Annotated in this window: 44 protein-coding genes and 1 pseudogene; 8 read left to right on the top strand and 37 right to left on the bottom strand. The window is 35.2% G+C overall.

Translation table 11 applies throughout. The annotated features are described in order from the left end of the window. Positions 1-122: 122 nt before the first annotated feature. Complete coding sequence (gene scpB, locus GH715_RS16975) at positions 123-704, bottom strand: SMC-Scp complex subunit ScpB (RefSeq protein WP_153836299.1); 582 nt, start codon at positions 702-704, stop codon at positions 123-125. Positions 705-732: 28 nt separating this feature from the next. Continuing rightward, entirely contained in the window at positions 733-1,461 is a 729-nt protein-coding gene (locus GH715_RS16970; protein ID WP_153836300.1) for a segregation/condensation protein A, read from the bottom strand. A 139-nt stretch (positions 1,462-1,600) separates the two neighbouring features. Between GH715_RS16970 and GH715_RS16965 the strand changes: the two genes are divergently transcribed. Next, positions 1,601-1,684 (top strand): YjcZ family sporulation protein, encoded by an 84-nt coding sequence (locus GH715_RS16965; RefSeq protein ID WP_018931611.1) that lies wholly within the window; start codon positions 1,601-1,603, stop codon positions 1,682-1,684. 120 nt (positions 1,685-1,804) lie between these two features. Here the strand turns inward: GH715_RS16965 and GH715_RS16960 are convergent, their stop codons facing one another. The 18 genes from GH715_RS16960 to GH715_RS16875 form a co-directional block, all read right to left on the bottom strand. Next, entirely contained in the window at positions 1,805-2,170 is a 366-nt protein-coding gene (locus tag GH715_RS16960) for a GNAT family N-acetyltransferase (RefSeq protein ID WP_153836301.1), read from the bottom strand. A 291-nt stretch (positions 2,171-2,461) separates the two neighbouring features. Next, positions 2,462-2,896: a peptidylprolyl isomerase gene (locus GH715_RS16955; RefSeq protein ID WP_153836302.1), complete on the bottom strand. Its 435-nt coding sequence runs from the start codon at positions 2,894-2,896 to the stop codon at positions 2,462-2,464. Positions 2,897-2,906: 10 nt separating this feature from the next. After that, complete coding sequence (gene lysA, locus GH715_RS16950) at positions 2,907-4,205, bottom strand: diaminopimelate decarboxylase (protein WP_153836303.1); 1,299 nt, start codon at positions 4,203-4,205, stop codon at positions 2,907-2,909. A gap of 183 nt (positions 4,206-4,388) precedes the next feature. Continuing rightward, entirely contained in the window at positions 4,389-5,858 is a 1,470-nt protein-coding gene (locus GH715_RS16945; protein WP_153836304.1) for a spore germination protein, read from the bottom strand. Between the two features lie 14 nt (positions 5,859-5,872). After that, positions 5,873-6,307 carry a stage V sporulation protein AB gene (locus GH715_RS16940; protein WP_153836305.1) on the bottom strand — a complete coding sequence of 145 codons (435 nt, stop codon included), beginning with the start codon at positions 6,305-6,307 and terminating at the stop codon, positions 5,873-5,875. Further along, complete coding sequence (locus GH715_RS16935) at positions 6,297-6,914, bottom strand: stage V sporulation protein AA (RefSeq protein ID WP_163578729.1); 618 nt, start codon at positions 6,912-6,914, stop codon at positions 6,297-6,299. The genes GH715_RS16940 and GH715_RS16935 overlap by 11 nt, the downstream gene beginning before the upstream one ends. Positions 6,915-7,557: 643 nt before the next feature. Next, positions 7,558-8,304 carry an RNA polymerase sporulation sigma factor SigF gene (sigF, locus tag GH715_RS16930; protein WP_153836306.1) on the bottom strand — a complete coding sequence of 249 codons (747 nt, stop codon included), beginning with the start codon at positions 8,302-8,304 and terminating at the stop codon, positions 7,558-7,560. Between the two features lie 9 nt (positions 8,305-8,313). Further along, on the bottom strand, positions 8,314-8,754 hold the full coding sequence (gene spoIIAB, locus GH715_RS16925) for an anti-sigma F factor (RefSeq protein WP_018931619.1): 441 nt from the start codon (positions 8,752-8,754) through the stop codon (positions 8,314-8,316). Then, complete coding sequence (gene spoIIAA, locus GH715_RS16920; RefSeq protein WP_018931620.1) at positions 8,751-9,104, bottom strand: anti-sigma F factor antagonist; 354 nt, start codon at positions 9,102-9,104, stop codon at positions 8,751-8,753. Before spoIIAA ends, spoIIAB begins: the two co-directional genes overlap by 4 nt. A gap of 126 nt (positions 9,105-9,230) precedes the next feature. Next, entirely contained in the window at positions 9,231-10,424 is a 1,194-nt protein-coding gene (locus GH715_RS16915) for a D-alanyl-D-alanine carboxypeptidase family protein (RefSeq protein WP_153836307.1), read from the bottom strand. A 125-nt stretch (positions 10,425-10,549) separates the two neighbouring features. Continuing rightward, entirely contained in the window at positions 10,550-11,851 is a 1,302-nt protein-coding gene (locus GH715_RS16910) for a pyrimidine-nucleoside phosphorylase (RefSeq protein WP_153836308.1), read from the bottom strand. A gap of 162 nt (positions 11,852-12,013) precedes the next feature. Beyond that, positions 12,014-13,189, bottom strand: coding sequence for a phosphopentomutase (deoB, locus tag GH715_RS16905; protein ID WP_153836309.1), 1,176 nt, complete (start codon positions 13,187-13,189; stop codon positions 12,014-12,016). Positions 13,190-13,367: 178 nt separating this feature from the next. Then, on the bottom strand, positions 13,368-14,255 hold the full coding sequence (gene xerD, locus GH715_RS16900) for a site-specific tyrosine recombinase XerD (protein WP_163578730.1): 888 nt from the start codon (positions 14,253-14,255) through the stop codon (positions 13,368-13,370). A 12-nt stretch (positions 14,256-14,267) separates the two neighbouring features. Then, a complete protein-coding gene (locus GH715_RS16895; RefSeq protein ID WP_153836311.1) occupies positions 14,268-14,486 on the bottom strand; it encodes a DUF4227 family protein in 219 nt (72 codons plus the stop codon). Positions 14,487-14,549: 63 nt separating this feature from the next. Then, positions 14,550-15,029 carry a ferric iron uptake transcriptional regulator gene (fur, locus tag GH715_RS16890; RefSeq protein WP_018931626.1) on the bottom strand — a complete coding sequence of 160 codons (480 nt, stop codon included), beginning with the start codon at positions 15,027-15,029 and terminating at the stop codon, positions 14,550-14,552. Between the two features lie 106 nt (positions 15,030-15,135). Next, positions 15,136-15,789, bottom strand: a complete 654-nt coding sequence (gene spoIIM / locus GH715_RS16885) for a stage II sporulation protein M (RefSeq protein ID WP_338029424.1) — start codon at positions 15,787-15,789, stop codon at positions 15,136-15,138. Between the two features lie 90 nt (positions 15,790-15,879). Next, entirely contained in the window at positions 15,880-17,046 is a 1,167-nt protein-coding gene (locus GH715_RS16880; protein ID WP_153836313.1) for an endonuclease Q family protein, read from the bottom strand. 1 nt (position 17,047) lies between these two features. Beyond that, complete coding sequence (locus tag GH715_RS16875) at positions 17,048-17,593, bottom strand: NUDIX hydrolase (protein ID WP_153836314.1); 546 nt, start codon at positions 17,591-17,593, stop codon at positions 17,048-17,050. Positions 17,594-17,694: 101 nt separating this feature from the next. Between GH715_RS16875 and GH715_RS16870 the strand changes: the two genes are divergently transcribed. Further along, entirely contained in the window at positions 17,695-18,609 is a 915-nt protein-coding gene (locus tag GH715_RS16870; protein ID WP_153836315.1) for an aldo/keto reductase, read from the top strand. Positions 18,610-18,853: 244 nt separating this feature from the next. On the opposite strand, the gene GH715_RS16865 is transcribed toward GH715_RS16870, so the two are convergent. Together GH715_RS16865 and GH715_RS16860 are read right to left on the bottom strand one after the other, a co-directional pair. Further along, the gene (locus tag GH715_RS16865) at positions 18,854-19,174 is read right to left on the bottom strand and encodes an iron-sulfur cluster biosynthesis family protein (RefSeq protein WP_153836316.1); all 321 of its coding nucleotides are present in this window, start codon (positions 19,172-19,174) and stop codon (positions 18,854-18,856) included. Between the two features lie 12 nt (positions 19,175-19,186). After that, positions 19,187-19,975, bottom strand: a complete 789-nt coding sequence (locus GH715_RS16860) for an SDR family NAD(P)-dependent oxidoreductase (protein ID WP_153836317.1) — start codon at positions 19,973-19,975, stop codon at positions 19,187-19,189. A 176-nt stretch (positions 19,976-20,151) separates the two neighbouring features. Here GH715_RS16860 and GH715_RS21380 point away from each other — a divergent pair, with 176 nt between their 5' ends. Further along, complete coding sequence (locus tag GH715_RS21380; RefSeq protein ID WP_153836318.1) at positions 20,152-20,895, top strand: glycerophosphodiester phosphodiesterase; 744 nt, start codon at positions 20,152-20,154, stop codon at positions 20,893-20,895. Between the two features lie 3 nt (positions 20,896-20,898). Beyond that, entirely contained in the window at positions 20,899-21,816 is a 918-nt protein-coding gene (gene rnz, locus GH715_RS21375; RefSeq protein WP_153836319.1) for a ribonuclease Z, read from the top strand. A gap of 221 nt (positions 21,817-22,037) precedes the next feature. Here the strand turns inward: rnz and GH715_RS16850 are convergent. Further along, positions 22,038-23,129 (bottom strand): annotated as a pseudogene (locus GH715_RS16850) (DNA polymerase IV); the annotation flags it as partial. Between the two features lie 10 nt (positions 23,130-23,139). Further along, a complete protein-coding gene (locus GH715_RS16845) occupies positions 23,140-24,258 on the bottom strand; it encodes a M20/M25/M40 family metallo-hydrolase (RefSeq protein WP_153836321.1) in 1,119 nt (372 codons plus the stop codon). 91 nt (positions 24,259-24,349) lie between these two features. On the opposite strand from GH715_RS16845, the gene prli42 reads away from it, so the two are divergent. Next, a complete protein-coding gene (prli42, locus tag GH715_RS16840) occupies positions 24,350-24,454 on the top strand; it encodes a stressosome-associated protein Prli42 (protein WP_018931637.1) in 105 nt (34 codons plus the stop codon). A gap of 113 nt (positions 24,455-24,567) precedes the next feature. Here prli42 and GH715_RS16835 read toward each other — a convergent pair whose 3' ends face one another. From GH715_RS16835 to GH715_RS16825, 3 genes are read right to left on the bottom strand one after another with little or no spacing between them, the layout of a single operon-like run. Continuing rightward, positions 24,568-24,999 carry a BrxA/BrxB family bacilliredoxin gene (locus GH715_RS16835; RefSeq protein ID WP_153836322.1) on the bottom strand — a complete coding sequence of 144 codons (432 nt, stop codon included), beginning with the start codon at positions 24,997-24,999 and terminating at the stop codon, positions 24,568-24,570. 60 nt (positions 25,000-25,059) lie between these two features. Beyond that, a complete protein-coding gene (locus GH715_RS16830; RefSeq protein ID WP_153836323.1) occupies positions 25,060-26,880 on the bottom strand; it encodes an ATP-binding protein in 1,821 nt (606 codons plus the stop codon). Positions 26,881-26,908: 28 nt separating this feature from the next. Beyond that, positions 26,909-27,892, bottom strand: coding sequence for a BMP family ABC transporter substrate-binding protein (locus tag GH715_RS16825; protein WP_153836324.1), 984 nt, complete (start codon positions 27,890-27,892; stop codon positions 26,909-26,911). 187 nt (positions 27,893-28,079) lie between these two features. On the opposite strand from GH715_RS16825, the gene GH715_RS16820 reads away from it, so the two are divergent. After that, the gene (locus GH715_RS16820; protein ID WP_153836325.1) at positions 28,080-28,763 is read left to right on the top strand and encodes a TerC family protein; all 684 of its coding nucleotides are present in this window, start codon (positions 28,080-28,082) and stop codon (positions 28,761-28,763) included. On the opposite strand, the gene GH715_RS16815 is transcribed toward GH715_RS16820, so the two are convergent. The 8 genes from GH715_RS16815 to GH715_RS16780 all read right to left on the bottom strand — a co-directional run bounded on the left by GH715_RS16815 (position 28,760) and on the right by GH715_RS16780 (position 37,628). Further along, entirely contained in the window at positions 28,760-29,398 is a 639-nt protein-coding gene (locus GH715_RS16815) for a trimeric intracellular cation channel family protein (protein ID WP_153836326.1), read from the bottom strand. The two genes, GH715_RS16820 and GH715_RS16815, sit on opposite strands and share 4 nt — an antisense overlap. 2 nt (positions 29,399-29,400) lie before the next feature. Beyond that, on the bottom strand, positions 29,401-30,030 hold the full coding sequence (locus GH715_RS16810; protein WP_153836327.1) for a transporter: 630 nt from the start codon (positions 30,028-30,030) through the stop codon (positions 29,401-29,403). A 214-nt stretch (positions 30,031-30,244) separates the two neighbouring features. Further along, positions 30,245-31,513, bottom strand: a complete 1,269-nt coding sequence (locus GH715_RS16805) for a dihydrolipoamide acetyltransferase family protein (protein WP_390308498.1) — start codon at positions 31,511-31,513, stop codon at positions 30,245-30,247. A 12-nt stretch (positions 31,514-31,525) separates the two neighbouring features. Beyond that, a complete protein-coding gene (locus GH715_RS16800) occupies positions 31,526-32,509 on the bottom strand; it encodes an alpha-ketoacid dehydrogenase subunit beta (protein ID WP_153836329.1) in 984 nt (327 codons plus the stop codon). Further along, positions 32,509-33,510, bottom strand: coding sequence for a thiamine pyrophosphate-dependent dehydrogenase E1 component subunit alpha (locus GH715_RS16795; RefSeq protein WP_153836330.1), 1,002 nt, complete (start codon positions 33,508-33,510; stop codon positions 32,509-32,511). The genes GH715_RS16800 and GH715_RS16795 overlap by 1 nt, the downstream gene beginning before the upstream one ends. Further along, positions 33,503-34,927: a dihydrolipoyl dehydrogenase gene (gene lpdA, locus GH715_RS16790; RefSeq protein WP_153836331.1), complete on the bottom strand. Its 1,425-nt coding sequence runs from the start codon at positions 34,925-34,927 to the stop codon at positions 33,503-33,505. Before lpdA ends, GH715_RS16795 begins: the two co-directional genes overlap by 8 nt. Before the next feature lie 17 nt (positions 34,928-34,944). Next, complete coding sequence (buk, locus tag GH715_RS16785) at positions 34,945-36,018, bottom strand: butyrate kinase (protein WP_153836332.1); 1,074 nt, start codon at positions 36,016-36,018, stop codon at positions 34,945-34,947. Continuing rightward, positions 36,015-37,628 carry an AAA-type ATPase lid domain-containing protein gene (locus GH715_RS16780; protein ID WP_153836333.1) on the bottom strand — a complete coding sequence of 538 codons (1,614 nt, stop codon included), beginning with the start codon at positions 37,626-37,628 and terminating at the stop codon, positions 36,015-36,017. The genes buk and GH715_RS16780 overlap by 4 nt, the downstream gene beginning before the upstream one ends. A gap of 235 nt (positions 37,629-37,863) precedes the next feature. Between GH715_RS16780 and GH715_RS16775 the strand changes: the two genes are divergently transcribed. After that, positions 37,864-38,106, top strand: coding sequence for a DUF2627 family protein (locus GH715_RS16775; RefSeq protein ID WP_018931650.1), 243 nt, complete (start codon positions 37,864-37,866; stop codon positions 38,104-38,106). A 19-nt stretch (positions 38,107-38,125) separates the two neighbouring features. On the opposite strand, the gene GH715_RS16770 is transcribed toward GH715_RS16775, so the two are convergent. After that, on the bottom strand, positions 38,126-39,472 hold the full coding sequence (locus tag GH715_RS16770; RefSeq protein ID WP_153836334.1) for an aspartate kinase: 1,347 nt from the start codon (positions 39,470-39,472) through the stop codon (positions 38,126-38,128). A gap of 198 nt (positions 39,473-39,670) precedes the next feature. Next, a complete protein-coding gene (safA, locus tag GH715_RS16765) occupies positions 39,671-40,270 on the bottom strand; it encodes a SafA/ExsA family spore coat assembly protein (protein ID WP_153836335.1) in 600 nt (199 codons plus the stop codon). A gap of 126 nt (positions 40,271-40,396) precedes the next feature. Between safA and GH715_RS16760 the strand changes: the two genes are divergently transcribed. Next, positions 40,397-41,506: mechanosensitive ion channel family protein (locus GH715_RS16760; protein ID WP_153836336.1), on the top strand; the 1,110-nt coding region annotated here is incomplete at its 3' end.

The following is a 41,506-nucleotide window of genomic DNA, read 5'->3' as shown; positions in this document are numbered from 1 at the left end:
TCTCTTCATGCAGTGCGAATACGGGAAAAGAGCAAATCCCTATCTAAGTTACTGCGCAGTTTATGGATTTTGTACTGCTAATATATAAAGGAAAAACCCTGTAACTTTGGTAAGTTACAGGGCTAATCGTTCATGTTTTGTAGTCGGTCGAAGAAGAGGTCAGCTTCCTGTTCTACATCGATTTCGTTAATATCTTCTGGCAACGGTGGTAAATCATCAATAGAACTTAAGCCAAAATAAGTTAAAAATTCGATAGTTGTCCCAAACAAAATCGGTCTCCCTACTCCTTCTTTACGACCTACTTCCTCAATTAATGCTCTGGAGATAAGGGTTTGTATTGGTCGTTCACTTTTTACACCGCGAATTTGCTCAATTTCCGTCCTGGTGATTGGTTGCAAATAGGCGATAATCGCTAGAGTTTCTAATGCCGCTTGTGATAGCTTAGCATGCACTTTCGCTTCTTTCAATTTCGTAAAATATTCACTATGCTCTGGCTTCGTAGTTAAAAATAGCACTTGTTGTGATTCCATTAACATAATGCCTCTTTTAGCATGTTCATATTCAAACTTTAACTCATTAATTAAATGATCAGCCATATCCTTATCTAAATCTAATACTTTTCGAAGTTCTTTCTTATGTATCCCGTCATCTCCAGCAGCGAATATTAAACCTTCCATTATCGCCTTAATATCATTTATATCCAACTTGATAACCTCCATCAATCATTAATCATTAGGATTGGTAACGATATACGATTAATTCATCCAACTGTTTTTCCTGTTTACAATTTACCTTTCTTTGTTTCATCAATTCCAGTATCGCAATAAATGTCGCAACAATATATGTTCTAGTTTTGTTTGGAAAAAGTTGATAAAAAGAAATAGGATGTTCAAATTCTTCTAATTTCTCCATAATTTCATCCATTCGTTGATCAATTGGAATTTCTTGACGTTGAACAGAGGTCTCCATTGGTCGGTTCCACTTTTTTCTTTCCAATACTTTCCCAATTGCTTCAATCATATCATATATATTGGCTCCACCTTCAGGTAATGGATATGATTCTTCTTGTCCCATTTGTAGCGGTGGTCTCGTGTGCACTTGGCTTTGCTCTACTTCTCTTTCTTTAAGATGCTCCGCTGCTTCCTTATATTTTCGATATTCAATAAGACGGCGCATTAATTCTTCACGTGGGTCTTCTTCATATTCATCCTCAATTTCTACCGTTGGATTAGGTAATAATTGCTTACTTTTGATTTCCAGTAAAGTAGCTGCCATCACTAAATACTCACTAGCTATATTTAACTCCAATTGTTGCATCGTATGGATATAAGCCATGTATTGTGCAGTTATCTCTTTAACCGGAATGTCATAAATATCGATTTCGTATTTATTAATAAGGTGTAATAATAAATCTAAGGGACCCTCAAATGTCTCTAATTTAACTTGATAATGGTCGGGCATATGAATACCTCCAACATGAGAATAAAGATTTATAGGCTATTTCTTATAAACGCCTATACCATATAAATAAGAATTGCATACATTAATGTTGAGAAATCAATTTTATAATTGATTAATTACATCTTTAGGAGGTTTGAAAATGGGATACTCATACGGCGGCGGCTTTGCTTTAATCGTTGTGTTGTTCATTCTTTTAATCATTGTTGGTGCAGCTTGGTTCTAGAATAAAGTTTACCACAGCTTATCACTAATTTGGTGATAAGCTTTTCTATTGGATAAAAATATACTATTCATACGCAAAAAACCTTTGCTATTTCATGATTAGCAAAGGTTCTTTACGATTTTATTCATCCGTATTTTCATTGCATTTTTGTAGAAATTTTTCAGTCTGTTTATTTGCAATCACTTCATAAGTAGCGCCATAATGTTTTTTTAAAGCATTGACCATTTTCTTTCCTATTCCCAAGTTGCGGTGGGATGGATTAACTGTTAAATGCTGAACAACTGCAGACTCGGATTCTTTATCTAGATATACTCCAATTGCTCCTAGAACATCTTCTTCTTCTTTCCAAAGAAACAACTGCCAATCCTCATTCGTTTCGTATTCTTTGATTGTATCTTGAAGTTTTGAAACTTCTTTTTCTTCGGGCATAAAGGAAAGTAAACCCATTGCTATTTTTTCAAATCTTTTTTTAAAGCGAATTAACATATTGAACCCCTCATTATTCATAACAATTCGTATATTGACATGTTATGTTTTCGTACAAAAGTCGTTACTATTAATTATTTCCAATTACTAGGAAGAAAATACAATTCCAAACCAATAATAACAACCCCACACAATACTTAAAATAAGTAAAACAAGAAAAAGCAAACTATTTTTTCTACGCATATCTATCGTTCCTTCGAGTTCAGAGAATATAGCTTTCCTCACTTACAATAGTATATTCCCATTTGGATGTCAATCTTTATCTAATTATGGCAACTGAAGGAACTAATTTTATACTTCTGAAACACGTACAGTTTTCATGGTATCTCCTCGGCGGATGCGAAGAACTGTATCCATGCCCTCTGTTACTTGACCAAATACAGTATGAACGCCATCAAGATGTGGTTGAGGTTCATGTACTAAGAAAAATTGGCTGCCACCAGTATCTTTCCCAGCATGTGCCATCGATAGTGACCCTGCTACATGCTTATGCGGGTTGCCTTCTGTTTCACATTTTATTGTGTATCCAGGTCCTCCCATACCAGTTCCTGTTGGATCACCGCCTTGGGCAACGAAGCCAGGAATTACACGGTGAAAAATCACGCCATCGTAAAACTTATCATTTGCTAATTTTTCAAAGTTAGCTACCGTATTAGGTGCTGCTTCTTCAAATAACTCTATAACAATTTGTTCTCCATTTTCAAATTCTATTACTGCTTGTTTCATGTTTATCCTCCTATTCGTATGAAAGGTCATTTTGAACCATATCTTTAAATGACTCTCGTTTAATAACTAATTTATCTTGTCCATCTTCAATAAAAACTACAGCTGGTTTGGGAAAACGATTATAATGATTAGACATCGAGTAGCCATAAGCTCCAGTTGAGAAAACAGCTATAATATCATCCTGCGTGACTTTCGGTAATTCTATATCCCAAATCAGCATATCACCAGATTCACAACATTTTCCTGCAAGAGATATTTCCTCTTTATTCGTTCCATTGACATTATTGGCAATCACTGCATCATATTTTGCGTTATAAAGCGCTGGACGCAAATTGTCCGTCATCCCACCGTCAACGGACACATACTTTCTAACGTTTGGTATTTCTTTGACAGACCCAATAGAATACAACGTTAATCCAGCATCTCCGACAATAGAACGACCAGGTTCTATCCAAATTTCAGGAAATGCCATCTCATTTTCATTCACCTGTTCGCTAATTTTATCAATTAAAGATTTAACATAAGTTGAAAGTGGCAAAGGATCATCTTCCGCTGTGTACCTAATACCAAATCCACCACCAACATTTAATACTTCCGATTCAAAATCATAACGATCTTTCCACCCTTTCAACGTTTGAAAAAGTCTTTCAATCGCCATTGTAAAACCATCTGTTTCAAATATTTGCGATCCGATATGACAATGTAGTCCTTTTACATGGATCCCATCAATTTTCATTAATTTCTGTAAAGCATCTTCTGCTTGTCCATTTGTTAAATCAAAACCGAATTTCGAGTCTTCATTTCCAGTTAAAATGTAATCATGTGTATGTGCTTCAATTCCTGGAGTAACTCTGATTAAAACATCCATCTCTTTATTCTGTTCTTTTAAAACATGTTCTAATAACTCTATTTCGTAAAAATTGTCGACAACAATACAACCTATATTATATTCTACCGCCATCGAAATTTCATCAATATTTTTATTATTCCCATGCATATGGATTTTTTCAACAGGAAAATCTGCTTCCAACGCTGTATATAACTCACCTTGGGATACGACATCTAAACTTAAATTTTCTTGTTTAGCAACTTGAATCATTGCAACAGATGAAAATGCTTTACTCGCATATGCAACCTGTGCTTGCACACCTTTTTCTCTAAATGTATCTACAAAAGCTCTTGCATTTTCACGAATTTTTTTGACATCATACACGAATAATGGAGTGCCGTATTTTTTAGTAAGATTAACAGCATCCAAGCCGCCAATGGTTAAATGGCCATCCTCATTAACTGCAAACGGATGTAACATCTTGAACCCTCGCCTTCCCTCTAGCTTCTACCTCTATTCATCATACAAAAATCCCTTATCCCCATCTTTTTAACGAAGACAGGTAGACAAGGGATAAAAGAATTCCCATTTCTACAAAATCTAACAAAGTATAAAGATAATTTATCACAGGCTTATCTCTAGTTCAAGTGTTTACAATTAAGATTATGCTTGTTTTTGATTATTTTTAGGGTTCACTATACTAGGTCTTGTTTTAGACAAAGGCATCGACACCCGAAATAAAATTTGCCATAGGGCTTTGTCGTTAAAAGGAAGAAATGGCCATAAATATGGTGTTTGTAAGGATCTCGTCGATATCAATAGCAAAAGAAAAATCGTCAATCCAATGACGAGCCCTTTCACTTGAAAGATAAAAGTTAAAATAATTAATATAATTCTGGCCATTTTATTGGCAACACTAAGTTCATAACTTGGTGTTGCGAATGTGCCAACTGCACTAACCGCAACGTATAAAATGACTTCTGCACTAAATAAGCCTACATCTATCGCGATTTGGCCGATTAACACTGCTGCAATCAAGCCCATCGCAGTCGATAAAGGCGTTGGTGTATGAATGGCTGCCATCCGTAAAAATTCAATACCAATATCCGCTAATAATATTTGGACAATGATTGGCACGTTTCCTGTTTCATTTGGGCCAATAAATTGTAAATTATCAGGTAATAGTGATGGTTCTATTACTAATAATAACCAGAGTGGTAATAAAAATAAGGAAGCAAAAATCCCAATGAACCTGATCCAGCGGACAAATGTACCTACTGCTGGAGATTCACGGTACTCTTCAGCGTGCTGCACATGATGAAAATACGTAGTTGGCATAATTATCATACTTGGGGATGTGTCAACCATTATCAGAACATGTCCTTCAAATAAATGGGAAGCAGCTACATCTGGCCTTTCTGTATATCTGACAAGTGGATAAGGGTTAAACCCTTGTTGCACCAAATATTCTTCTATAGTCTTATCAGCCATTGAAAGTCCATCTACTTCAATTTGTTCTAATTCATTTTTAATTAAATCTACTAGCCCTTTATCAGCTACATCTTGAATATAGGATATACAAATATCTGTTTTAGATCGTTCACCAACTTGCATCATCTCATTACGTAGACGCTCATCCCTTATTCGTCTTCTAGTTAAGGCGGTATTTTCAATAATATTTTCGGTATATCCATCTCTAGAGCCTCGTATGACTTTCTCTGTATCAGGTTCCTCTGGTGACCTACCAGGATAGTGACGAACATCAACGATAAAACATTCGTCTTGACCATCAACCAAAATAACAAGTAGTCCAGATAACATTTGATCTACCGCTTCATCCAGTGTTTTCGCCTTTTCAACCTGTTGATGAACGATACGATTATTCAGTACTTCATAAATTTCACTATTGTATTCTTCCTCATCATTGATGGAAATTAGCTTCTTCATTACTTCAATCACAAAGTCAGTATCAACTAAGCCAGTAACATAATATAACTGGATTTTCTTCTCGAAAATAGTAAGTTCACGAAATCCGACATCAAAAGATACATCGATACCTATCCTCGTTTTCATATATTCTTGATTTTTTTTTAGTAACTTATTAACTGGTGTTTTATTATCCTTTTTATTCATGATGAACTCCTTCTCTAAAAAATATCTACGAAGATGATCCAATGAAACAAAGATCCGGTTATTTTTCCGATCACAATTGCCATTAATAACCATAGTAATTCTTTATCTATTCCTAATCTTTTCATCAAAATTGGTAATACATTCAACACTTCTGTTAATGCAGCAGCTAACATTCCAATAAAAATACCATGTAGTAACCCCCAAAAACCTAAGATGTAAACTGGAAGGTTCAACGTCCACTCTGTGAAGGATAAATATGTACCTAGTAAGGCACCAACTATAACACTTGCTTGATAATGTTTCATCCAGTCAATCGATTTACTTAGCTGAACTAATCTCGGTATAATTCCTAATACAGTTAAAAAAGCTACAAAGCCCGCACCTACCATTAGCCCTGATCCGAATCCTATTGCAATTTCACCTACAACATATACTATTTCACGAGTCATTGCGCTTATTTAGAACATTCTCATGATAAATTAAATATTGATCAAGGTCCTGTTGATAGTTAAACATTTCAACTTCTAACGGGCTTGGTTCTTCATTGAAACGTTTTTTGAAAATATGGTTAAAAAACAGGATCATCCCTAAGCCTAAACCGATTGAATAAGGAATTTGAATCCATAGTGGTTTATTCTGCTGTTCCCCCGTTAACAAGAAATACAACCCTTGATGTACTTCTTCCATACTGACATCATAATGAAAATTCATGATCGCCATTGCTGATCCAATGCAAAGTAGTAGCCAGATTAACAGGATTAAAAAGATATTAGCTTTTTTGTCATTTTTTTTAATCTCTACAATTACATGATTTGATCCTAACAATTCAACGCTAAGGAAAGGATAAGCTTCTACTAGCGTATCTAATAATTGGAAACCATCAATAACAGATACATTTTGATCTTTCTCTGTAATTTGATAAATCTTTAAAGTTTCTAATTCTTTCAAATAATCAATATTTCCGGTGACAAAGGCAATATCATTTAAAGTAATTAAATGTTGTTTATCCACTTCAATCTTTCTTTTGAGTCGAATATATACTTTTTCTTCCTTCACATTACATCATCCTTTTACTTTTAGCTTGCTTGTGAGGAAAATGGTATTCTTAGTATAAGTTGATTTTAAATATTCATTCATAACAGTACAGAAAAACAACACACTCTATTTAGAAATGTAGGTACATCCTGCGAAGTATTGAAAATACTGTTTGTTCGAAACTAAATGCACAGTCGCCTATGTAGTAATTTTGACATATATCGTGACCATAACCGCCACTCCGGCTGCCCACTTCCCTTTCGTGGGGGGGCGGCCTTCGTTAAGTTATGCTCCTCAACACTAATCCAAAATCAACCAGTCGATTTCTCCAACATATATAGCATAAGGTTCTAGTCTGCTACAGGGGCATTCACAGCCATTTAGCACTGTAACAAAACAGAAAAGTTTAGTTCTATGAGTTCATTTCTTTCTATAATCAGAGAACAAAACAGAATGCGGAGACTCCTGTGGGAACTCACGTGTGCCGAAGATCCACTTGGTAAAGTGCTTTTCTTTACCAAGTTAGCTCAAGATGCCCACGGAAAGCGCAGTATTCTGCCGGAGCGGTTTGTCAAGAATGGAAGAGAGCAAATACAAAGTTACTTCGCAGATTATGGATATTATGTAAATTTCCCATAAAAAAAGACTATCCCGGAGGATAATCTTAATTTGTGATTTCTTCTTTTATTTTTTCTAATATTTTCTTTTCTATTCGGGAAACCTGAACTTGTGATATTCCCAGTCGGTTTGCAACCTCTGTTTGGGTTTTATCCTTATAATATCTTAAGTATACAATCAACCGTTCTCGTTCATCTAGATCTTTAATAACTTGTTCCATCGTCATTTTATCAAACCAATTGTCATTGACGTCTGCTATCTGATCCAGTAACGTAATAGGATCACCGTCGTTTTCATACACAGTTTCATGTATGGATTGCGGTTTCTTAGTCGCTTCCTGCGCATGGATGATATCCTCAGGTGTAAGATCTAGTTTTTCAGCAATTTCTTGCACTGTCGGGGCTCGTGCGAGTTCTTTTGTTAACTCATCTGTTACCCTTCTTATTTTATTTCCAATTTCTTTTAAGGATCGACTAACCTTTACTGTACCATCATCTCGTATGAACCGTTGGATTTCACCAATAATCATCGGTACAGCATAAGTAGAGAATTTGACATCGTATTCTAAGTCGAATTTATCAATTGACTTTAATAAACCGATGCAACCAATTTGAAACAAATCATCTTGATCATAACCTCTGTTGAGAAAACGTTGAACAACAGACCAAACGAGGCGAATATTTTTCTCTACCAATAATGATCTCGCTTCCTCATCTCCTTGTTGACTTAACTGGATATACCTCTTTACATCTTTATCATCTAAAGGTGATGTGTTAGACATTTGTGTTTTCATAGGCATCACCTAATTACACATGGTTTTGCTAGTTTGAAAATCTTTTGTCATTCTCACCTTTGTGCCTTCTCCTGGATGTGATATAATTTCGACTTTATCCATGAAGTTTTCCATAATAGTAAAACCCATTCCTGACCGCTCAAGTTCAGGTTTAGAGGTATATAGTGGTTCTTTCGCTAAATCGATATTATCAATTCCCATCCCTTCATCCTCGATTAAAATGGATAATGTCTGATCAGTTAAGGAACAAGAGATATAAACGTATTGGTTTGGGTCCTCTTCGTAACCATGAATAATAGCATTGGTTACTGCTTCCGAAACAACAGTTTTGATTTCTGTTAATTCATCCATATTTGGATCAATTTGTGACACAAATGCAGCAACTGAAACTCTAGCAAATGCTTCATTTTCACTGACACTTCTAAACTTTAATTCCATTGCATTATTCATGATGCCACCCCCAAACTGGAAAGAGCAAAATCTTCATTTGACTCTAGCCTAACAATCTTGAATAATCCCGACATATTAAATAACCTTTTTACTGCTGGGTTGACAGAACAAACAATCATTTCTCCTCCTAATTGCTTTACTTCCTTATAACGCCCTAATACAACCCCTAAACCTGAACTGTCCATAAAATGTAAGGCATCAAGATTTAAAATGACGTGCTTAATCCCCTCTTGATGCAGGCGATCTTGCCATTCTATTTTTAATCGAGCAGCAGAATGATGATCTAGTTCACCATCCAATCGGACGATTAATACGTCTTCGACTACAGTGAATTGAGTCTGTAATTGCATATATTTCCCTCCCAGTTTTTTCTGTATTACTTTTTTCTATATCTCTCATCCCTAATCCTGCTAATTGACAAAACTAGAACGAAATCGTCTAAATAAGCTTATTTTCGACCTATTCTTTCCTTATCGCTAAAAGAATGACTGAAATGTTCGTTTAAACAGTTGAAGTACATTAGCATGCTTAATATCTTCTAATACAATTAAATCTGTTTCACTAATAATGTCTTCTCCAACTACCACTTGCAACTTACCGACCATTGTTCCTTTTTCTAGCGGTAACTCTACATCTTGATTAATTTTTATTTTCGTATCGATTTTATCTAAATTGGTTCCTTTAGGATAAAGAATCGATACTGAGTCGTTGGTAACTACATCCACCTTTTGTTTATTTGCTTTTAACCATTCAAACGACGTCACAGCCTGATTTTTCTCGTATAATGGCTTTGTTTCGAATTTCGCATAAGCATAATCTAACAATTGGCTTACATCACTATTTCGATCTTTCGTGCTTTCTGCTCCCATAACAACAGCTATAGTTCTCATACCATTTTTCTCCGCGGTTGCCGTCAAACAATATTTCGCTTCGTTAGTGTATCCTGTTTTCAGACCATCTACACCTTCATAGAAACGAACTAGCTTATTGGTGTTAACAAGCCAAAACTCATCTTCAGTGTCTTTACGTAAATAATCCTCATAAATACTTGTGTAGCGTGTAATATCCTCGTATTTTAGTAACTCCTTAGCCATAATCGCCATATCATGAGCAGTACTATAATGATTTTCTGCAGGTAAGCCAGTTGAATTTTGGAAATTGGTAGATTTAAGCCCTAATTCTTCTACTTTTTCGTTCATCATTTCTACAAAAACTTGCTCACTACCGGCAATTCTTTCTGCCATTGCCACACTAGCATCATTACCTGATGCAATAGCAATACCTTTTAGCAAGTCATCTACTGACATTTCTTCTCCAGCTTCTAGGAAGATTTGTGATCCACCCATTGATGCAGCATTTTCACTGACTCTGACTTGTTCATCTAAGGATAATTCACCCTTTTCAATAGCTTCCATAATAAGTAGCATAGTCATAATTTTAGTCATACTAGCTGGTGGTAATTCTTCGTTAGAATTTTTATCATATAATATATTACCAGTATCACGTTCGATAAGTATCGCTGATTTCGAATTTGTGGCTAAATCTAATGATTCACTTTCACTTACTTCACTTGATACGTGATTTTCTTCATGATGAGCAAATACGTTTCCTTGACCGATCACCGCCATACTTATAACAATGAGTATCATTATGCTTATTCTTTTCAACATCTTCACCTCCGATTTATAACATTTCTATTTTTTCCAAAATAATCTAAAAGTATAACTTGTACTTTGAAATATTTAAAAAAAGACAGAAAAAAGATAGCGAACATCGTCGCTATCTTTTCTACTACCTATTTTATGACTTCATATATCATTTTTTGGCGGGTTGCTTTTTCAGGTTTTATCGTATAAGCATTTTTTACAATAGAGATGATTTGTTCGACATCTTCTTGATCACTGTTTAATATAGCTAAAGTATCGCCATGGTCTACATAATCACCGATTTTCTTTTGGAGGGTAATGCCAACCCCGTGATTAATAGCATCATCCTTGGTTGCTCTTCCGGCACCTAGATGCATAGCAGCTACCCCTATTTCATCTGCCTCCATTTCATGTATATAGCCTCCTTGATCAGCTTTCACTTCCATGTGATAAGATGATCCAGGGAGTTGAGACAGGTCTTGAATAACAGTTATATCACCGCCTTGTGCTTCTATAAAATCCATAAAGCATTTTAACGCGTCGCCGTTATCGATTAAGCTTTCTAATGATTGTGTTGCCTCTGAATAATCCTGATACACACCAGCTAATATTGTCATATGAGCTGCAAGTTCAATTGCTAATTCTCGAAGATCTTCTATTCGTTTTCCTTGTAATACTTCAACTGCTTCTTTTACCTCATTGGCATTTCCGATCTCATATCCTAACGGTTGATTCATGTCACTGATCACGGCAACGGTTTGTCTGTCTAATTGATTACCGATCGTTACCATTTCTTCCGCTAATCGTTTAGAATCTTGCAATGATTTCATAAAAGCTCCTGAACCTGTTTTAACATCCAGGACAATACTGTCAGCTCCTGAAGCAATTTTTTTACTCATGATCGAACTTGCGATTAATGGAATTGAGTCAACTGTTGCTGTAACATCTCGCAAAGCATATAATTTCTTATCAGCTGGGGCTAAATTTCCTGTTTGTCCAACTACAGATAACTTGAATTTATTGACATTATCAATAAATTGCTGATTTGTTAATTCGACCTTAAAGCCTGGTATGGATTCTAACTTATCTATAGTCCCTCCTGTATGACCTAACCCTCTTCCCGACATCTTTGCTACTGGGATAGCTGCTGCAGCAACTAGAGGACCAACGATAAAAGTTGTCTTATCACCGACACCACCAGTTGAATGCTTATCTACTTTGTGACCTTTAATAGGGCTCAAGTCAATAATATCACCGGATTCAACCATATTTTTCGTTAAGGATGCAGTTTCTTCTTGTGTCATACCTTGATAATAAATTGCCATCATCAAAGCAGACACTTGATAATCGGGTATATTTTCTTTCATATACTCTTTGATAAAGAAAGAAATTTCTTGTTCTGTTAACGTATCACCATTTCGCTTTTTGGCGATAATATCAACCATTCTCATTCCAATCACCTCTTTTTTGAAGTCATTTACACAATATTGTCTTAACTATTCTTCCATTTTCTTAGTGGTCAAGGATCATCCTAAAGGGGCAAAGAATCGGACTAGCTTTTCTTTTATCACTCCCTACTAAGTTAGGATAAGCAATTTAGAAGTTACCATATCTTATTTAATATCGCTCAAAAAACTTTTACCATATTGAGGACGTTTCACTTTAAAATTGTCCGCAATTGTAGCTCCAACATCAGCAAATGTTTCTCTTAACGGCAACTCTTTTCCTACATCTATCCCTTGATGATAAACAAGTAACGGTACATATTCTCTGGTATGGTCTGTTCCATGATGAGTAGGATCATTACCATGATCTGCTGTTATGATAAGTAAATCATCTTCTTGTAATTTATCTAAAACTTCCGGTAAAAATTGATCAAACTGTTCTAGCGCTTCTGCATACCCATCTGGATTTCTTCTATGGCCATATTTAGCATCAAAATCAACTAAATTTAAGAAATTCAGACCGTGAAACGATTTATCCATTGATTGTATAAATTTTTTGATCCCATCTTCATTATCTTCTGTTCGAATTGATTCCGTGACTCCTTCACCATCATAGATATCCGAAATTTTACCTAACGCAACAACATCATAGCCACCATCTTCCAAAGAGTTCATAACAGTATATCCAAAAGGTTTTAGGGCATAATCATGTCGATTAGCAGTCCGTTCGAAACGACCTGGCTCACCGATGAATGGTCTGGCAATTACACGCCCGATCATATATTTTTCGTCTAAAGTCAATTCACGGCATATCTCACAAATTTCATATAGTTCTTTTACTGGAATTATTTCTTCATGTGCTGCAATTTGTAATACGGAGTCAGCTGAAGTATAAACAATAAGGTTGCCTGTTTCCATATGTTGTGGACCTAATTCTTTAATAATTTCTGTACCTGAAGCTGGTTTATTGCCAATTACTTTTCTTCCCGTTTTATGTTCAATCGTTTTAATTAACTCTTCAGGAAATTGTTCAAATGTTCGAAAAGGAGTATCAATATAGAGGCCCATCATTTCCCAATGACCTGTCATTGTATCTTTTCCATTGGACGCTTCTTGCATTTTCGTATAATGGGCCTTTGGCTTAGATGTCTTTTCTATGCCATTAATTTCCTTTATATTACTTAAACCTAATTTTCCCATATGAGGCATATGCAATCCATTTCGATATTCGGCAATATGACCCAATGTATCAGCACCAATGTCATTAAAATCTGCCGCGTCAGGTGCTTCTCCTATACCTACAGAATCAAGTACAATTAAAAAGATTCGATTAAAAATTGGCATGCTAATCCCTCCTATTCTTCCATACCCTCCCTATCAACGTAGTATGCCTCATATTAGTATATTCATTAATGAAATCTGCGTTGTTGTAGAATAATTGTTATGATAGAGAAACAATAAGAAGCTAAATCGATTCACCTATATAAACTAATAAATCGCCACGATGATAATCGTGACGAATTTAAGCTCTTGGATGATGTGTTTTATAGATATCTTTTAATCTAGATTTCGAAACATGGGTATAGATTTGAGTTGTAGATATATCTGCATGACCAAGCATTTCTTGGACTGCTCTTAAATCAGCGCCATTCTCTAGCAGGTGTGTTGCGAAGGAATGGCGTAATGTATGTGGAGACAGCTCCTTTTCAATACCTGCATCTCTGGCAACCTCTTTTATAATCTTCCAGAATCCTTGACGTGACAATGGATTTCCATGATGGTTGACAAATACTGTTTCGGTTTGCTTTTTCTTAACTAAATCGTGTCTAGCAGATTGAATATATAAATCTAAAGCATCTTTAGCGATATCACCTAAAGGAACAATTCGTTCTTTAGATCCTTTCCCAAAACAGCGAACAAATCCCATTGTTAAATGCAAATCGTTCATCTTTAAGTTAATCAGTTCTGAAACACGCAACCCTGTTGCATAAAGGGTTTCTAACATCGCTTTGTTACGTATGGAATATTTATCTGCAGCCGGAATATTTAGTAATTTATCTATATCTTTAGCAGATAATACTTTTGGCAATTTTCGGTTTGCTTTAGGCGTTTCGATATGTAAACTTGGGTCCTCTTTCAGCTGGTATTCTCTTATTAAAAATTGGTGAAATAGTCTTAAAGTGGACAACATTCTTGCGATAGTAGCGGATGATTTCCCCTGGTCGTTCAAATGATACAAAAATTGCATAATATCATGACGACCAGCCTGTTTCCATTCCGTAAGTTCTCTTTCTTCCTTAACAAAATGATAATACTTGAGAAGGTCTCGTTTATAAGCTTGCAAAGTATTATCGGATAATCCTCTTTCTATTTTTAAAAAGTGAAAAAACTCTTCTACTGGATATTGCATCTCATCCATGATTTATTCTCCCAATCGAAAAAAGATACTCAAACGCTCCCAAACATCGGGCTCTTCCTGCTGAAATACTTTTACAGCATTTCCTTGAGGATTGTCATAGCGATCTAATTTTTCGTACTCTTGATGTAACGCTTTGATCACATAATAAAACAAAATGGTACACAATACAAAAATAATAAAAAACTTCATCATTTCAATAAAAATTTTCACAATCGATGACATATCGCATTCTCCTAATAGAATAGACTCTATTAGAATTTATACCGATATTATATAAAAATATACCTATTTAGCGGATAATTTTTTTGCTTCACAATTTCGACAAATTCGATCTTGACATTTTTGACATATTCCGTGGAATGTTAATCGGTGATCTTTGACAATAAATCCCCAATCAGTTTGAACAATTTGCTCGACTTCTTCCAACAAGTCATCCATTATCTCTTCTACTGACCCACATTCCGTACAAACTAAATGATGATGGAAATGCTTTGCCCCTTCTTTGCGAAGATCGTAGCGAGAAACCCCATCACCAAAATTAATTTTATCGACAATTTCTAGTTCTGTTAATAATTCTAGAGTTCTATATACAGTTGCTAAACCTATTTCAGGTGATTTATCTTTTACTAATAAATAAACATCTTCCGCACTAAGATGGTCTTCTTCTCTTTCCAATAATACACGGACAGTTGCTTCACGCTGTGGAGTTAATTTATAACTTTGAGCGTGCAATTCCTTCTTAATACGGTCTAATCGGTGTTCCATAATGAAGACCTCCTTACATATGTACATTATAAATATTCCAATGTAAGGTGTCAATTAAAATAATTATAAAAAACGCTAATAAAACATTATTTTTTAATAATTATTATCAATTAATAAATCTGTCTGATATTAATCTCATCGTTTCAAATGAAACTATCGATTCCAATAAAGCTGCTATGCTAACCACGATCATTAAGCAGATAAAAACAGCAGTATATCGGTAAAAAATCTGTAAAATCGGTTGTTTATAACGTCTAGAAAACATACTCTGTAACAAAGTTAATGAGAATACCATCGCAAAACTGCTAGCAATTATATAGATTGGAATGATAATCAAGTTTTGTGGTGCTATTGCGGAGAATGAGAACAGCAACCCTTTAATACCTAGCTGATTAACAAAAAAACCGACAGTAAATCCGATTGCTACTCCTTTTACAAATAATAATACCCAAATAATAGGTAATCCAATAACCGCTAATCCCAGGAAAAAAAGCAAAGATAGAAATTGAATATGATAAAATATTGCATTTTGAAATAATGCTTGTTTCGATATATCTTCATCTTGTAAATAACCAAGAAAGAATCGTTCTAAATAAAAAAATAGATCTTCTTTTTGAACAAAATTCATACTATTGACGATAATTGCGCCAAATATGATCCCGGTTATAAAAAGAATAATCGTAAATATATAGATGGTATGGTACTTTGCAAGATGACTGGAGATTGGTTTTCTGCTTTTTGGTAGTTTCAATTCATTCACATCCTCTAATTATGTTCTCGTTTCCAATCTATGATTGGAATAATAGAAATAGAACACAACTAGAGTTTATTTTAATTTTACATAATATTATTACGGTTTACTTTCAACTTTTCCATATCGTCCGCCTCCACCTTCAGCCACCATTAACTTCCCTTTACGTAATTTAATAATCATTTCAGCAAGATTATCTCCAACAACTTTTGCTAAATCAACTTTTGGGATATAGTGAATTATATTCATTTCGTTACCAAAATGATCTAATAACTTTTCCATAGTTTTTGGCCCCAATTTAGGCAGATATTCAAGTGGTACTTGATATATATAATCTGGTCGCTTACTAGCAGTAACTTGATCGGAAGCTAATTCTCGTATTCGATCTGATACACCTTTAACATATTTACTAGAGCCGCATTTAAAACATTTACCTCCTTGAAATGAGGCAAGACAGTTAGCACATACTGTTGCATAATATTTTCCTAATTTAGGATTCATTCCAAAGTTTCGGTTAACACACCGCCCGACTTCATTTTTTAATGCCATTTTTAATTCTTTAAAACTTGGTTCTGCTAAAAGTAACTGTTGATATTCTCTTGCTATTTTCGGCAACGAATGTGCATCTGAATTCGTTAAATACGTGTAGCGGTGTAATTCTTCAATTTGATCAGCCATCTTGGTATCAGAACTTAATCCGAGTTCAACGGCGTCCACTTGATCTGGATCTAATACCTCTGTTAAAGAATCAGATACTCCTTTACCGAACAGGCTCTTAAATGGTGTAAAAACATGGGCAGGAATGAATAACCCTTCAAGTTCATGTGTTTTTGTTTGTAAAGTAACGGCATCACCGTAATAACGTTGTGAACTCAGTTCAACGTTTTTCATATGTGAAGACAGCCAAAGGGAAAATGCCTTCATATTTCGAATAAATGGAAAGAAACATAACACATGGATCGGGCCTTTACAATTTTTATCATATACCTCTATTTCGCTACCTAAAATTAATGTGGTGTCTCCAAATTGAACACCACCATCTGCTAGTTCAATTGCCTTCCCCTGTTCAACAGCTAATTCAACCTCATTGAGAACCGTTGGAGCATGACAGTCGATAATCCCGACAATATCTATCCCTTTCCGTTCACTGGCCTCTTGCATAATATTCATCAGTGTTAAATGTTGGGAAGCAGTAATCTTCACTGGGTTCCCCTTTAAATTACGTCCAATATGAATATGTAAATCGGTAAAAAATTCTTTTAGCATTTTATTTCAAACCCTTGTGTTGTAAATAAAGAATCGCATAAGCTGTTTTTGCATCATGTATTTTTTGTTCTGCAACTAACCTTTCTGCCTCTTCCAATGATAGTTCGATTAATTCGACAAATTCATCTTCGTCCATTGCTTTAGGCTGCTCTACTTTTTTCAATGAACTTGTTTTATATAGGTACATTATTTCATCCGCAAAGCCTGGAGAGGTGTAAAAGGAAGTCACATATGTTAATTGATCTGTCGTATAACCTGTTTCCTCTTCTAATTCTCTTAATGCCGTTACTTCAGGTTTCTCATCTTGTTCCAGTTTTCCCGCTGGAATCTCCACTAATGTTTTTTCTAGTGGCTTACGATATTGTTTGACAAAAATAATTTTATTATCCTCCGTTACTGGAATTATCGCAACAGCCCCTGGATGCTTAACAATTTCTCTTTTTGATGATTTCCCATTTGGTAAGGTGACGTCATCTACTTGCACATTAATCACCTTTCCTTCAAAAATAGGTGTTGTTTGAATGGTTTTCTCTTTAAAATTAGTCATAACATATCATCCTTTCTTTTTCCAACAGTCTCTTTCATTGTATTTCTTTGTTATGATTTGTACAATGAATTTATATGGATGATGTAGAAAGGATGAACAAGATGAAAAAAACGAAACTTGGAATGTCCGAACTTGAAGTTTCTCAAATTGCACTTGGTTGTATGTCTCTAGGTACCTCCCCAACCAAAGCGAGTGAAATTATTGATGAAGCATTGGAACTCGGTATTAATTATTTAGATACAGCTGATCTATATGATCAAGGTGTAAATGAAGAAATCGTCGGTCAATCGATTAAAAATAAACGAGATCAAATTATATTAGCTACAAAAGTAGGGAATCATTTAAAAGACGATGGCAGTTGGTTTTGGGATCCTCGAAAAACTTATATTAAAGAACAAGTTAAAGAAAGCTTAAGAAGACTGCAAACGGATTACATTGACTTATATCAGTTACATGGCGGTACGATTGAGGATCCGATAGATGAAACGATTGAAGCTTTTGAGGACTTGGTGAAGGAAGGTGTCATACGCTATTATGGTATTTCTTCGATCAGGCCAAATGTCATTCGAGAATATATCACAAAATCTAATATCACTAGTGTGATGATGCAATACAGCATGCTCGATCGTCGTCCGGAAGAAGAAGTGATGACACAGTTAGCTGAACATCAAATTAGTGTAGTAACAAGGGGATCACTAGCTAAAGGCATGTTAAGTGCTAAAGGTCCAGAAGTTGTTTCAGAAAAAGGTAAAAAAGGATATATAGATTATGATGCAAGTACCTTAAAACAAACAGTTGAGCAGTTACGAGGGCTATTGCAGGATAATCAGACATTGAACGGCTTGGCATTGCAATACGTATTACAAGAACAAGCTGTTGCTTCTGTCGTAGCTGGAGCAAGCTCGATTGCACAATTAAAAGAGAATGCCGAAGCATTAAATCAACATTTTAACCCTGAACAATTTGCAAAAGTTAAAGAAATAACTAAAGCAAATACCTATCAACAACACAGATAAAAACCGGCAAACCCCGCCACTTCATCATTAAATGCTAAGTAGACGTGGATTACTTTGGTAGTAATGATGAATATTTGAACAACTTCACCACCACTAGCTGCTCACTTTCTTTTCGTGGGGTTTGCCCTTCAGCTAACTTTTTCGAGCAAAAACCGCTCGAAAAAGTGGAACTTCAGGCCAAACGAATCCCAATTATTTATGCCGCAATGCCACCAACAATTCGATAATAATAGCGATTTTATATTCATGCTATTACTGAATGAATATGGATAAACGGATTTAACATTTCATTCGGACTTGTTAATCTGAACGTTGCTCCATTATAATCTAATTTCATATTTTCACTGAAAAAAGTAGCTTCTTGGTGATGAACAACTACATTAAATTGATCACATTCCACCTCTATGTGATTCGCTTCTCTTCTAGGAATGAGTGAAATAGTAGGCATACCGTTAACACCACACCCACAGCCCTCTGTGTCATACGTTAAAGCTAAGATAGTGCTTTTCGAATTCACTAATGAATTTATTTTATCTAGTGCATTTTCTGTAATCATCAATTGCATAATACCCCTCCATTACTTCTTCTTAAAAGCGGGTTTCAAAATGGTTTCCATTACTTGTGGAAAGTTTTGATATAGCTTACTTCCCGCATGCATCCAAAATGGTAAATTGATTTCCCTTTTATTCTTAAAAAGGCATTTGGTTATGTGGTTCGCTACATCATTGGGATCTAACATATGCTTTGCGACACTTCTTTGATAATCCCCTTTTGGATCTGCAGTTTCAAAAAAAGCAGTTTTCACTGGTCCAATATTTACCGATGTAACAGGTATCTTTCCTTCCAGTTCCATACGTAAAGCATTAGAGAAACTGATAACACTTGCTTTTGTAGCACTATATACAGCAGATTTAGGTGTAGCTATTTTCCCTGCTTGAGAACCGATGTTCACTATATGTGCGACAGGTTGATTCATAAGTGTTGGAAGCGTATAGTAAGTCGTAAAAAACAGAGAATCCAAATTGAGCCGGATCATGTTATCAATCTGTTTCCAATTTAATTGATCAAATGCCTCAAAATAACCTACACCTGCGTTATTGATGAGGATGTCTATTTTACCACATTCCTTGAGAATTTGATCCAATGCCTTCTGCCATTCTTTAAGATCTGTAATATCAACTGGATAAGCGATCGGCTTGATTCCATATATATTGTCTATTCTTCTTGCAATCTCGATTAATTTACTTTCTGTTCTGGCAACTAAGACAGGAATAGCTTTTTGTTCCGCTAAAGCAAAGGCTAAAGCTTCACCAATACCGCTAGAAGCGCCAGTAATCAATACATGTTTTTCTTTTAACTGATTCATTCTATCAACTCCACCCTTATCATATCATATTCCATAACACGGACAGAACCAATTGATTTTGTAGTGTATGTAAATTTTTTGTTAGAACTAACGAATTTATTAGCTGGATCATTGACTTTTCCTGATAAATTAAAGACAATCATGAAGAAGCTAAACTTTTACATAGAGGTGAAATGATGTCTACCATTATTTATGCACATCGCGGCGCTAGCAAATATGCACCCGAAAATACAATGCCTGCTTTTGAACTAGCATATAAACACGGAGCGGATGGTATTGAAACAGATGTTCAATTAACGAAAGACAACATCCCTGTTTTAATTCATGATGAACAACTAAACAGGACAACTAACGGGAAAGGTTTTGTGAAAGATTTTACTTATGACGAACTGAAACAATTAGATGCAGGAAGTTGGAAATCTTATCACTATAAGGACACAACAATACCGACCTTAGATGAGCTACTTGCATGGAACCAGGATAAACAATTAAAATTAAACATAGAACTTAAAAATAATATAATTTTCTATCAAGGGTTAGAAAACATAGTCTGCCAGAAATTAGCTAAATACAATATGACAAAGCAAACGGTTATTTCGAGTTTTAACCACGATAGTATTACAAAAATTTTTGATGGAAAAGTCGAGATCGATTATGCTTTATTAACAGGTAGACATAATAAAGCTTTGGTACCATATAGTAAAAAAATTAAAGCAAAAGGTATCCATATCAGTTATCGCCTACTATCGAACAGGTTAGTTACGCTGGCAAATGATAACCAATTATATGTCGCGGTATATACAGTAAATTCATCAATTGCTATTAAGAGAGCGATTCGTTTAGGGTGTCATGCCCTTTTTACAGATGTACCTAAATTAGCGATCGACATCAAAAAAAGAAGATTTGCAGAAAGGATTTAATCGATGCACATACACTTTTTAGGAACAGGGGCTGGATTACCTAGTAAAGATCGGAATGTTACATCCATCGTACTAGATTTGTTACAAGAGCGTAATGGGCTTTGGATGTTTGATTGCGGAGAAGCAACACAACACCAAATATTACATACCTCAATCAAGCCGAGGAAGATAGAGAAAATATTCATCACACATTTACATGGAGATCATATTTTCGGGTTACCTGGCTTGTTAAGCAGTCGATCTTTTCAAGGTGGGGAGGAACCAGTAACTATTTACGGTCCGACAGGAATTAAACAATTTATAGAAACTGCATTAACGGTTAGTCAAGCCAAACTATCCTACCCCATTATGATAGAAGAACTGAAAGAGGGGATTATTTTTGAGGATGATCAATTTTCCGTCTCCGTGAAAAAGTTAGACCATGCGATTGACTGCTTTGGATTCCGTATTGATGAAAAAGACAGTCAGGGGCCATTATTAGTAGAGAAATTAAAAGAAGATGGTATTACACCTGGACCGATCTATCGTCAATTTAAAACAAAAGAAACAGTTCAACTACCCAATGGTAACAAAGTCCATTCCAAAGACTATATCGGAGAACCGAAGAAAGGCAAAAGCGTTGCCATTTTAGGTGATACCAGAACTAAAGAAGAATATGTCTCATTTGTCGAAAATGTGGAGCTATTGATTCATGAAGCTACTTTTAACAAGGAACAGGTACAACTGGCATATGATTACTTTCACTCTACTACAGCACAAGCTGCAAAAATCGCACAAAAAGCAAATGTAAAGAAATTGATTCTTACCCATATATCATCGAGGTTTCAATTGGATGAAATAGATCAATTATTATTAGAGGCTAAACAATATTTTGAAGAAACGGTTATCGCACATGATTTTTATTCAACTTCTATAAAATGAGACTATGAATCAAGGACAACAAAGGAATTAGATAGCAAAAATCCGAACCTTAATGTCTGAGTACGCATACCGCTACGGCAAAATATTTCGCTTTCTGTGGGCGATTCAGATAGTTCGGATTCTCGTTCTACTTAATTCATTATGTCCCTGATACTAATTGAAGTATTAAATCTCCTAATCACTCAATTAGTCATAGTCAAATCCTAATTGGGCTCATCTAAATAATGAAACAGATCTATCTGGTAAGTAATATCCTCTTTTTTTACCGCATTTTGTACAGTAATACCTAGTAACCTAACGGGATCAGCATTCCAATGCTCTTCCAATAACTGTTCACTGTAAAATAATATGTCAGCAGCCTTTTCAACGTACTGATTCAATCTCATTCTTCTCGTGATTGTCTTTCTATCACTGTAACGAATGGTTAACTGAATGGCATCACCTACAGCTGATTTTCGATGCAGACGCTTTTCAACGCTTTCCGAAAGAACTCGTAATTGTCCGACTAGTTGCTCATAATCAGATACATCAACAGGGAAAGTCTGAGAGCTTCCGATACTTTTAAAACTGCTCGCACTCTCTGGGTCAACTGGACGTGGGTCTTCTCCCAACGCCCTTGTTTTTAACCTCTCCCCATTCACTCCTAGTAACCCTTTTAATAGCACTGTATCTGTTTCCACTAAATCTTCAATTGTCTCGATCTGATATTTCTTTAATTTTTCGGCTGTCTTACTTCCAATCCCATACATTTCTTCTATTGGCAGCGGCCATAGCTTAGAGGAGACATCTCTTTTTCTTAATATCGTAATACCGTTTGGCTTTTTCATATCTGAAGCCATTTTCGCCAGAAATTTATTAGGCGCTATCCCGATACTACAAGGTAAATGTAAATCATTTGCGAGATGTTGTTGAATAGCATTGGCAATATCGAGCGGATTTCCTAGATCATAGCTGTCTGTGATATCCAGAAATGCTTCATCAATCGAAACAGGCTCCACATATGGTGTATAATCCTCCAAAATACGAAAAATTTGATTGGAAACTTCTCGATAACGATCAAAATTTGGTCTTTTTACAATCAATTGAGGACAATGTTTTTTCGCTTCCCAAAGAGACATCGTAGTTTTTACACCTTTACTTCGTGCTTCATAACTACTTGTAACAACAATTCCTTTACGTTCATCAGGATTACCTGCAATAGCAAGTGGCTTGCCTTTTAACTGTGGATTATCTGCTATTTCTACCGATGCATAAAAGCTATTCATATCAACATGTAATATGACACGTCCGTTTTTCGGATACCATGATTTCATATCATCACGCTCATTCAGTTGATTTTTTAACAATTTCATATAATAAAACAGGTACTTCTGTTAAATCTGAAATACTAATCCTTTCATCTTTCGTATGAATATTTTCGTAACCTACTGCTAAGTTAACTGTTGGAATTCCCTTTCCAGATAGATGATTTGCATCACTTCCACCACCACTTACTTTTAATGCAGGGGTTTTGCCTACAGCTTTTACAGCATCCTGAGCCACTTGTACGACTTGATCCTTTTCTGTAAATTGATAATTTGGATACATGGCTTTAACTTCTATATCAACCGTTCCACCCATTTGTGAAGCTGTTTCTTCCAACGCATGACACATTACGTTCACCTGTCTATCTAATTTATCTTTTGATAAAGACCTTGCTTCTGCAACTAATAATACTTGCTCACATACTACATTTGTCGGTCCTTTCCCTTCAAAACTTCCTATATTTGCAGTAGTTTCTTCATCGATTCGACCTAATGGCATCTTCGTAATTGCTTTAGCAGTCATACTTATCGCAGAAATTCCTTTTTCCGGACTCACCCCAGCATGAGCAGCCTTTCCGTTTATCGTGGCATATAATTTTGCTTGTGCTGGTGCAGCTGTAATAATGGTGCCAACCTCCCCATCACTATCCAGCGCATAACCGTACTCAACCGGTAAGTGCTTAACGTCAAATTGCCGGGATCCTACAAGTCCAGATTCTTCCCCACTCATAATCACAAAATAAATATCACCATGTTCTATCGGGTTTTCTTTCATGATATGAATAAGCTCTAAAATAGCGGATATTCCAGCTTTATCATCCGCACCTAAAATCGTTGTTCCATCTGAATAGATGATACCATCACGTATTTCTGGCTGAATCCCTTCACCAGGAGCAACAGTATCCATATGTGCGGTAAAATAAATGCCCGGCATGTTTTTATTGGTTCCTTCTAGTCGCGCAATGATATTACCTGCTTCATGTCCTGTTATTTGATTGGTTTGATCTTCTTTTACTTCTAATGCTAATTGCTGAAAAAGATTGATGAGATAATCAGCTATTTTTCTTTCCTTTCCCGTTTCTGAATCCATTTTTACTAACTCGATAAATTGGTTAACAATACGTTCTTGATTAATCAAAGTTTATACCCCTTTTCTTGATATGTACTTGTCCATTCTTTTAATTAGTTGTAAAATATAGTTTAGTATTGCTCATAAAGGAGGATTTAATATGGCATCTAAGCGTGAAAAGCGAATGAAACTCGTTATATATATTATGATTGTAGCAATGGTATTATCAACTTTAACAGCAGGTTTAGCAATGTTTGTTAACTAACTTGTTCAGTATTTTGAAATGATAACCATTAGATAATAACAAATTTAAACCCGTTTCATTCGTGATTGAAACGGGTTTAAAACTTCTTCGAGTAAGTTTATACAATCTCGAGATTACACTTCCTCACAATATTGATCAAACAATCCTTGCAGTTTATTCACTACTTCTACTGGGCTATGCCCTTCTATTTCATGTCTTTCCACCATTTTCAGAATTTGTCCATCTTTTAATAAAGCAAATGAAGGAGACGATGGTGCATAACCTTCAAAGTATTGACGTGCTACTTCTGTTGCTTCTCGATCCTGTCCAGCAAAAACGGTCACTAGCTGTTCTGGTCTTTTATCATAATGAATAGCACTAGCTGCAGCAGGTCTTGCAACACCGCCTGCACATCCGCATGTGGAATTTACCATTACTAATGTGGTTCCACTTTTAGATAAAGCTTCTTTCACATCTTCAGGCGTTCTAAGTTCTTCAAATCCTGCTTGTGTGATTTCGTTTCTAGCTGATTCCACTATATCTCCCATAAATAAGTTAAATTCCATTTTGCTCGCCCTCTCTAAATAAAGTACTTTCTTAAATAGTAACAATTGACATCAACTTTTTCAATTAACTGAACTTTTAGTCTTAATAATAGGCAATGTGATTTTAAATGTCGTTCCTGAAGAATCGCTGGAAACAACAGAAATGTCACCTTGATGATTTTTAATAATTCTACAAACAACATTTAATCCTAATCCGGTACCGTTAGATTTAGATGTAGAGAAAGGTTCAAACAACACATCTTTAACAGAATCTGGAATACCTGATCCCGTATCACTTATATATATATGGTACTTATTATTTTCCACTTTACTTTCAATCTTTATTGAACCACTATCCCCTATTGCATCCTTACTATTTCGTAAGAGATTTAAGAATACTTGCTTTAACTGTTTTTGATCGGCAAGTATGTATTCGTCAGTTATATCTGTCTCTACTTTAATATTTTTTGCTTCCAATGAATTATACATAAGTGGGAGTAAGTCATCTAGCATGTTTTTCAATAATACCATATCTTTTTCTGGCTTTTTATGATTTGACATTAATAACATCTGTTCCACAATGGAATAAAGTCTGTGAATCTCTTTCATTATTAAATGAAAGTTGTATTTTTTCATTTCCTCCTCTGACATCGATTCCTTCATAAGTGTTAAGAAACCATGGATAACTGTTAAAGGATTTCTTATCTCGTGAGCTGAACTAGCCGCCATCTCCCCAACTAAAGCAAGTTTTTCTGACTGAATGATACGATTTTCCAGTTTCGTAGATTCCGTAACATCAATAAAGAAAAGGATTTTTCCTGTTGTCATTTGATGACGATCTTTCAATTTACTCTGTGAAACTAGTAAGACATACTCTTTATTGCGAATAGTAATATGAAGCTTTTTATTTTGGAAAGACTCATTAGAAACAAGCATTTTAAGTATAGGATATTTATTTTGCTTTTCTATAATATCTTTATCTGTAATGATTTCATTGCTCAATTCAAATAAATCACGTACATATGAATTTGACATATATTCATCGGCATTATTATCATACGTAATGATACCTACAGGCAATGAGTTTAAAATTTGTTCATGCTTCATTTTATCAGAAATGATTTGCTGAAACGACTGTTGCAAGCTAACGGACATTTGGTTAATCGATTTAGCTAGACTTTGCAATTCCAACTGGGTAGTACTAGATACGGTTTCCCCATAATTACCATTTGCAATTTTGTTTACCTTCGTTACCATAGATTCGATAGGTTTTGTAATACTCTTACTCATTTTGAATGAAAAATACAAGGAAATTAAAATACCAACTATCGTTATGATCAGTAAAAAATATAAGGACTTTTCAATAATCTCCGGGTATGTATTTGTATTTTGTTGTAAAGAACTGTACTCCTCATCCCTCTGTGCAATGATTTTTTCTTTCAGTGATTCTAGAACAGGTAAGTATTCTGATTCAATCACATTTTTAGCTGCCTCTGCTTCTCCATATTCAAGCAAACCAAATACTTTGTTGGTCACAGTAAAATCTAATAACATAAGTTGCTTATGGATGCCTTCAATACTTTCTGGTATTGGAATTTCACCCTCTAATTCCATACTACTGGTGGCAATCTCATTCTCTTCAAATGCCTGTTGGAAATCATCTTCAAAATCAGTATGAGAATGACTGAGAACTATCTGTTTTTTTATTTCTAATTCCTTTTCCCACTGATTTAACCATACAATTTCAGGTAGGTTTTCATCTTTGATAGAGTTCGTTACATCACTTACTTCTTCAATGGATTGAATTAATAAAAGCGAAAAGCCGCTAAAAATAACCATTACAGTAAGGAGAATGCATAGTAATTTATTGCGTAATGAAAATTTTCGAAAAGAGGAAATCATTTGGCATTACTCCTATCATTAGCTAAAATTATCGCGGTATTTTATAGTCTGTTGCTTCTTCGATTAGTTCAATTTCATCTTCTGAAAACATCGGACCAAAAGGTGCAATACCGTAAACTCCATCATTATCATCCAAGTATTTCTTTTCAAACTTAATTCCTTCTTCACTTAGAAAATCTTCCAAAATGGCATTATAAGCCATAGGCACGTTATTTAGAACACTAGTAAGCACCTTATTTTCAGCCATATAAGATTGATCTTCTAAGTAACCTATTGTATATATACCTTGCTCTTTTGCATAATTAATAACTTCTTGATTGTAACTGTTCCCTTTCGTATAGATGACATCTACACCTTGATCAATTAATTCAGCGGCAACTAATTTTGCTGCTGATTTACTTGTTCTTTCAGGGACTACTTTGTACAACAATTCTATTGAATCATCAATTAATTCAATTCCTTTGGAAAATCCCCAATCCTTATGACTATTATCAACAGCATCTATTAGTCCAATTTTATTCGACTTTGTTTTTAATCCAGCAGCCATACCTGCAATCACTTCTATTTCATTTTGATTAAAAGTATAAACAGCAAGGTTTTTCGCAATATTATCACCATGTAATGTCACAAATTGAACATTTTTATACTGATTTATAATTCGGTAAAATGGTTCAGAAAACTCTCTACCATGTCCGATAATTAATTCGTAACCTTCTTCAACATACTGTTCAACAAGGGAAGATGTATCTCTTTCTGCATTGATTTCTCCAAGCACTTCAGCAGTTACATTATACTCTTCTTCAATAAGGATTTTTCCTTTATAAGCTAAGCTTCCCCAGCTTTGATCATTTAATCGGTCAGTCGTTAAGATTAATACTTTAGTAGGCGCTGTTTCAGAAGCATTCATATTATTCATTATCTGATTAGATTTAAACACTAAAAAAATAACAAAGATCGATACTACAATCAATGTAATTGCTAATATGTATTTTACCTGTTTTTTTGCTTCCATATGCCCTCATCCTTATTCATAGTAACAAGTCTATTATACATAAAAAGACAAGATTTGAACACACTTTTACAAATTTCCTTCATTTTCGACATTTTTCTTCCATAAATAATAGTCATATCGACAAAGTAGACGAGCATATAGTTAAACGATACAGGATTTAGTAGCTATAAGGGAGGAGAGTAATGCATTGAATATATCATTGTTTGCAGGAATCGATTGGATCAGTTTATTACAAATAATCTCAATTGATATAGTATTATCTGGGGATAATGCTTTAGTTATCGCGATGGCAACAAAAAATCTCCATAAAAAAAATCAAAACAAAGCTATTTTAATTGGGGTTGCTGGAGCTATTATCCTTAGAATTATCTTTGCGACTGGAATTATTTATCTGCTGAAATTCCCGCTAATTTACCTTATAGGTGGTATTTTATTAATTTGGATCGGTTACAAGATTTTAATAAAAGAGGAGGAAGCACAAGAAATCACATCACATCAATCTTTATACAAAGCAGTAATGACCATAATTCTTGCGGATGTCATCATGAGTTTAGACAATGTTGTAGCAATTGCAGGTGCTTCCAAAGGTAGTATTACATTACTGGCATTAGGTGTTATCGTGAGTATTCCGTTAATGATATTTGGAGCTAAATTTATTGTTCATCTTCTAAAACGTTACCCGTATCTCATGTATATCGGATCAGCTATATTAGTATACACTGGTGTGGATATGCTAGTACATGAACCATTTGTTTATCAGTTTTTCCAACTGGAATCTGGACTGATTACTGTTTTATTAAGTGTTATAGTCACAATTGGTGTAATCATTTCCGGCTATATTACCAATAAACAAACTGAGCAAAATTCTTAATAATTGACCGTTCCTTTCTTAACTGGTGCTTTTTTATGAACAACTGGGACATTCCATTTACACTTGACCGCTAGCATACGTATTGTTAAGGTCACCGTTAGACAAATATATAAGCTAATCGTTGGTGACAGCAATTCATATGTGCTGATTAATGCAATAGAACCTGCAATCGAAGCAATCCCGTATATTTCTTTGCGAAATACGAATGGAATTTCTCGAACGAATACATCTCGTAAGACACCACCACCAATTCCTGTTACTAATCCCATTGCTACTATAAGGAATGGCTGAGAATAATCGAGACTAATGGCAGCATTGGCACCGACAGCGGTAAAAACGCCTAATCCAATTGCATCCGAGAACGTGATCCCATGTTCAAATTTATCGATTTTGTCATAAAATAATATAGTTGCCAAGCTTGCTAGTAAACTAACTAAAAAGTATTGCGGATCTGCTAGATTAGTTGGTGGTATATTACCGATCATCAAGTCCCTAATCACACCACCAGCTAATGCTGTAGTTAGCCCTAATAAAATGACACCAAATATATCTAAATTTTTTTTGATTGCAATTAAAGACCCAGAAATAGCAAATGCTATTGTTCCAATATAAACAAATGCCTCAATTAAAAACATGGCTATCCCCCACTTTTCGTAGATGAAAATATCTGTTTCCTTTTATGCCAAATATCTTCTAGCTTATCAAATAACCATTGTAACACTAATCCTTGAATAATAACACCGAATATCGAGGTTATCGTTAATAGCAAAATACTAGGAAAATGGTTAATGCTTTCTAAACTATTCACAAATATAAACAAATGCTGGAATACGACGAAAAATGCTTCATGCCAAAATTCTAATTTGTTCCCCATTTTCCAGATCATAATCGTTTCTACTAGTAACAGTGCCGGTAGTGACAACAACAGTAGCATTTTTTTAGTATAGGTTAATTGTTTTATATAAGGTGTAACATAATATTTCGTGATCGTTTTGATTCGAAACAGATAGAACAATCGGACAATTCTTGCTACTTGAAAGAATTGATCAAATGGAATAACTGCGAGTAATAGAAAAGGATTTTTTTTAATGAATTGCCATTTATTATCTGCTAATATGATTCGAATGATATAATCAATTAAAAATACGATCCATACAATCAAATTAATGGTAGAATTCACCGTATGTTCAACCCACAGTGTCAATATAGTGACCATAACTAACAGAATCATGGCCATGTCATATATCACTCTAGCTTTTTGCTGCATTATTATCACCATTATTCTAAAAGAAAAAGCTGGCCTAATGCTCTAGTAATACTAGACAAGTGGACTGATATGCCCAAAGAATCACTGGCACCACTGTTTTTCTCTGGATTTCGTCAAACAAACTAAAGGGAAACCTCAACAACGATCACAGGTTTCCCTTACTTTATTTAGTATACTGTTTTTAGACTAAAATTGAAACTGATTTTTACCATTTTCAATAAATTGGTGTTGTCTCACTTGATATATTCTCTAAAATTGCTTTAACGTGTGACATAAACGCTCCACAGATTACACCATCTAACACACGATGATCTAATGATAAACAAAGGTTTACCATATCACGAGCAGCGAACATATCATCGATTATAACCGGTCGTTTTACTATGGATTCTACTTGTAGAATTGCTGACTGTGGATAGTTGATAACACCCATGGATTCCACAGAACCGAATGACCCCGTATTGTTCACTGTGAATGTTCCATCTTCCATATCGTCTTTCGTTAGCGTCCCTGTTCTTGCTTTATTAGAGAGCTGAGCAATTTCTTTGGCAATACCTTTAATACTTTTTTCATCTACGTTTTTAATTACAGGGACATATAATTCATGTCCATGAGCTACTGCAATCGATAGATTAATTTCATTACGCTGAATGATTTTGTCTCCTGCCCAGCAACTATTTAATTCAGGGAATTTCTTCAAGGCTTTTGCCACAGCATTTAAGAAAAAGGCAAAATAAGATAAGTTATATCCTTCATTTTCCTTAAATTTATCTTTCTCAGCATTTCGATATGCAACCAGATTGGTAACGTCCACTTCAATCATCATCCATGCATGTGGTATTTCGGTTTTCGATCGTACCATATTTTGAGCAATCGTTCTTCTTAGACCTGTCACCGGTATTTCACGATCACCAGGTTTCGCTTGGACAGCTTTACGACGAATGATAGGTGGCGTAAATTCCTCGAGGTCTTCCTGCTCCGCTGTACTCTCTTCTTGCGTTGACATTGGTTCAGTTTTATCAACTATCGATGCTTGCCCACTATCAATAACTTTTTCAATATCTTTTCTCGTTATGCGACCACCTTTACCTGAACCGGTTACCGTACTTAAGTCTATTTGATGCTCTCCTGCTAACCGCATGACTACTGGAGAATAACGGGTTTTCATATTTTGTTCTACCGACGGTTCATCATTTGATTCTGGTGCAGGAGCTGAGGATGCCTGCTCATTCTCTTCACCTTCTGCCTCGATGTAGCACATCAATTGACCGACTTCAATTGTTTCTCCTTCTTCAGCAATCAATTCTTTAATAACACCAGAATAAGATGAAGGAACCTCTGCATTCACTTTATCTGTCATTACCTCTGCAATTGCATCATATTTCTCAACGTAATCCCCTACCTGGACAAGCCAGTTACTCACCGTTCCTTCTGTTACACTCTCGCCAAGCTGAGGCATATTAATTCGTAGCACCGTCAACATTCTCACTCCTTCTTAAAATTCCGCTAAATCACGAATAGCTTGTTCAATTTTTTCTGCACTTACCATAAATTCTTTCTCTAACGGTGGTGCATAAGGCATTGCAGGTACTTCTGGTCCCGCTAATCTACGAATCGGTGCATCCAAATCAAACAAGCAATGTTCACTTATAATAGCAGACACTTCTCCTATTATACTGCCTTCTTTATTATCTTCAGTGATTAATAACACTTTTCCTGTTTTAGAAGCAGCGTTAATAATCGCTTGCTGATCTAGTGGATATACCGTCCGTAAATCAACAATCTCGGTATTAATCCCTTCTTGCTCCAGTTTTTCTGCTGCTTGTTTGGCGAAGTGTACACATAACCCATACGTGATCACTGTTACATCATCGCCTTTTCGAACGGTGTTTGCTTTACCGATCGGAACAGTATATTCTTCTTCTGGCACCTCTTCCTTCAATAGACGATAAGCTCTTTTATGTTCTAGGAATAGCACTGGGTCATCATCTCTAATAGCGGCTTTAAGTAATCCCTTTACGTCATAAGGAGATGATGGCATTACAATTTTCAACCCTGGTTGATTTGCAAAAATAGCTTCAATTGATTGTGAGTGATAAAGTGCCCCGTGTACTCCTCCACCATAAGGTGCTCTTATTGTTATCGGACAATTCCAATCATTGTTAGACCGATATCGAATCCGCGCAGCTTCAGAAATAATTTGGTTAACTGCAGGCATAATAAAATCAGCAAATTGCATTTCTGCAACAGGACGCATGCCATACATCGCTGCTCCAATCCCAACGCCTGCGATCGCAGATTCAGCTAGCGGTGTGTCTATCACTCGTTCCTCCCCAAATTGATCATATAAACCTGCTGTTGCTAGGAAAACACCACCTCTTTTTCCCACATCTTCACCAAGAACAAATACTTTCTCATTTTGTTCCATTTCTTCTTTCAATGCTTGGTTAACTGCCTGAATATACGTCATAACAGCCATTAGTGATCCCCCTTTTCACCATAGACATAATTATTAATTGTAGAAGCATCTGCATATGGTGCGTTCTCAGCATATTCTGTCGCATCATTTATTTCTTTTTTAATTTCCGCTTCTAAATCGTCATTTATTGTTTCCGTAAGATATCCTTTTTCAAACAAGAAGTTTTGGAAGCGTACTATACCATCTTTTGATTTTTCGTTCGTTACCTCATCTTTTGTACGATAAGTCATGTCGTCATCATCACTTGAATGAGGTGTTAAACGATAGGAAACAGCTTCAATCAATGTTGCCCCTTCTCCATTTAAAGCTCGCTCATGTGCTTGTTTAACTGCTTCATATACTTCGATCGCTTCGTTTCCATCGACTTTAATTCCCTTTATCCCATAACCAATTGCTCGATCCGAAATATTTTCACATGCTACTTGTTTATTTAAAGGGACACTAATAGCATACTTGTTATTTTCCACCATAAAAATAACAGGTAATTTGTGAACACCAGCAAAATTCAATCCTTCATGAAAATCACCTTGATTCGAAGAGCCTTCCCCTAAAGTGACAAACGATACAGCAGGATTTTTTTCCATTTTTGCAGCTAGGGCAAAACCTGCAGCATGTGGCACTTGAGTCGTTACAGGGGAAGATCCTGTAACAATACGATTCTTCTTCTGACTAAAGTGACTTGGCATTTGTCGACCGCCAGAGTTTGGGTCTTCGCCTTTGGCATACGCCTGTAAAAATATTTCTCTTGTAGTCATACCGAAATGGATGACAACACCTAGATCACGATAGTATGGCAACACATAGTCTCGCTCTTTGTTCAAGGCAAATGAAGCTGCTATCTGCATTACTTCTTGTCCTTGACAGGACACAACAAATGGAATGCTTCCCGAACGATTTAATAACCACATTCTTTCGTCAATTCTTCTTGCTAATAACATCTCACGATACATTGCTAGTAACGTATCTTTATCGTTTTCTAATGAATAAGTTTGATTAACCATGAATTTTCCTCCCCTCGGCTGCTAATGCAGCCTCTCCAATAATTTCACTCAAAGATGGATGTGGATAGACTACTTCAGATAATTCTAAAGCCGAACCATCAAAATATTTTACAGTACTAGCTTGTCCAATTAATTCTGTTACTTGGTCACCTATCATATGAATTCCTAAAATATCATTTGTTTGTTTATCTATAATTATTTTGGTAAAACCTTCTGTATGACCATTTACATGTGCTTTTCCAATCGCCTGTAGCGATACTTTCTCTACACGATAATCATATTCTTTTTGTTTTACTTCTTGTTCTGTATAACCAACCATTGCTATTTCTGGACTTCCATAGATACATGACGGAATTTCCTGTTGCGTTATGGAACTGCTACTAATTCCTGCAATATGCTCTACAGCTTTCTTCCCTTCATAAGTCGCAACATGTGCAAGTTGTTGTCCACCATTCACATCACCGATCGCATAAATGTGGCTCTCTTTAGTTTGAAAATGTTCATTCACCACAATAAACCCTTTTTGATCAAGTTGTATATCTGTGTTTTCTATACCTATTTTTTTAGTATTTGCTTGTCTTCCTACTGCAATCAACAACTTTTCGGCTGAAATATTTTGGATTTCATTCTGTTGTTGATATTTTACTTGTATTTCAGTCCCTTTCTCAATGGAATTAGGATCTATTTTGGCTTGTTCAAGGATGGTAATTCCTTTCTTTGTTAATAGTCGCTTCAATTGTTTCACTATATCATGATCAAATGTAGAAAGTATTTGATCTTGTGCTTCCACAATTGTTACTTCCACACCAACATCATGTAAGAAAGAAGCCCATTCCATTCCAATTACTCCGCCACCTACAATGATGATCGATTTTGGTAATTCAGTCATTTCTACTAAGTCATCTGAAGTAACGATATCTCTATGATCGATTTCCATATCAGGCAGTATACTTGGTGATGACCCAGTTGCAATAATTACGTTTTTAGATACTAATATATCATTTTCTCTTTCGTCATCATATTCGACTGAGATTGATCCAGCAATTGGCGAAAAGATAGATGGACCTAATATACGACCTACCCCCTCATAGACATCAATTTTATTGGTGCGGACTAAATGTTCGACACCTTGATGTAAAGAGTTGATTACCTTTTCCTTCCGTACCATTGCTTGGTTCACATTAAATGTTGGGGCTGTTGTTTCCACACCAAAATCAGCTGCGTTTATTACTTGTTGGTAAACGGAAGCACTCTTCAGTAAAGCTTTCGTAGGAATACATCCTTTATGTAAACAGGTTCCGCCAAGCTTTTGCTTTTCAACAATTGCTGTTGTTAAACCTAATTGAGCAGCACGAATTGCCGTAACATAGCCGCCGGTGCCCCCGCCAAGAATAACAAGATCATAATTTAATGCCATGTAAGCCATTCCTTCCTTTAATTGTATTGCTTTACTTTCTCTATTCCTTGTAAAACTCTTAATGTACCTCGCGCAAGAGCTAACATCACATTTTCTCCGGGAAATACATAGGTATCAGCAATCCAACTTACTTGCTCGATAATTTTTTGATTCAGATAATCATATTCAGACAGATCACCTGTTAGAGCAATTGCATTGACATTGCCAGATACAACCGTACTCATCTTTCCTATCTCTTTTGCTACCTGGTAGGCTAAAATATCAAATACTTCCTTCACTTTCTCGGGTTGTGATCTCCATAATATTTTTAAATCAGCGCTTCTTTCAATATCTAAATATGCTTTAATTCCACTCTTGTTAATTAACTGATGTTGCAATGCTTCTTTAGTCATACCTGAATCAAAACTTAATTGTATCAAATCTTTATTCGGAATCGAACCTGCACGCTCAAATGAAAATGGACCGTCACCATCAAAACCATTATTAACATCGATTACCTGTCCGTATTGATGGACACCAACCGTTATGCCACCACCCATATGGGCAATCACTAAGCAAAGATCTTCATATGTTGCATGAAGTTGACTTGCAAGCGATCTTCCTACAGATTTCTGGTTCAATGCATGAAAAATACTTCTCCGTTCAATCGAAGGTATTCCCGTCTTTTTTGCTATATCTAGCATCTCGTCTACTACGACAGGATCGACAATATAAGCATTGACATTCCATTCACTTGCTATGTCAAAAGCTAATAATGCACCTAAATTAGAGACGTGGGTGCCATTAATACTATTATTTAAATCTTTTACCATTTGCTCATTTACCTGATAAGTACCACCTTCAATTGGACGTAGAAGCCCACCCCTTCCACAAACAGCATCGATTGTAGAAATATCGATACCAACGGATTGGATGCTATTCATAATATTTCGCTTTCTTTCATCTCGTTGTGTAATTATACCTTTCGCTACACAATGATCTGTTAAAACGACCAGCTGTTCATATAAGCACTCGTCATTCTCAAACAGTGCTATTCTTGTACTTTCCACCAATGGATTGATAACTAAAATACGATAAATCTTTTTCGTCATGGAGCACCTCGATCAATCTTATATTTATCCATCTTATAATATAAATTACGAACAGAAATACCTAAGGATTTGGCTGTTTTCGTTTTATTAAAATCATGTTGTTGTAAAGCTAATATAATATATTCTTTTTCAAACTGATCGATCGCAGTCTGTAACGGCATATGAGAGCTAGCTCTATGTAAATGACGGCTTTCTTTAGAATCATCTTTTTCTAACTGCTCTTTTGTAATCACATGCGTAAAAGCATCAGCTTCTAGCACGAGATTTTCAAGTGTTCTTTCTAGTTGAGCAATGTTACCAGGCCATTCACACCTTTTCCAATATTTAATAACTTCCTTGTCTATTTTTGATATATTTGTATGATACTGTCGGTTAAGTTTAGCTAAAAGTGCACCTGCTAGCAATGAGATATCTTCTTCCCTTTCTCTTAAAGCTGGTAACGTTATTTGGTAACGTTGAATCATATTATAAAAAGAATCTTTCCAATGTTCGGACAGTAGAGCCTGTGAACTTCCAAAAATCACTCGCAATTCTTCTGTATGGTCTACAAAGTTCAATAATTGTTCTTGTTTTTCTTTTTCGATTATTTCATCGATATAAAAATATACTGTTCCGTTTCTTCCAGATCGCAATACATGATCCAACTCCATGCTCATATTGTCCGAACTTGCTAATGCAGAAAAGTTACATCTTAAAAAAGGATGTGAATACCTATCACTTAGAGTATGGATGACTCTTGCCAGCATATATTTTCCAGTTCCCATTTCCCCTCGAATGAGTAAAGGGGTTTCCATCTTTGCATATAACTTAGCATGTTCGCGTGCAATATTGATTGCTGGCGATTCCCCAATAATATCGTCTATTTGGTAAGTCTTTTCTAATGTTCTGATGATTTTTTTGGTGAATTGAAGTTCTTGTTCACTTTTATTTAACTTATCTGCATTTAAAAACTGCACACAACCGATTAACTTCCCATATTTTTGAATTGGTTTACTTATGATCTCAATATGATTGGACAAAATCTGATTATCTTGAAAAGTCTCTTTGATTTCTCGTCTAGATTCCATCGCTATTTCTGCTAATTTATGTACCCACTTGTCAGCATGTCTACTAATTGCACGTAATTCATCCCACCAATTCTCACTACTTAACCATTCACTATGATCTACAAGTACAACACGAAATTTTGCATGACTATTGCGTAATTCCTGCAAGACTCCTTGAACTAAATCGATATTCGTTAATTGACTGACACGCTCATGGAATAAAGATAAAGGCTCGACCAGAATGATGACCCCAAGCAATTCTCCTTGCTCACTTAAGTAAGGGCTATATCGCGTTACTACTTGCTTTCTATTTCTTTTGGTGATATCGCATTTTTCTATAGGATCATGCGTTTGTTTAACGTCAGTTGTAGTAGCATTTTCAAGTAATCCATTAATAGAAACATTACTTATATCCCCATCCAAATCAAATATATCTAGAGCTATCTTGTTTAGATAATTTATTTTATCGTTTTTATCTACCAATAATAAGCCAACTGGTAAGTTATGAAATAAATGGTCATATCTATTCAATGTGTTTGCAGTTATTTTCATCACACCTTGCATTGTTTTTCATACTCTTATGATAAAACTTCTTGCAATTTTTTGCAAGAATAGATAATTTCTTTTATTGTCGTTTTTTGCTATAATAAAATGAGAATTTATCAGCGTTACTATGTTGATGGATAGCGAAACTTATCGTCCATTATATTATCTCCCACATAGCATATGAAAATACTGTGGCTTACGGACGATTTGCTTTGAATCCATATATTATCAACGCGTGGTAGGAGGAAGTATTGTGAGAATTATAGCGTTATTGCTATTAGCCTTACCTGCTATATTAGCAACTTATGGTATTAAATTAATGAGAGATGCATTTTTCGGCGAGCTTACTGATATATTTATGCACATTATTGTTCAGTTCATTGTGGGGCTAGGACTTTTTGCGGGAGGATTATATTTTATCGGTGGATTTATCCTTCACAGAGATCGCAAACGACATTTAATAAAAGGTGGAAAAAAAAACAGGTATTCCCAATGAGGAATACCTGTTTTTATATTCATTCAAAGAAAGTGTTATACAATGCTTTAACTGATTCATTTACTTTATCGGCTTTTATACCAAACATCATAGAGACCTCTGATGAGCCTTGGTTCATCATCTCAATATTGACATTTGCTTTAGTAAAGGCATGTGTTGCTTTATCAGCTAGTCCTACCGTACTATCCATCCCTTCGCCAACAACCATAATTAAAGCTAAGTCTCGATCCACACTTACAGTATCCGGATCAAGCTCATCTTTAATTCGAGCAATTACACGTTCTTCTTTTTCTTTTGTAAGGCTAGATTCACGGATTATGACCGAAAGATCGTCAATTCCAGAAGGAGTATGTTCGAAAGAGATATCTTCATCTTCTAAAATAGTTAGTAGTTTTCGGCCAAAACCTAATTCCCTATTCATCAAATATTTACTTACATAAATGCTAATAAATCCAGTATCACTAGCAATTCCTACCACAGGATTTGGTTGCGGTTCCTTTTTCGATACAATAATCGTCCCCATTCCTTGAGGGTTGTTCGTATTTTTAATACAAACTGGAATATCTGCTTTAAAGGCTGGAATTAGTGCCTCATCATGGAAAACAGAGAAGCCTGCATAAGATAGTTCGCGCATTTCTTTGTATGTTAAAGAAGTGATTTCTTTAGGATTCTCGACTATTGTTGGATTTACACAATAAACAGAATCAACATCTGTAAAGTTTTCATAGAGATCAGCTTTTACACCTGCCGCTACAATTGAACCTGTAATATCTGATCCACCACGGGAAAATGTAATTAATTTACCATCTTTTGTGTAACCAAAGAAGCCTGGAATGACTACTATCTCATCACGTTCTCTTAATTTATACAGCTGATCATAACTCTCATTTAAAATTTGCGCACTACCAGGATTGTCGCTTACCAATATACCTGCTTCTCCTGGGTTTAAATACGTTGCTTTAAGTCCTAACGATTGCAGATAAGCGCTTAAAACTTTTGCTAATGAATCTTCCCCTGTTGCTTTTAGCGCATCCATTTTTAGTGCGTCACTATCATCAGAAGCAAGTATCCCTTCTACGCCATCTTTTATCTCTTGGATAATTTTATCTGTTATGTTGAGTTCTTTCGTAATTTCGTGAAAGCGATCTAATACAATTTGTAACTTTCCTTGGTAATCTTGCTTGTTAAAGTATGCTTCACCTAATTCAATAAGCAGATCGGTTACTTTGATGTCATCAGAAAATCTTTTTCCAGGTGCAGATACAACAATTACTTTACGTTCTTTGTCATCTTGAATAATATTTGCTACTTTCTGTAATTGCTCAGCATTAGCTACTGAACTTCCTCCAAATTTAGCTACTTTCATGTTTTAACCTCTCCAATAATTATTTTTATGCCAATAAAAATATTATCACACTTTTATCAGAATTGTTAAACAAAAGTAGTGTCTAAACGCAAAAATATTGGAGTATTTAACCGCTTATGTGAATAAGGTGAATGACACCTTAAAATTTTGGTTTAAATCAAATCATATAAACAGAGATTACTATTAGACTTGTCTTTCTTATTTTGAAATAAACATTTGCATCCAATAATTTCCTGATCTTACATATCCTACACCTATATGGGTATATTCACTATTTAAAATATTTGCTCGATGGCCACTCGAATTCATCCAAGCCTGTACAACTTGATATGGGGTTTCCTGTCCTTGAGCGATATTTTCTGCAGCAGAACGATAGTTAATATTAAAATCATTCATCATATTAAAAGGAGATCCATACGTTGGACTTTGATGACTGAAATAATTATTTTGCTGCATATCCTCTGATTTATAACGGGCAACCCGTGACAATTGCCAATCCGGTCTTAGTGGTGATAACCCGTATTTTTCTCTCTCTTGATTGGTATATTGAATAACTTGATGCTCAATCGACTTTATTTCATCCTTGGTTGGGATGTTTACTTTTTGGTTAGGATTGATTAAATCAGGATTTTCAATTTGTTGATTGGCTTCTATGATTTCCGATAAACCAATTTGATACTTTTTTGAAATTTTCCAAAGACTTTCGCCAGACTGGACGACATGAGTTGCGGCAAAGATTGTTTGAACTGGAAACAGAATCATACATAAAGAAAACATTATCACCAATATTTTTTTCATCATTACAGCTCCTTAAATTTTTTTCTATATTTCCCCAAGCAGCTGTTATTATTCGCTTAAATAATTGGAAATAACAAAGGGTTCATGATAAAGTATCAATAGGTTGAAAAGGGTGGAGGGTTAGACTTGAATTGGAGATTTTGGGAAAGCATTTCTTATGATGATTATGTTGATATCGCAATAAGTATAGGAATCGTATTTATTGCATTTATCCTAAGGAAACTTTTTATTAAATATATCTTTTATTTATTGTTAAAGATAGCTAAAAAAGGAAAAAGCGACTTTTTCAATTATGTTTTAACAGCATTCGAAAAGCCATTACGTATGTTAATCATGATTATCGGTGTGTATATTGCTATCGGTTATTTTCCTTATATCAATCAAGAAAATGAGTTATTCGATAAGGTTATTAGTGTGAGTTTTATTATCGTGATAACTTGGGGGTTATACAATCTATCCTCTAGTTCTTCACTACTCTTTATGAAGATAAATGACAGTTTTAATTTTGAAATTGATCAAATTTTAATACCTTTTCTTTCAAAAGCTGTTCGTGTAATCATCATTGCCATCAGTTTCAGTATTATTGCTCAGGAATTTGATTACGAGGTAAGTGGTTTTGTTGCCGGGCTTGGTCTAGGTGGTCTTGCCTTTGCATTAGCTGCACAAGAAGTAATCAAAAATTTATTTGGTGGAGTTGTAATTATTACAGAAAAACCGTTTTCTATTGGTGATTGGATTCAGTCACCTAGTATTGAAGGGATCGTTGAAGATATTAGCTTTCGCAGTACGATCATTCGGACCTTTGCCGATTCTGTTATTACTATTCCCAATGCCACGTTATCAAATGAACCGATAACGAACTGGAGCCAAATGGGAAAAAGACGAATTTTCTTTAATTTAGGTGTAGAATACGGTACATCAAAAGAGCAGCTTGAAGAAGTGATCAAACAAATTAGAGCCTATTTAGAAAATAATGAGGATATTCATCCAGAAACCATTTTTGTACGTTTTTCCGAATACAATGATAGCAGCTTAGATATTATGCTTTATTTCTTTACAAACACAATTGTTTGGGAAGAATACTTAAAAATAAAAGAGGAAGTAAATTTTAAAATTATGGAAATATTAGAAGAACAAAATGTTTCAGTCGCTTTCCCTTCCCGTTCGCTTTATTTAGCTCAGGAAAGCCACGAATTTATGAAGAGCTTCCGTAAGAACAGCGATCAGAACACTAAC

The sequence above is a fragment of the Gracilibacillus thailandensis genome (assembly GCF_010994055.1).
Classification (GTDB): Bacteria; Bacillota; Bacilli; order Bacillales; family Amphibacillaceae; genus Gracilibacillus; species Gracilibacillus lacisalsi.
This window is presented reverse-complemented; position numbering and strand designations above follow the sequence as displayed.

Bases quoted from the DNA above. Each gene is read 5' to 3' on its own strand.
- spoIIAA (WP_018931620.1), bottom strand. From the start codon at position 9,104: ATGCAATTACAGACTCAATTCACTGTAGTCGAAGACGTATTAATCGTC.
- GH715_RS16805 (WP_390308498.1), bottom strand. From the start codon at position 31,513: ATGTTGACGGTGCTACGAATTAATATGCCTCAGCTTGGCGAGAGTGTA.
- GH715_RS16880 (WP_153836313.1), bottom strand. From the start codon at position 17,046: ATGCTAAAAGAATTTTTTACCGATTTACATATTCATATTGGACGTAAT.
- lpdA (WP_153836331.1), bottom strand. From the start codon at position 34,927: ATGGCATTAAATTATGATCTTGTTATTCTTGGCGGGGGCACCGGCGGC.
- prli42 (WP_018931637.1), top strand. From the start codon at position 24,350: ATGGCATCTAAGCGTGAAAAGCGAATGAAACTCGTTATATATATTATG.
- spoIIAB (WP_018931619.1), bottom strand. From the start codon at position 8,754: ATGAATAATGCAATGGAATTAAAGTTTAGAAGTGTCAGTGAAAATGAA.
- GH715_RS16795 (WP_153836330.1), bottom strand. From the start codon at position 33,510: ATGGTTAATCAAACTTATTCATTAGAAAACGATAAAGATACGTTACTA.
- GH715_RS16870 (WP_153836315.1), top strand. From the start codon at position 17,695: ATGAAAAAAACGAAACTTGGAATGTCCGAACTTGAAGTTTCTCAAATT.
- GH715_RS16770 (WP_153836334.1), bottom strand. From the start codon at position 39,472: ATGAAAGTAGCTAAATTTGGAGGAAGTTCAGTAGCTAATGCTGAGCAA.
- GH715_RS16955 (WP_153836302.1), bottom strand. From the start codon at position 2,896: ATGAAACAAGCAGTAATAGAATTTGAAAATGGAGAACAAATTGTTATA.
- GH715_RS16915 (WP_153836307.1), bottom strand. From the start codon at position 10,424: ATGTTGAAAAGAATAAGCATAATGATACTCATTGTTATAAGTATGGCG.
- GH715_RS16825 (WP_153836324.1), bottom strand. From the start codon at position 27,892: ATGGAAGCAAAAAAACAGGTAAAATACATATTAGCAATTACATTGATT.
- GH715_RS16895 (WP_153836311.1), bottom strand. From the start codon at position 14,486: ATGTCATCGATTGTGAAAATTTTTATTGAAATGATGAAGTTTTTTATT.
- GH715_RS16780 (WP_153836333.1), bottom strand. From the start codon at position 37,628: ATGCAAGGTGTGATGAAAATAACTGCAAACACATTGAATAGATATGAC.
- GH715_RS16810 (WP_153836327.1), bottom strand. From the start codon at position 30,030: ATGCAGCAAAAAGCTAGAGTGATATATGACATGGCCATGATTCTGTTA.
- buk (WP_153836332.1), bottom strand. From the start codon at position 36,018: ATGACGAAAAAGATTTATCGTATTTTAGTTATCAATCCATTGGTGGAA.
- GH715_RS16970 (WP_153836300.1), bottom strand. From the start codon at position 1,461: ATGCCCGACCATTATCAAGTTAAATTAGAGACATTTGAGGGTCCCTTA.
- fur (WP_018931626.1), bottom strand. From the start codon at position 15,029: ATGGAACACCGATTAGACCGTATTAAGAAGGAATTGCACGCTCAAAGT.
- rnz (WP_153836319.1), top strand. From the start codon at position 20,899: ATGCACATACACTTTTTAGGAACAGGGGCTGGATTACCTAGTAAAGAT.
- GH715_RS16860 (WP_153836317.1), bottom strand. From the start codon at position 19,975: ATGAATCAGTTAAAAGAAAAACATGTATTGATTACTGGCGCTTCTAGC.
- GH715_RS16875 (WP_153836314.1), bottom strand. From the start codon at position 17,593: ATGACTAATTTTAAAGAGAAAACCATTCAAACAACACCTATTTTTGAA.
- GH715_RS16835 (WP_153836322.1), bottom strand. From the start codon at position 24,999: ATGGAATTTAACTTATTTATGGGAGATATAGTGGAATCAGCTAGAAAC.
- GH715_RS16940 (WP_153836305.1), bottom strand. From the start codon at position 6,307: ATGACTCGTGAAATAGTATATGTTGTAGGTGAAATTGCAATAGGATTC.
- GH715_RS16960 (WP_153836301.1), bottom strand. From the start codon at position 2,170: ATGTTAATTCGCTTTAAAAAAAGATTTGAAAAAATAGCAATGGGTTTA.
- GH715_RS16830 (WP_153836323.1), bottom strand. From the start codon at position 26,880: ATGATTTCCTCTTTTCGAAAATTTTCATTACGCAATAAATTACTATGC.
- GH715_RS16800 (WP_153836329.1), bottom strand. From the start codon at position 32,509: ATGGCTGTTATGACGTATATTCAGGCAGTTAACCAAGCATTGAAAGAA.
- GH715_RS16910 (WP_153836308.1), bottom strand. From the start codon at position 11,851: ATGAGAATGGTTGATATTATCGCCAAAAAGCGAAATGGTGATACGTTA.
- GH715_RS16865 (WP_153836316.1), bottom strand. From the start codon at position 19,174: ATGCAATTGATGATTACAGAAAATGCACTAGATAAAATAAATTCATTA.
- GH715_RS16945 (WP_153836304.1), bottom strand. From the start codon at position 5,858: ATGAATAAAAAGGATAATAAAACACCAGTTAATAAGTTACTAAAAAAA.
- GH715_RS21380 (WP_153836318.1), top strand. From the start codon at position 20,152: ATGTCTACCATTATTTATGCACATCGCGGCGCTAGCAAATATGCACCC.
- sigF (WP_153836306.1), bottom strand. From the start codon at position 8,304: ATGAAAACACAAATGTCTAACACATCACCTTTAGATGATAAAGATGTA.
- lysA (WP_153836303.1), bottom strand. From the start codon at position 4,205: ATGTTACATCCGTTTGCAGTTAATGAGGATGGCCATTTAACCATTGGC.
- GH715_RS16815 (WP_153836326.1), bottom strand. From the start codon at position 29,398: ATGTTTTTAATTGAGGCATTTGTTTATATTGGAACAATAGCATTTGCT.
- GH715_RS16965 (WP_018931611.1), top strand. From the start codon at position 1,601: ATGGGATACTCATACGGCGGCGGCTTTGCTTTAATCGTTGTGTTGTTC.
- deoB (WP_153836309.1), bottom strand. From the start codon at position 13,189: ATGCCAATTTTTAATCGAATCTTTTTAATTGTACTTGATTCTGTAGGT.
- safA (WP_153836335.1), bottom strand. From the start codon at position 40,270: ATGAAAAAAATATTGGTGATAATGTTTTCTTTATGTATGATTCTGTTT.
- xerD (WP_163578730.1), bottom strand. From the start codon at position 14,255: ATGCAATATCCAGTAGAAGAGTTTTTTCACTTTTTAAAAATAGAAAGA.